Source organism: Hyphomicrobium sp. (assembly GCF_041659645.1).
In the GTDB taxonomy this organism is placed as follows: domain Bacteria; phylum Pseudomonadota; class Alphaproteobacteria; order Rhizobiales; family Hyphomicrobiaceae; genus Hyphomicrobium_B.
The window spans coordinates 397,715-455,385 of the sequence record NZ_JBAZXX010000004.1; the positions used below are offsets into that span (position 1 = coordinate 397,715).

Annotated in this window: 50 protein-coding genes, 2 pseudogenes and 1 riboswitch (1 of these 53 cut by a window edge); of the genes and pseudogenes, 29 read left to right on the forward strand and 23 right to left on the reverse strand. The window is 60.8% G+C overall.

Annotated features, from left to right (window positions below; all coding sequences use genetic code 11):
- A protein-coding gene (locus WC811_RS16350) for a S9 family peptidase (RefSeq protein ID WP_372646384.1) crosses the window boundary here: on the reverse strand, positions 1-1,748 show its 5' portion. It extends 412 nt beyond the left edge of the window; the window shows 1,748 of its 2,160 coding nt (coding positions 1-1,748); it begins with the start codon at positions 1,746-1,748; its stop codon lies beyond the left edge, outside the window.
- Positions 1,749-2,094: 346 nt separating this feature from the next.
- Between WC811_RS16350 and WC811_RS16355 the strand changes: the two genes are divergently transcribed.
- From WC811_RS16355 to WC811_RS16365, 3 genes are all read left to right on the forward strand, one after another.
- Positions 2,095-2,502, forward strand: coding sequence for a MucR family transcriptional regulator (locus WC811_RS16355; RefSeq protein ID WP_372646740.1), 408 nt, complete (start codon positions 2,095-2,097; stop codon positions 2,500-2,502).
- A gap of 623 nt (positions 2,503-3,125) precedes the next feature.
- The gene (locus WC811_RS16360; protein WP_372646385.1) at positions 3,126-3,563 is read left to right on the forward strand and encodes a helix-turn-helix domain-containing protein; all 438 of its coding nucleotides are present in this window, start codon (positions 3,126-3,128) and stop codon (positions 3,561-3,563) included.
- Positions 3,554-4,129, forward strand: coding sequence for a DUF6456 domain-containing protein (locus WC811_RS16365; RefSeq protein WP_372646386.1), 576 nt, complete (start codon positions 3,554-3,556; stop codon positions 4,127-4,129). The genes WC811_RS16360 and WC811_RS16365 overlap by 10 nt, the downstream gene beginning before the upstream one ends.
- Positions 4,130-4,131: 2 nt before the next feature.
- Here WC811_RS16365 and WC811_RS16370 read toward each other — a convergent pair whose 3' ends face one another.
- Together WC811_RS16370 and WC811_RS16375 are read right to left on the reverse strand one after the other, a co-directional pair.
- Positions 4,132-4,563 carry a SufE family protein gene (locus tag WC811_RS16370; RefSeq protein ID WP_372646387.1) on the reverse strand — a complete coding sequence of 144 codons (432 nt, stop codon included), beginning with the start codon at positions 4,561-4,563 and terminating at the stop codon, positions 4,132-4,134.
- 108 nt (positions 4,564-4,671) lie between these two features.
- A complete protein-coding gene (locus WC811_RS16375) occupies positions 4,672-5,058 on the reverse strand; it encodes a DUF5330 domain-containing protein (protein ID WP_372646388.1) in 387 nt (128 codons plus the stop codon).
- Between the two features lie 258 nt (positions 5,059-5,316).
- Here WC811_RS16375 and WC811_RS16380 point away from each other — a divergent pair, with 258 nt between their 5' ends.
- From WC811_RS16380 to WC811_RS16390, 3 genes are all read left to right on the forward strand, one after another.
- Positions 5,317-6,042: a peptidoglycan-binding protein gene (locus WC811_RS16380; protein WP_372646389.1), complete on the forward strand. Its 726-nt coding sequence runs from the start codon at positions 5,317-5,319 to the stop codon at positions 6,040-6,042.
- 33 nt (positions 6,043-6,075) lie between these two features.
- Positions 6,076-6,420, forward strand: coding sequence for a DUF1491 family protein (locus WC811_RS16385; protein ID WP_372646390.1), 345 nt, complete (start codon positions 6,076-6,078; stop codon positions 6,418-6,420).
- A 198-nt stretch (positions 6,421-6,618) separates the two neighbouring features.
- Positions 6,619-6,810: a hypothetical protein gene (locus WC811_RS16390; protein ID WP_372646391.1), complete on the forward strand. Its 192-nt coding sequence runs from the start codon at positions 6,619-6,621 to the stop codon at positions 6,808-6,810.
- A 36-nt stretch (positions 6,811-6,846) separates the two neighbouring features.
- Here WC811_RS16390 and WC811_RS16395 read toward each other — a convergent pair whose 3' ends face one another.
- Genes WC811_RS16395 through WC811_RS16405 form a run of 3 tightly spaced genes read right to left on the reverse strand, consistent with a single transcriptional unit; the run spans position 6,847 to position 10,419 of the window.
- A complete protein-coding gene (locus WC811_RS16395) occupies positions 6,847-7,404 on the reverse strand; it encodes a hypothetical protein (protein WP_372646392.1) in 558 nt (185 codons plus the stop codon).
- A complete protein-coding gene (locus tag WC811_RS16400; protein WP_372646393.1) occupies positions 7,401-8,057 on the reverse strand; it encodes a DUF1214 domain-containing protein in 657 nt (218 codons plus the stop codon). The genes WC811_RS16395 and WC811_RS16400 overlap by 4 nt, the downstream gene beginning before the upstream one ends.
- A 28-nt stretch (positions 8,058-8,085) precedes the next feature.
- Complete coding sequence (locus tag WC811_RS16405) at positions 8,086-10,419, reverse strand: PBP1A family penicillin-binding protein (RefSeq protein WP_372646394.1); 2,334 nt, start codon at positions 10,417-10,419, stop codon at positions 8,086-8,088.
- 229 nt (positions 10,420-10,648) lie between these two features.
- Here WC811_RS16405 and WC811_RS16410 point away from each other — a divergent pair, with 229 nt between their 5' ends.
- From WC811_RS16410 to WC811_RS16515, 22 genes and pseudogenes are all read left to right on the forward strand, one after another.
- On the forward strand, positions 10,649-11,125 hold the full coding sequence (locus WC811_RS16410; RefSeq protein ID WP_372646395.1) for a YcgN family cysteine cluster protein: 477 nt from the start codon (positions 10,649-10,651) through the stop codon (positions 11,123-11,125).
- A gap of 56 nt (positions 11,126-11,181) precedes the next feature.
- A complete protein-coding gene (locus WC811_RS16415; protein WP_372646396.1) occupies positions 11,182-11,673 on the forward strand; it encodes a hypothetical protein in 492 nt (163 codons plus the stop codon).
- Positions 11,674-11,929: 256 nt separating this feature from the next.
- A complete protein-coding gene (locus WC811_RS16420; RefSeq protein WP_372646397.1) occupies positions 11,930-12,316 on the forward strand; it encodes a hypothetical protein in 387 nt (128 codons plus the stop codon).
- Positions 12,234-13,307: pseudogene (locus WC811_RS16425) on the forward strand (terminase large subunit domain-containing protein); the annotation flags it as partial. The gene WC811_RS16420 and the pseudogene WC811_RS16425, both read left to right, overlap by 83 nt.
- 1,136 nt (positions 13,308-14,443) lie before the next feature.
- Positions 14,444-14,944 (forward strand): annotated as a pseudogene (locus WC811_RS16430) (glycoside hydrolase TIM-barrel-like domain-containing protein); the annotation flags it as partial.
- Positions 14,945-15,033: 89 nt separating this feature from the next.
- Positions 15,034-17,043 carry a phage tail protein gene (locus WC811_RS16435; protein ID WP_372646398.1) on the forward strand — a complete coding sequence of 670 codons (2,010 nt, stop codon included), beginning with the start codon at positions 15,034-15,036 and terminating at the stop codon, positions 17,041-17,043.
- A gap of 69 nt (positions 17,044-17,112) precedes the next feature.
- Positions 17,113-18,426 (forward strand): TIGR02594 family protein, encoded by a 1,314-nt coding sequence (locus tag WC811_RS16440; protein ID WP_372646399.1) that lies wholly within the window; start codon positions 17,113-17,115, stop codon positions 18,424-18,426.
- Positions 18,427-18,517: 91 nt separating this feature from the next.
- The gene (locus WC811_RS16445) at positions 18,518-18,808 is read left to right on the forward strand and encodes a hypothetical protein (RefSeq protein WP_372646400.1); all 291 of its coding nucleotides are present in this window, start codon (positions 18,518-18,520) and stop codon (positions 18,806-18,808) included.
- Positions 18,809-18,889: 81 nt separating this feature from the next.
- Positions 18,890-19,561 (forward strand): response regulator transcription factor, encoded by a 672-nt coding sequence (locus tag WC811_RS16450; protein ID WP_372646401.1) that lies wholly within the window; start codon positions 18,890-18,892, stop codon positions 19,559-19,561.
- Complete coding sequence (locus WC811_RS16455; RefSeq protein WP_372646402.1) at positions 19,551-20,930, forward strand: sensor histidine kinase; 1,380 nt, start codon at positions 19,551-19,553, stop codon at positions 20,928-20,930. The genes WC811_RS16450 and WC811_RS16455 overlap by 11 nt, the downstream gene beginning before the upstream one ends.
- Positions 20,931-21,090: 160 nt before the next feature.
- On the forward strand, positions 21,091-21,579 hold the full coding sequence (locus WC811_RS16460; protein WP_372646403.1) for an RT0821/Lpp0805 family surface protein: 489 nt from the start codon (positions 21,091-21,093) through the stop codon (positions 21,577-21,579).
- A gap of 136 nt (positions 21,580-21,715) precedes the next feature.
- On the forward strand, positions 21,716-22,906 hold the full coding sequence (ccmI, locus tag WC811_RS16465) for a c-type cytochrome biogenesis protein CcmI (RefSeq protein ID WP_372646404.1): 1,191 nt from the start codon (positions 21,716-21,718) through the stop codon (positions 22,904-22,906).
- An 18-nt stretch (positions 22,907-22,924) separates the two neighbouring features.
- The gene (gene ccmE / locus WC811_RS16470; protein WP_372646405.1) at positions 22,925-23,395 is read left to right on the forward strand and encodes a cytochrome c maturation protein CcmE; all 471 of its coding nucleotides are present in this window, start codon (positions 22,925-22,927) and stop codon (positions 23,393-23,395) included.
- Positions 23,396-23,406: 11 nt separating this feature from the next.
- The gene (locus WC811_RS16475; protein WP_372646406.1) at positions 23,407-25,386 is read left to right on the forward strand and encodes a heme lyase CcmF/NrfE family subunit; all 1,980 of its coding nucleotides are present in this window, start codon (positions 23,407-23,409) and stop codon (positions 25,384-25,386) included.
- A gap of 5 nt (positions 25,387-25,391) precedes the next feature.
- A complete protein-coding gene (locus tag WC811_RS16480; RefSeq protein WP_372646407.1) occupies positions 25,392-25,865 on the forward strand; it encodes a cytochrome c-type biogenesis protein in 474 nt (157 codons plus the stop codon).
- 129 nt (positions 25,866-25,994) lie between these two features.
- A complete protein-coding gene (locus WC811_RS16485; RefSeq protein ID WP_372646408.1) occupies positions 25,995-27,587 on the forward strand; it encodes a Do family serine endopeptidase in 1,593 nt (530 codons plus the stop codon).
- 120 nt (positions 27,588-27,707) lie between these two features.
- A complete protein-coding gene (locus tag WC811_RS16490) occupies positions 27,708-28,388 on the forward strand; it encodes a response regulator transcription factor (protein ID WP_372646409.1) in 681 nt (226 codons plus the stop codon).
- Complete coding sequence (locus tag WC811_RS16495; RefSeq protein ID WP_372646410.1) at positions 28,372-29,817, forward strand: sensor histidine kinase; 1,446 nt, start codon at positions 28,372-28,374, stop codon at positions 29,815-29,817. Before WC811_RS16490 ends, WC811_RS16495 begins: the two co-directional genes overlap by 17 nt.
- 4 nt (positions 29,818-29,821) lie before the next feature.
- The gene (locus WC811_RS16500) at positions 29,822-32,779 is read left to right on the forward strand and encodes a bifunctional [glutamine synthetase] adenylyltransferase/[glutamine synthetase]-adenylyl-L-tyrosine phosphorylase (RefSeq protein WP_372646411.1); all 2,958 of its coding nucleotides are present in this window, start codon (positions 29,822-29,824) and stop codon (positions 32,777-32,779) included.
- Between the two features lie 26 nt (positions 32,780-32,805).
- Entirely contained in the window at positions 32,806-33,531 is a 726-nt protein-coding gene (locus tag WC811_RS16505) for a sigma-70 family RNA polymerase sigma factor (protein WP_372646412.1), read from the forward strand.
- Positions 33,532-33,551: 20 nt separating this feature from the next.
- Positions 33,552-34,064, forward strand: coding sequence for a hypothetical protein (locus WC811_RS16510; protein ID WP_372646413.1), 513 nt, complete (start codon positions 33,552-33,554; stop codon positions 34,062-34,064).
- Positions 34,061-34,594, forward strand: a complete 534-nt coding sequence (locus WC811_RS16515; protein ID WP_372646414.1) for a periplasmic heavy metal sensor — start codon at positions 34,061-34,063, stop codon at positions 34,592-34,594. The genes WC811_RS16510 and WC811_RS16515 overlap by 4 nt, the downstream gene beginning before the upstream one ends.
- 18 nt (positions 34,595-34,612) lie before the next feature.
- Here the strand turns inward: WC811_RS16515 and WC811_RS16520 are convergent, their stop codons facing one another.
- The 6 genes from WC811_RS16520 to WC811_RS16545 form a co-directional block, all read right to left on the reverse strand.
- Positions 34,613-35,659, reverse strand: coding sequence for a sensor histidine kinase (locus WC811_RS16520; RefSeq protein ID WP_372646415.1), 1,047 nt, complete (start codon positions 35,657-35,659; stop codon positions 34,613-34,615).
- Positions 35,660-35,864: 205 nt separating this feature from the next.
- Positions 35,865-38,522 carry an aminopeptidase N gene (pepN, locus tag WC811_RS16525; protein ID WP_372646416.1) on the reverse strand — a complete coding sequence of 886 codons (2,658 nt, stop codon included), beginning with the start codon at positions 38,520-38,522 and terminating at the stop codon, positions 35,865-35,867.
- 77 nt (positions 38,523-38,599) lie between these two features.
- The gene (gene nspC / locus WC811_RS16530) at positions 38,600-39,769 is read right to left on the reverse strand and encodes a carboxynorspermidine decarboxylase (protein WP_372646417.1); all 1,170 of its coding nucleotides are present in this window, start codon (positions 39,767-39,769) and stop codon (positions 38,600-38,602) included.
- A 32-nt stretch (positions 39,770-39,801) separates the two neighbouring features.
- Positions 39,802-40,239, reverse strand: a complete 438-nt coding sequence (locus tag WC811_RS16535) for a hypothetical protein (protein WP_372646418.1) — start codon at positions 40,237-40,239, stop codon at positions 39,802-39,804.
- Positions 40,239-41,453, reverse strand: coding sequence for a saccharopine dehydrogenase family protein (locus WC811_RS16540; protein WP_372646419.1), 1,215 nt, complete (start codon positions 41,451-41,453; stop codon positions 40,239-40,241). Before WC811_RS16540 ends, WC811_RS16535 begins: the two co-directional genes overlap by 1 nt.
- Before the next feature lie 245 nt (positions 41,454-41,698).
- A complete protein-coding gene (locus WC811_RS16545) occupies positions 41,699-42,382 on the reverse strand; it encodes a class I SAM-dependent methyltransferase (protein ID WP_372646420.1) in 684 nt (227 codons plus the stop codon).
- A gap of 323 nt (positions 42,383-42,705) precedes the next feature.
- On the opposite strand from WC811_RS16545, the gene WC811_RS16550 reads away from it, so the two are divergent.
- Positions 42,706-43,536: a sulfotransferase gene (locus tag WC811_RS16550; RefSeq protein ID WP_372646421.1), complete on the forward strand. Its 831-nt coding sequence runs from the start codon at positions 42,706-42,708 to the stop codon at positions 43,534-43,536.
- A 67-nt stretch (positions 43,537-43,603) separates the two neighbouring features.
- Here WC811_RS16550 and WC811_RS16555 read toward each other — a convergent pair whose 3' ends face one another.
- From WC811_RS16555 to WC811_RS16605, 11 genes are all read right to left on the reverse strand, one after another.
- Entirely contained in the window at positions 43,604-44,662 is a 1,059-nt protein-coding gene (locus WC811_RS16555) for a glycosyltransferase family 2 protein (RefSeq protein ID WP_372646422.1), read from the reverse strand.
- Positions 44,663-44,854: 192 nt separating this feature from the next.
- Positions 44,855-45,391 carry a c-type cytochrome gene (locus tag WC811_RS16560; RefSeq protein ID WP_372646423.1) on the reverse strand — a complete coding sequence of 179 codons (537 nt, stop codon included), beginning with the start codon at positions 45,389-45,391 and terminating at the stop codon, positions 44,855-44,857.
- Positions 45,378-46,670 carry a sulfite dehydrogenase gene (gene soxC, locus WC811_RS16565; RefSeq protein ID WP_372646741.1) on the reverse strand — a complete coding sequence of 431 codons (1,293 nt, stop codon included), beginning with the start codon at positions 46,668-46,670 and terminating at the stop codon, positions 45,378-45,380. The genes WC811_RS16560 and soxC overlap by 14 nt, the downstream gene beginning before the upstream one ends.
- Positions 46,671-46,695: 25 nt before the next feature.
- A complete protein-coding gene (locus tag WC811_RS16570) occupies positions 46,696-47,514 on the reverse strand; it encodes a quinoprotein dehydrogenase-associated SoxYZ-like carrier (RefSeq protein ID WP_372646424.1) in 819 nt (272 codons plus the stop codon).
- A gap of 178 nt (positions 47,515-47,692) precedes the next feature.
- Complete coding sequence (atzF, locus tag WC811_RS16575; RefSeq protein ID WP_372646425.1) at positions 47,693-49,477, reverse strand: allophanate hydrolase; 1,785 nt, start codon at positions 49,475-49,477, stop codon at positions 47,693-47,695.
- On the reverse strand, positions 49,474-53,094 hold the full coding sequence (gene uca, locus WC811_RS16580; protein ID WP_372646426.1) for an urea carboxylase: 3,621 nt from the start codon (positions 53,092-53,094) through the stop codon (positions 49,474-49,476). Before uca ends, atzF begins: the two co-directional genes overlap by 4 nt.
- Positions 53,095-53,099: 5 nt before the next feature.
- Entirely contained in the window at positions 53,100-53,747 is a 648-nt protein-coding gene (locus tag WC811_RS16585) for an urea amidolyase associated protein UAAP2 (RefSeq protein ID WP_372646427.1), read from the reverse strand.
- A complete protein-coding gene (locus WC811_RS16590) occupies positions 53,747-54,478 on the reverse strand; it encodes an urea amidolyase associated protein UAAP1 (protein WP_372646428.1) in 732 nt (243 codons plus the stop codon). Before WC811_RS16590 ends, WC811_RS16585 begins: the two co-directional genes overlap by 1 nt.
- A gap of 104 nt (positions 54,479-54,582) precedes the next feature.
- Positions 54,583-55,419, reverse strand: a complete 837-nt coding sequence (locus WC811_RS16595) for an ABC transporter ATP-binding protein (RefSeq protein WP_372646429.1) — start codon at positions 55,417-55,419, stop codon at positions 54,583-54,585.
- Complete coding sequence (locus WC811_RS16600) at positions 55,416-56,234, reverse strand: ABC transporter permease (RefSeq protein WP_372646430.1); 819 nt, start codon at positions 56,232-56,234, stop codon at positions 55,416-55,418. Before WC811_RS16600 ends, WC811_RS16595 begins: the two co-directional genes overlap by 4 nt.
- A gap of 48 nt (positions 56,235-56,282) precedes the next feature.
- The gene (locus tag WC811_RS16605) at positions 56,283-57,347 is read right to left on the reverse strand and encodes a putative urea ABC transporter substrate-binding protein (protein WP_372646431.1); all 1,065 of its coding nucleotides are present in this window, start codon (positions 57,345-57,347) and stop codon (positions 56,283-56,285) included.
- A gap of 141 nt (positions 57,348-57,488) precedes the next feature.
- A riboswitch (guanidine-I (ykkC/yxkD leader) is annotated at positions 57,489-57,596 on the reverse strand.
- Positions 57,597-57,671 lie beyond the last annotated feature (75 nt).

Below are 57,671 nucleotides of genomic sequence, written 5' to 3' on the forward strand. Positions count from 1 at the left end.
GCCATGTTGGCGATTGCGCCCATCAGCATACCGCCAGCGGAGCCGCCATTCGCGACGATGCGGCCGCGAGTCGTGAAGCCTTCGGCAATCAGATGTTCGCCCGCTGCAATGAAATCGGTGAAGGTATTTTTCTTCGCCTTCATCTTGCCGTCGGTGTACCAGCGATAGCCCTTGTCCTTGCCGCCGCGAATGTGCGCGATCGCGAAGATGAAGCCTCGATCGACCAGCGACAGCCGCGCCGTCGAGAACGCGGCGGGCATCGCGATGCCGTAAGCGCCGTAGCCGTAAAGAAACAGCGGCGCCGACCCGTCGAGCGGCGTCGTCTGCTTGTAGAGCAGCGTGACCGGAACGAGCGCTCCATCCGCAGCCGGCGCGAGAAGGCGTCGCGTGACGTAGTCGGCCGGATTGTGCCCGCTTGGAATTTCCTGACGCTTGCGAAGCGTGCGCGCGCGCGTCGCCATATCGTAGTCGTAGGTTTCCGCGGGCGTCGTGAGCGACGAATAGGTGAAGCGGATGCGCGTCGTGTCGAACTCGTAGCCCGAACTCATGCCGAGCGCATAGGCTTCTTCCTCGAAGGCGATGGTGTGTTCGCCGGAGCGATCCAGAAATTCGCCGCTGCCGTCGGTCGCATTGATCGCCGTGATGACGATGCGCGGCAGGCTGTCTTCGCGTTCGAGCCGCGTCATGAAATTCCGGAACACGCTGACGTCGAGGATGAGCCGACCCGGCTTGTGCGCGACGATCTCGCGCCAGTTCTCTTCCTGCGGCGCGGCGATGGGCGCGGTGACGACGCGGAAATCTTCCGCACCCTCCGAGTTCGTCGCGATGATCAGGTTCTGCCCGTGGTGCTCGACGCTGTACTGATGTCCCGGGCGGCGCGGGGTGACGAGCTTCGGGCCTGTGTCCGGTTCACGGGCGTCGATCAGATGGACTTCGCTCGTATCGTGGTCGTGAATATCGATGAGGATGAACTTTTCCGACTGCGTCGAGGACAGCCCGACGAAGAAGCCGGAATCCTTTTCCTCATAGACGAGCTTGTCTTCGGAAACCGGCGTGCCGAGAACGTGGCTGTAAACGAAGAGCGGCCTCTGGTGTTCGTCGACCTTGATATAGAACAGCGTGCGCCCGTCGTTCGACCATTCGAGGCTGCCGTGCGCATCCGGAATTTCGTCGGCAAGGTTTTGCCCCGTCGAGAGATCGCGAACGCGGATGGTGTAAAGTTCCGAACCCTTGTCATCGGTCGCGAACGCGAGCAGCTTGTGATCGCCCGAATGCGCCGTCGCGCCGAGATCCCAATAGCTCTTGCCCTCAGCTTCCGCGTTGCCGTCGAGCAGAACCTCGGCATCGTCGAGCGAACCGCCGCGCGCAATCCGGCAGATCTGCGCATACTGGCCGCCTTTGACGAAGCGCGGGAAATACTCGAACGGCCCGTCCGGCTGCGGAACCTGCTGATCGTCTTCCTTGAGACGCGCCTTCATCTCCTTGAAGAGCGTCTCCTGCAGCGGCTCGGTGTCGGCAAGCATCGCCTTGGTATAGGCGTTCTCGGCATCGAGATGAATCCGGATATGCCCGGCGAGGGCCTGCGGCTGCCGCATCACTTCTTGCCAGTTGTCGGCTCTGATCCAGGCGTAGTCGTCGGTAAGGGTAACGCCGTGATGGGTCGAGGCGACGGGCAGCCGCCGCGCGATCGGTGGCTCGGGCAGCGCCGTTGCTTCGGCGATAGCTGACGTGTCGCTTTGACCAGTCATCGGTCTGCAAACCTTTCGATGCTTAAGGAGAGGATCAGGGCGAATGGTTCTCTGCCGCTATGGCGTCCGCGTCAACGCAGCGGAGACGATGGAGTAATAACCAAATGAAGCAGCCCTCCCATCAAGAATTAGTAATGTCGTAATCTAACCCTGAGCTGAGATTGACAATGGAGGCATCCTGTAGTCAAAGCTTTCGCAAGTGAAGTCGAGTTGATTTCGTTGTCTACGTTCTTAATCTTGCGATTTCCGGCGGACGTGGTTGGCGGCGTTACGGCGGCGGGGTGTCGATATGGACGAACGATCCGCGCAGGATTTTCGGCCGTCAGAGGAAGCGGAAGACAAACGCATGGACAGTTCAGCCCCGCCTGAGCTTGTGACAATCACGGCGACGATCGTCGCGGCATATGTCAGCAACAATTCGATCGCCTCGACCGAGCTTCCGAGCCTCATCGCCGAAACTCATGCCGCTTTGAGCCGGGCGGCGGGGCGCACGGTGCCACAGGAACGGGAAGAGTCGAAGCCGAAGATCGCGGTCAAGAAGTCTGTCATGCCAGACTTCATCATCTGCCTCGAAGACGGCAAGAAGTTCAAATCGCTGAAGCGGCATTTGCGGACGCACTACAACTTGTCGCCGGAAGAATACCGCGAGAAGTGGGGCTTGCCGCCGGACTATCCGATGGTCGCGCCGAACTATGCCAACGCCCGCTCGCAGCTTGCGAAGAAGATGGGTCTCGGCACGCGCCGCGAAAAATAATTTTCCCGGGCGCGAGTTACTTTTTTCCCGAACCAGTTTGCTTGCCGACGCTAGGCCAGATCGACATGTGTCGCGGCGCGCCGAGCGCACGACGCGGCATCGAGGCGGGTGAGCGCAAGCAGTTCATCACGTTCCACTCTTAACAGCTTAACGAGCTTCGCATGCCGCGCGATGTCGTAGGAGCGATTGCCCGCAATCCCTCGTCGCCGTTCTTTCCTCAACTCACGTTCTACGATTGCGATCAGATTTTGCCGTCCCGCGCGCGTGCGGTCGCTCAGATCTTTCGGCCAAATAGGTAAAAGTTCCGAGGCATCCTGCTCGCCACTGGACTCTGAATTGCGAAAGACTCCGGACCACGCATGTGTGGTCGTGTTTGTGTGTCGTTTCGAAACGCGTTTTTCCATGGCTGACGACTGTGATGCAGTCGCGCGGAGCGGGGATATCTTTCGCGCGTCTCGTCGCCGCTAAGGTGAACGAGAGAATCGAAAAAAAACTTATCCCCGCTCCACCAGTCGCACGTATTCTACTCGCCGATGACACAACCGCAACGATTGACCGAGTTTGATAACGCCGCCGCGACCGGCGATGTCGATCAAACAAATTTCGGACGACGGGAAGGACAGATGTTACGGGCTTCGCTTTCTTCGGCCGTGAAGATGCGCCAGCGCAGCACAGCATCTGCCGCAACCCCGGAAAGCCTTCGGCACCGCCAAGCGCGCATCGCGATTGATCTCGCGATCTCGAATGTCTTCGGTGTCGACGCCGTATGCCTCTGGAGCGGCACGCGCGGCGTCCGCGATATTGCCGAGGCCCGTCAGGTTGCGATGTACCTCGCTCACGTTTGCTGCCGCATGTCGCTGACGGAAGTCGGCACGATGTTCGGCCGCGATCGTACAACCGTCGCGCACGCCTGCCTCAAGGTCGAGTATCGCCGCGACGACCCGAATTTCGACCGCGCATTAGATGTTCTGAGCTGGGCGTTGCCGACGCTCGTGCTTCGCGACCCGGCTCACGAACGGATGAACATGCTTCGAGACATTGAGGATCAGGAATGGCTGTAACTCCGCGTCGCCTGCGAGGCGAACACTCCGCCGAGGTCAACACCGCGCCGGCGCGTAATCTCGCCGAAAGTCCGCTTGCGTGGCTCGCGCGGCGCAAGGACAAGGACGGCCAGCCGATGTTGACGGACGCCGAATTCGACGCTGGAGAAAAGATACGCGCCGATTTCTGGTTCGCGCAGATGACGCCGCGCACAACAGCGAACTGGTCGCTGCTCCTTTCAGGCGGCGGCGGTGGCCGTGGCGCACCCGATATCGGTCCCGACATGCGCGATGCCGTCGTCGCGGCGAAGGAGCGTGTGAAGCGGGCGCTTGCGGCCGTCGGCCCCGATCTCGCGGGCGTTTTGATCGACGTCTGTTGCCACCTTAAAGGTTTGGAAACGAGCGAGAAGGAGAGCGGCTGGCCTCAGCGCTCTGGCAAGATCATACTACAGATCGCGCTTCGCCAATTGGCGCGCCATTATGGAATGGTACCACCGCCCGTGGCCACGCGAGAGCAAAAGCCCGTCCGCGTCCGGCACTGGGGTACGAACGACTATCGCCCCGAGATCGACCCGGGGACGATGTGAACTTATACTGCGAGCATCTCGGCCGCATCTGAGCGGATGCGCTTCACCATCGACGCCAGACCGTTCGAACGCTGCGGCGTCAGGTGCTCCCTGAGGCCGAGACTCGCAAAAACTCCCTCGGCGTCCGTCTTCGTGATCTCGTCGAGCGTCTTGCCGTCATAAATGGCGAAAAGCAGCGCGATCAGGCCCTGGACGATGTGCGCATCGCTCATGCCTTGGAGTTCGAGCGTGTCGCTGGCGCTCGGCCGGCTTGCATCGCCGAAGCGGCGCGTCACGATCCAGACCTGGCTGGCGCAGCCGCGAACCTTGTTGGCCTCCGTCCGCAACTCTTCCGGCAATGGTGGCAGCGCCCGGCCGAGCTCAATGACGTAGCGGTAGCGATCCTCCCAATCGTCGAGGAGCGCGAAATCGGCGCGAATGTCTTCAAGCGTCATGAGGAAAGCCCGGCTTCGATCCGCAACGTGCCGGATCGCACACCCTACACATAGGTGCCGGGGGCGGGTGAGGGCAAGGCCCGAAGCGGCCAGCGCGCCGCTCGGCGATCAGATGCCGTTGCGGTTCGGCTGCTTGCCGTGCCAATTGGGCGTTTTGTCGAGTGGCGTCAGAGTGCCGCTGTCGCGCTCGAGAACGGCCGGTGCAACGCCGCCGCTCTTGCTGTCGTCGAGTTTCAAGCTGGCGGTGCTGACGCCGCCCGCGTAGTGCTCTCGGGCCATTTCGTAGGCGAGTTGAGCGCCGAACTGGGCCTTGGCCACGAACTGGGTCCACACCTCCGCGCTTTTGGTGCAAACCGTCGTGTTCCGGTCGCAGAAGGTAACGACCCATTCGGCGGTGGCTCCGGCGCGGTCATAGAGGCGCTGCTGCTGCTCCTTGTCGGATGGAAGCAGAGCGATCCCGATCGCGGCAACTGTAGCGATACGCAACAAACCCATAATACCAACCTTCGCGTCTGACGGCCGGACGCACGACCGGCCTGGGGAAGCGCATTGCACGATTGGCTTCCCTAGCGCACATCGATAGCAGGTGCGTATCAAGGTTAAGCTAGCCTGCAGCGCACAATTTGAACCGGATTAAGATCAAATTCGACGTACCGAATTAACGCTTCCGCTATCGGTTAAATTCGACGGTTAAGGACGTCTTAACGGCTAGCCGCGATAATCGTCTCTTGGGGGCAACGAGGGACGGCGCAGATGATCGAGAGGGACCGAAAACTCGCGGCCATAGTGTCGTTGCTGGCGACCACGAGCGTCGCTTTGAACATGCTCGTCTTCCAGAACACCGGAAAAAAAGCCGACACGATCGAGACCGGCGGCATCACCGACCGCACGGCGTGGGTAGACGGACCCGGCCTGACGCTCGGCCCGACGTCTCCGGGACCGGGCGCGATGCCGCAAGCTGCCGATGCGGTCTTGCCGCCTGGACCGCTCGCCGAAAGCGATGAATCCAACCGCGCCGAAATCACCAAGGGCGTGCAGCGCGAACTCAACAACATCAATTATGAGGCGGGCACGGCCGACGGCGTTCTTGGCCTCGTTACCCGCGCCGCCATCTTCGCCTACGAGTACGATAACGGAATGGTGTTGACAGGCCAACCGAGCGATCAGCTCCTGAGCCAGTTGATCCTCGGCAGCTCGTCGCTGACGCAAAGCTCCGCGCGTCCCGGCAAGACGACGACGCCCGACGCCGAAAGCCTCGTGCGCGCCGTCAAGCAGCAGCTTTCGGCGCTCGGCTATCAGACCGGTGTGGCGGGCGGGAAGTTGACGCCCGAGTTCGCCCGCGCCATCCGCGAGTTCGAAACCGATCAGAAGCTGAAGGTAAGCGGCCGCATTTCCGGTCCCATGGAAAGCCGCTTGCTGCGTCTGCAGAGCGAACCCAAGGCGCGCCGCGAGGCGGTCGCCAAGGCCTCGAAGCGTTAGGAACTCCGCGACGTCTCCTGCTAACCTAGCGACATGCGCCTCAAATCCGAAATCTGGGTCAAAGCCTATCTGCGCCGCTGCCAATATAATGGCGCGCCCTGCGTCGTCGCGCGCCACGGCGATGACGACGCCGGGGCGATCTTCATAAAAGTGGTCCGGACGGGCGGTACCGCCGCCGTATTCTCGCCCGCACCGGCTGGCCTCGACGATGCCGACATCGATCGTCGCTGGGTGTCGCGTTTCAAGGGCGAATTTGTTCCGGAAGCGGAGGCCGAAGCCATGCTGAAACGCGAAGCGAGCTTCGACAGCGACATCTGGATCGTCGAAATCGAGGATCGCGAAGGCCGACATTTCCTCGGCGATGAATTGATGAAATAGCCACAGTGCGCCGCCGAAAATATCGGGTTTACATTTCGTTAACCCGTCCCCGGCTGTAATTCATACGATGCGATGATTCTGGCGGCCGCAGCGCAGACTTGCCACGTTCGGTATCGCGTTTCAGATTCCGTGGCCGGAGCCTTAAGGCTAGGAGTGCCGCACGGCGCGAGCAAGGTTCGCGCTTCTTGGGGGGGACCCATGGCGACGATATTGGAATTCAAATTCGCGCCGAGGCCGACGGCCGCATCGATGCTGGCGGCTTGCAACGCTGCGGCATCAGCCGAGATCGTGCTATTTCCAGGCGTCCGTTACGAGCGCCCGACAGACGGGCCGGATGCTAATTCGGCCCGGACGAAGCGCCGCCGCGAAGAGCCGGAACTCGAAAGCTGAAAGCAGAGGATATCACGCCGCGCGCGTGAGGCCGCTTCAGGCGCCGCCTGGCTTGCATGACGCCTTGGCGAGCGCCGCGAGCTCATCCGCGCGATAGGGTTCTCCCTTATCCGGCGCCCTGACGACGACCAAGCCTTTAACAGCGGCAATCGTTTGCTGCGGATCGATATTCGCCGCGCTCGACGCAGGCAATCCGAGAAAGCGATCATCGGAGGGGACGATGGAAAGGTCGATCGTCGTCTCGCGATCGGCGGATGCCGCGGCGAAATAGAGGTTCGTCCCATCCGGCGCATAGACACCGATCGTCCAGCCAAGATCGGGCAGAAGCGCCCGCACCCGCATCGTCCCGGTCGACGCTTCAAATGGACAGAACGCATAACGCGCGTCCGGCGCGAGGAACGGCAACGGCTGATGCTGCGGTGCCACCGCCGTCGCGATCGTCATCGTGTTTTTAGGGAACGCGCGCGCGAGCCGTGAATACGCCGAGCCGCGCGTATCGTTCACCGCAAGGAACGTCGCCGTCAGATGCACAATCCCTGCGATGATCGCGAAGATCGCAAGCAATCGCCAGTCGAAGGCTCGCAGAAGCCTCATGAGCATCCCTCGCGCGTGATGACCGGCAGACGCTTGTTGCGCTCGGAGCGTTCTTCCGTCGAAAGCCCCGTCGCGGGATCGAGCACTGTGAACACCAGCACGAGGCGGCCCGCGCCGCCCGTCGGCAGCCAGTTGCCGGGCCGCGCATCGCGGCCGAGCGACACCACGAACGAGCCGTTCGGATTGGGCGCGATGGTGTCGGCTGTGAACTCATAACGGTCGGCATCGTTGGCGATCAGATTGCCGCGCGAGTCGAAGACTCCGACGCTCCACCACAGCCCGCGCATGTTCGCGCCGTCGACGACGTAGTTACAGGACGAGTGAAGCCGCGCCCCTTGGGAGTCCGTCCGCGCCTCGAAGATACCGGCGCTGTCGGACGAAATCCGCAGTTTTCCCGTCGTGATCATGTGCGCCTTGGTATAGGGGTCGGCGCTCTCGCGGCCGATGTCCGGCCACTGCTGCCAGGGCCCAAACGTATTCACCGACAGCGGCGAGCCGCGCGAGATCATGTACTTGCTCGACCACATGCCGATGAAGATCGCCAGCATGATCGTGAGAAGAACCGTGACCGCACGCACGATGATCCCGATGACCGCGCGCAAAACGCTCAATCTCGAAGTCCCTGCAGCCGGCTCAAGTTCGATCGATGCCAAGTTCGTAGCTTTCCTATCGCGTCCGCATTCAGGGCGCCGTCGCGGCGCGGGTCTTATTATCTTCCGGCGGCGAACCAGCAGCCGGCATCGAGAGATCGTCGCGCGATGTGTCGAGCAGAGTCGCCCGGCGGTCTGGCCGGTTGGCGGGCTGCGGCTGCGGTATTTCTTTTGGATCGACGGGCATTGGCGGATGTGAGGGGCCGCCGTTGCCAGGCGCCGGGGCCGGTCCTTCGCCGTTTGCCTTGCGAAGCGCCGCGACGAGAACCTTCAGCGCGTCCCGCGTTTTCGCCGGCATGATGCTCTGCGGCTTCGATGCGTCTGCCGCTTGCGCCGGCACCAATCCGGCCGCGACCTGCTCCGCCCGCAGTTGCGTCAGTCGCTGCTGTTCTTCGATCTGCCGAGGATGCGGCGCCAAACCGGGGATCGTCGGAATGTTCATGTCGGTATGCGCCACCGTCATCAGATCGTGCCAGATCGGCGCCGCCTGATGCCCGCCCGTGACGCCAGCGCGCATCGGCCTGTTGTCGTCGTTGCCGACCCAGACGCCCGCCACGTACTTGCCGGTGAAGCCCATGAACCACGCGTCCTTCGGCCCCGTCGACGTGCCCGTCTTGCCCGCGGCGTTGGTGAAATCGAGATTGGCGAGGCCGGCGGTGCCCTCTGTCACGACGCGATTGAGCATGACGTTCATCTCTTCCGCCACATGGCGCGAAATGACCTGCTTCGCGGGCGGCTCGTCACGTTCCCGCGAATAAAGCAGATCGCCCTTCGAGGTGGTGATGTCGAGAATGCCGTAAGGCTTGGCAAGTTTCCCGCCGTTGGCGAAGGTCGCGAACCCGCCCGTGTGTTCGAGAACGGTAATGCCGCCGTCGCCAAGCGCCATCGAGCAGGTTTTCTTCACGCCCTCGATCCCGAGCCGCTTCGTCATCTCGATGACTTTCTCGCGCCCGACCGCGAACGACAGTTCTGTCGCGACCGTGTTGAGCGAGCGTGCCAACGCGTTCCACAACGGAATGCGCGCGCCGGAACCACCGCCACCGCCGTAGTTCGACGGCGACCAGTTTCCACACGAGCGCGACGCATCGCGGACCATGGTGTCGGGCGTAAAGCCGTTCTCCATCGCCGTCGCGTAGACGTAGACCTTGAAGGACGATCCGGGTTGGCGCTTGGCGCGCGTCGCGCGGTTGAACTGGCTCTCGCCATAATCCGGACCGCCGACAAGAGCCTTCACTTTGCCGTCTGTCTCCATCATGACGATGGCGCCGGAGCTGAAATGGTTCGGCGGTCCATCCTTGCGAAGCGCGGCGTTAAGCGCTTCTTCCGCCTGCCGCTGCAGCGTGAGGTCGACGGTCGTGCGCGCCGTCAGAACGAATTGGTTCTTACCCTCGGCAAGTCGCTGCACTTCCTCATAGGCCCAGTCGAGGAACCAGTCGGGACTGGTCGACGCGCGGGCTTCGACGATCTTCGCCGGGTTCATGCGCGCCGCATGGACCTGCCCTGCTGTGTAATATCCGGCCTCGACCAGGTTATCGAGGACCTGATTGGTCCGCGCGCGAGACGCCGAGAGATCGACGAGGGGAGAATATTTGGACGGCGCCTTGAAGAGGCCCGCAAGCACGGCGGCTTCCGCCATGCTGATGTCGCGTACGGACTTGCCGAAATAATACTGCGACGCGGCTTCGACGCCGAACGTACCGCCGCCCATATAGGCGCGGTCGAAATAGAGCTTCAGGATCTCGCGTTTCGAATATCGGCTTTCGAGCAGGAAGGAGAGAAAAAGCTCCTTGATCTTGCGTTGGACCGAACGCTCCGACGACAGGAACAAATTCTTCGCGAGCTGCTGCGTCAGCGTCGAGCCGCCCTGGACGACTTCGTTCGCCTGCACGTTGGTGACGAGCGCGCGCAGCGTGCCGAGCACGTCGATGCCGTAATGCTCGAAAAAGCGCCTGTCCTCCGTCGCCAGCGTCGCCTTGATCAGCACGTTGGGAATGTCGCTGAGCGGCACCGAATCGTTGTGCAGGATGCCGCGGCGGCCGATCTCGTTGCCGTTGACGTCGAGAAAACTCACGGCATAGCGGCCGGTCAGGAACTTGCTCTCGTCGAACTCCTGGAATGCAGGCAGCGCCAAGCCGTAAAGCACGACGAAACCGCCGAAGAGCATCGTCAAGCTTTCGGACGCGAACTCGTTGAGCAGCCGCCGCCAGCCGACGAGCTGAAACCGCGCAAAATAGCTCGACCCCGCGTTCCAGTAGTCCTTGATGCGCGACCAGGCGTCGCCAAGCGCGGAATTCAGCTTCGAATCAAGGGCCAGCCAATCGATGAGGCGATGCCGGCCGCCCTGCTTGTGAAACCAATCGTTCAAGAACCGCAACCCCTTGCCGCGCCAAGCCTTACCAAGTAGCTCTTGTTATGTCGCTCTTGTCACGCGTCAGACGCGGGCTTAAGCCCTTTACCACGAGATCGTTCTCGAAACAGCGATGGCAGCGCATTCCGCCGGATGCGCCGCAAAGCCGGTCGTCGGACGTTAGGCGTCGCAAATCGACATAATTGTGGTTATCTCGGCGGAGCGCGGAAGGGAAGAGCAAGACCTGATGTTGGACGGCAACGATCCACCGTTCTGGCGCACCAAAACGCTCGAGCAGATGAACCGCGACGAGTGGGAAGCGCTGTGCGACGGCTGCGGGCGCTGCTGCATGGTCAAGCTCGAGAACGAGGATACGTCCGAGATCTATCTCACGCGGCTGTCCTGCGCGATGCTCGACGTCCGGACCTGCCGCTGCAAGGACTATACGAACCGCTTCCAGAAGATGCCCGATTGCCTTGAGATCGATATCGCCCGCGCCCGCGAGCTTTCGTGGCTGCCGAAGTCTTGCGCTTACCGGATCGTGGGCGAGGGCGGCGATCTGCCGTGGTGGCATCCGCTCGTCTCGGGAACGCACGACACGGTGCATCAGGCCGGTATTTCCGTCAAAAGCTTCGCCATGAGCGAACGCCGCGTCAAGCAAGAGAATTATTGGAAATACATCATTCCGGATCTGCCGGAAGAAGCCGAAGCGCCACCGAAATAGCCACGCATCATCCCGGCCGAGGTCAGAAAGCCGACAACGCGGTCCCGTCATCCGTCATGGCCGCGAAGGCCGGATCTGTCCACGCCTGCTACAGGAGATCTGCCGAGATGTTGTCGGTCTCAGAGCTTTTTCAACGGACGTCCTTGGAAATGCGGGGGCCGGTGCCCTGGGGCGATCCCGTAACCGAGACTTCGTCGGGCGTTTACGTCATCGCCCTCGTTGATCCAACCGCCAATTTCGCCGAAAAATTATCCGAGACTGAACTTACTCGCTGGAATGAGGGCGAGGAAATAATCTACATCGGAAAAGCAACGAAACTTCGCCGCCGTATCTCTCAATTTTACCGTCACAAGTATGGCCGTTCCAGCCCGCATCGGGGCGGACAGGATATTCTGCTGCTGACCCCCTCATTTCAAATCTACTGGGCCACCGCTCCCGATTGCGCGGCGGCCGAGCACGCCATGATCGATGCATTCCAACAGCAAATTCGCGCATTGCCGTTTGGAAACCGTATGAGAGGGGCTCGCAAAAACTTACACACGATCTGAGCGCATATAGAAACTTATCCCCGCTTGCAGCGGCGAGGTTATACTTGAGGGTTTTCTGAAATATTTACGTTATTGCATTGTTTTTCAATGTCTTACATCGTTTTGTCGATTGACAGCGCGACGCTTCTCAGGCATCTTCTCTGTATAACGCGGAAAGTGTGAGCCGAGAGAAACCGGCGGCTTCGGCCGTAATGTTCGCCCATCGCGCATCCCATTTAAAATTCGAGCCCAAACAATTCGAGAAGGTCAGCGGCGCATGGCGGCATCAGGTGCGCGGCGAACGACGACGCGCGTCCGCGCAACGAAGAATGCGGCGCCGAAGGTGGCGAAGCCAGCGCGCGCAAAACCCAACGCCCTCGTTCAGCGTGTCTACAACACGATCGACGGCGAGCTGACGAAGCTTGAGAAGCAGAAGGGACTGACGTCCCAGGATCGCGAGCGCGCGTCGCGGGCTCTGTCGCAGATGGTCAATGCCTTGGAGAAAGCTGTTGAGATGCAACGCGAGATGACGAAGCGGAAGCCGACCGGAGGAGACGCCAAGAGCAAGGAGGCGCTCGCCCATGCGGAAGATCTACGCCGCGAAATTGCGGAACGTCTTGAGCGACTCAATCGCAAGCGGGCGCCTGTCCGAAGATCTGAATGAACTGACGCGCGCGGAACTCGAATTCATCGCCCACGATTGGGAAATCTGGGCGCGGGACGAGCAATTGCCGCCGCTTCATCAGGTGTCATCCCGGCCGACGCGTAGCGGCGGGCCGGGACCCAGAGTTCCCGGCGCTGATGGGGATCTAAGTCTTGGGTCCCGGGTCTCGCAAGATGGCTCGCCCGGGATGACAAGTACGGGCGCACTCAAGCAATGGCGCGTGTGGCTACTTCTTGGCGGTCGCGGTTCCGGCAAAACGCGCGCCGGTGCGGAATGGATACGGTCCATCGCCCGTGGCGATGATACAGAGCCGCGCCTTGCGGCCGGCTCCCCGCAGGGGAGTCGCCGGGCACCACCAAGAATAGCGCTGGTGGGTAAAACCCTCGCCGACGTCCGCAACGTCATGATCGAAGGTCAATCGGGTTTGCTCGCAATCCATCCTGCGTACGAGCGACCTGACTTCGAGCCGTCGAAGCGGCGCCTCACGTGGCCGAACGGCGCGGTGGCGGAATTATTCTCGGCGGACGAAGCCGAAGCGCTACGCGGCCCGCAGTTCACGGCCGCGTGGTGCGACGAGCTTGCGAAATGGCGCGGCGCGGAAAGGGCGTGGGACATGCTGCAATTTGCGCTCCGCCTCGGCGATGCGCCGCGCGTCTGCGTGACGACGACGCCGCGCGCAACGAAGCTTTTGAAACAGATCATCGCGGACGAAGCGACCGTGACCGTCAATCTCGCGACCGCCGATAACGCCACCAACCTCGCGCCGTCGTTCCTCGCCGAGATGACGCGGCGCTACGCCGGTTCCGCGATCGGACGGCAAGAATTGCTCGGTGAGATCGTCGAGGACGCAAGCGACGGGCTGTGGCGCCGGCATTGGATCGAGGAAGCGCGCATCGCGAACGCCCCAGAAATGCAACGAGTTGTTGTCGCTCTTGATCCACCTGTCACGGCAACGGCATCGTCGGACGCATGTGGAATTGTCGTCGCCGGTCGACCGAAGGCGCGCCGCTACCGAAACTCTACGGCCGCGCACGCGTCGGTGGCCAGATCATCTGGGCGACCGATATCGAGGAAGACATCGTCACGACGACGGAAGCCGTCGGCGGCGGGAAGGGAACGTCGAGCGGCGACAAGACCCGCCTCACGCAATACAACTATTATGCAAACTTCGCCGTGGCCTTGGCCGAGGGAGTCGTCACGCGCGTCGGCCGCATTTGGGCCGACGAGCAAGAACTCGACCTCGCACGCACCACGTTTCGCCTTCATACCGGCACCGAAACCCAAGCCGTCGACAGTTTGATCGCCGCGCGCGAAGGTGCGAGCAACGCACCAGCATATCGCGGGGTCGCATACGTCGTGTTCGAGCATTTCGCGCTCGCCGATTATGGCAACCGAGTTCCGCAGTTATCGTTCGAAGTCTATCGCAGCGTATCCGACGCCGATAACGACGTGCGCGGCATCGTGCTGATCCCGGGTTCCGGCGAGTTCGTATACGCGACAGAGCCGGTGCATCAGACGTTCGACGACGGCGTATCGCAATCGGAAAACGTGCATCAGCTCTTAGGCGCAACGGATTGGCAGGTCGCGCTCGATCAGATGGAATCGGCGCTTCCGAATGCAAAGTCCGCGTCGCTGATCGTCAGCTGGTTCGGTACCGATCTCCGCGCCGGCGAATGCGAGATCAAGCCCGGCGTCGAGACGCGTCACAAAACGACAGCGCCGTTGACATGGTCGGTCGCCGGCACGACGCGCGACACCGCGTATCTCATCTCAACGCGCGACGGCAACGCGGCCTACGGCGGCACGCCATCCGACCAGACGGTCGTCGCCGCCATTCAAGACATGAAGGCGCGCGGCCTCAACGTCACGCTGACGCCTTTCATTCTGATGGACGTCGCAGCCGACAATACGCTCGCAAATCCATACGGTGGCGCGAGCCAGCCGGTCTATCCGTGGCGCGGGCGCATGACCTGTCACCCGGCACCCGGCCAATCCGGAACGCCCGATAAAACCGCGACGGCCGCCAGCCAGATCGCGGCGTTCGTCGGCGCGGCCGCGGCGTCGGACTTCTCGCTATCGGGCGCGGCAGTCAACTATTCCGGTCCGAGCGAATGGTCATATCGTCGTATGGTCCTGCACCAGGCGTTTCTCGCGAAAGCAGCAGGAGGCGTCGAGGCTTTCGTCATCGGATCGGAATTACGCGGCTTGACGTGGGTGCGTTCCGCTTCCGGAACCTATCCGTTCGTCGCCGCGCTTGTCGCGCTCGCCGCCGACGTGAAATCGATCCTCGGCCCAGGCACGAAGGTGCTCTACGCCGCCGATTGGTCGGAATATTTCGGCCATCAGCCGGGCGACGGTTCGAGCGACGTCTATTTCCATCTCGATCCGTTGTGGTCGTCGCCGAACATCGACGCCATCGGCACTGACGTCTATTGGCCGCTCGCGGATTGGCGCGACGGCCGCGATCATCTCGATGCGATTGCCGGCGCACCGTCGATCTACGATCTTGGCTATCTTAGATCGAACGTCCACGGCGGCGAGGGGTTCGATTGGTACTACGCCTCCGAAGCCGACCGCGATGCGCAAGCTCGCACTCCGATTACCGACGGCGGCGGTAAGCCGTGGATCTTCCGCTACAAGGATATCCTGTCATGGTGGAGCAATCGCCATTTTAATCGCCCGGGCGGCGCGTCGAGAGCGGAACGCCGACGGCGTGGGTGCCGCAATCGAAACCGTTCTGGTTCATGGAGATCGGCTGCCCCGCGGTCGATAAGGGCGCCAACCAGCCGAACGTCTTCGTCGATCCGAAGAGCTCGGAGTCGGCGTATCCGTATTATTCGCGCGGCTTTCGCGACGATCTCATGCAGGCGCGCCATGGCCAGGCGCTGCGCGATGCATTCGACTGGACGAAGCCAGGATATATCGCGGATCTCAATCAGGTCTCGTCGGTGACCGGCGCGCGAATGGTCGATCTCGACCACATTCACGTCTACTGCTGGGATGCGCGACCCTTTCCGGCATTCCCCGACGCGACGACCTACTGGGGCGACGGCGCGAATTGGGAGCACGGGCATTGGGTCAACGGCCGCCTCGGCGGCGCTGCGCTCGATGAGGTCGTGTCGACGATCCTCCTCGATCAGGGTTTCACCGCGTTCGATGCTTCCGGCTTGACCGGGACCGTGCCGGGGTATGTCGTCGACCGCACGATGGCGGCGCGTGATGCGATCCAGCCGCTCGAACTCGCGTACTTCTTCGATAGCATCGAGAGCAACGGCAGAATCGTATTTCGCCATCGCGGCCGAGCCGAACCGGCGATGACGCTCAGTATCGACAGCTTCGTCGAAGAGAACGTCGGCGATCCGTTTTACGAACTGACCCGCGCCCAGGAAACGGATCTCCCAGCCTCGGCCAAGGTGCGTTACATCTCGGGGATCGACGACTATCCTCAGGCGGTCGCCGAGGCTCGGCGTCTGACCGGAGCCAGCGGCCGTGTCGCCGAAGCCGATCTCGCGATTGTTCTGGATGACGGCCTCGCGGGAGCAATCGTCGAAAGCTGGCTGTACGAAACCTGGGCGTCGCGCGAGTCCGCGACATTCAAACTGCCGCCTTCGACGCTCGCGTTGGAGCCGGGGGACATCGTTTCGGCGAACATCGCAGGGCGAAGCCGCCTGCTGCGATTGACCGCCGTCTCCGAGCACGGCACGCGTGAGATCCAAGCTCTCAGCATCGATCCGAGCGTCTACGATCAAATCGACGTCCCGTCGCGTGCCGCAGCGCCGACGCCGCTCGTGCAGATCGGGTCGCCTGCGGTCGCACTGATGGACCTGCCGCAATGGAACGCGAGTTATGACGCGTTGTCCGGCTACGCGGCGGCGATGCAGAAACCCTGGCCGGGCAGCGTTGCGCTGTTCGTGTCGCCGCAAGACACGGGTTATCAGCTCAAGGCCATTGCCAGTGTTCCCGCGACTCTCGGCGTGACGCTCGATGATCTGCCGTCGGGGCCGGAAGGACGACTCGATCATCGAGCTTCGTTTCGGGTCCGATTGACGAACGGCACGCTCGCGTCCGCCGATCTCGTGTCGATGTTGGCTGGCGCAAATCTCGCTGCGCTTCGCAATGCCGGCGGAAATTGGGAAATTATCCAGTTCCTCACGGCGGAGCTTGTCGATGCGCAGACCTACCGATTGAGCGGACTTCTTCGCGGCCAGTTCGGCACCGAAGGCGCAATGGTTGAAACGTCGTCGTCTGGCGCGCAGTTCGTGCTGCTCGATGCTGGCGTCACGCGAATTCCTCTACCGGAAAGCGAGCAGAAGCTGACGCTCAACTGGCGCTACGGCCCGGGAAATCGCAATATTGGCGATGCGTCTTACGTCACGGCGCCGTTTGCATATCAGGGACTCGGGCTGCGGCCGCTCTCGCCGGTTCGCGTCAAGGCAACGCGCGCGTCGGGCAACATTGTGATGTCGTGGGTTCGGCGCACGCGCACCGGGGGCGACAACTGGGAGCTTCCCGATGTGCCGCTGGGCGAAGAAAGCGAGAGCTACGAAGTCGACATCCTCGATGGCGCGGACGTGAAGCGCACGCTTCAATCCTCGTCGCCGACCGCGAGCTATTCAAGCGGCGATCAAATCGCTGACTTCGGATCTGTCCAGTCGGCCGTATCGGTCAAGATCTACCAGACCAACGTCGTCTTCGGCCGCGGCGCGCCACGGGCTGCGATCGTTTAGACCATCCCTTAGTCACGTCATGGCCGCGAAGGCGGACATCCACGACAATCATCATTCGAGGAAATCGCAATGGACCAACCGGCGTGGCTTGCGGCTGCGTGGGCCGAATTTGGCGTGCGCGAAATTCCCGGCAACGAGAGTGCGCCCGAAATCCTACGCTATTTTCGCGATGCGGGTGACGACAATGTCGAGACCGAAGCAACGCCCTGGTGCGCCGCATTCACTGGCGCCATGTTGAAACGTGCGGGAACCGCAGGCACCGGCTCGCTTCTTGCGCGATCGTATCTCGAATGGGGCATCAAACTCGATGATGCGCGGCTCGGCGCCGTCGCTATTCTATCGCGCGGCGACGATCCAACGGCCGGGCACGTCGGCTTTGTGCTCGGAGAGGCGGCCGACAAACTCTATCTCCTCGGCGGCAACCAGGGCGATGCCGTGGCGATCGCAGCCTTCGACAAGACACGCCTGCTCGGACTTCGCTGGCCAAACGACGAAACCGAGGCGGAAAGCACAACCGCCGACAACGGCATCTTCGCGAAAGTGCTCGCGCACGTCCTCGAAATGGAGGGCGGTTATACGAACGATCCCTACGATCCCGGCGGACCGACCAATCGCGGCATTACGCTTGACGTTTACGCCGGTTTTAAGGGCCAGACCCTCGACGCCGGTACGCGGGATCGCCTGATCGCGGAATTGAAATCCATTCCCGACGCGACCGTCGCCGCAATTTATCGCCGCCGCTATTTCGAACCGGCGGATTGCGCGGCATTTACCGCGCCGCTGACGCTCATGCATTTCGACGCCGCCGTGAACCACGGCGTTGGTGCCGCGATCCGCATGTTGCAGCAAGCAGCCAGCGTCACGGTCGACGGCGAGATCGGCCCTGAGACACTCGCCGCGATCGGCGCGCGCAACGTCCTCGACCTCATCGATAGCTACGCCGAAATCCGCCGCGCCCGCTACCGCGCCCTTCCGCATTTCTGGCGGTTTGGACGCGGTTGGTTGAGACGCGTCGATGCAACTTTCGCCCTCGGCAAAGCGTGGGCCTCAGCCGACGGCATCACCCACGGGCTTTTGGAGCCCGGACAAAACGCAAAAGGAGAAACGACCATGAGCAGCCAAACGACGACAACGACCACCGACAGCGACGCAAAAGTTTGGACGCAATCGAAGACGCTATGGGGTGTCTTAATCACCGCGGCTTCGACGGTCCTTCCCCTTCTGGGCCCGGCGATTGGCGTAACCCTCCCGGCGGACATCATCCAGACATTCGGCGATCAAGCGATTACGGCTGTTCAGGCCATCGCGGGATTGTTCGGCACCAGCCTTACTATATATGGGCGATTCACCGCGTCATCCGTCCTCAGTCTTCGTAAAAGTTAATTTCAATTGGAGCGCTCGCTGTCTCCGAGCCCGTATTCATCGCCCATTCAACCCGCTATTCTTACACAGTAGTGTTTTCCGGATGAGGTCCATGCTCGGATTGGGGAAAGCGGCAGTGGTGATGGCTGCGGCAGGCATACTGCCGTGCGAAGCCGTTTGCGCCGCCGACTGCTTGACCGATTGGGGTATGGCCGGCCAAATCGTGAGACGGGAGAACCTGATAACGGTGGAGGAGGTCTCCCGGTCTCTTGCCTCGGACGGCGTCGGCGTACTCGTCAAGACCACGCTTTGCCGCTCCGAAAGCGGATATTTTTATCGCCTTGTGATCAGAGCGCCGACGGGACGGCTGATCACGACCGTTATGACTGCTAAGAGTCGCTAGGTGGCTCATCGTTGCGGCTGGCTTTCTCCGAAAGCTATCTTATAAGTCCGCAACGTCACGCAGGAGCGGAGGGAAATCGCCGTGCGAGCACTCGTCGTCGAGGACGATAAAGACCTGAACCGTCAACTTTCCTCGGCGCTTTCCGATGCCGGTTTCGCCGTCGATGCCGCCGGGGACGGTGAGGAAGGCTATTTCCTCGGCGATACCGAGCCCTACGATATCGTCATTCTCGATATCGGCCTGCCGAAGATCGACGGCATTTCCGTTCTTGAACAATGGCGTCGAAGCGACCGCAAGATGCCGGTCATCATCCTGACCGCGCGCGACCGCTGGAGCGACAAGGTCGCGGGCATGGACGCCGGCGCAGACGACTATTTGGCGAAGCCCTTCCATATGGAAGAGCTGCTGGCCCGCGTCCGCGCCCAGGTGCGCCGGGCGTCGGGTCATGCAAAATCCGAAATCGAATGCGGGCCGATCCGGCTCGATACCAAGTCGGCGCGCGTGACCTGCGACGGCGCCCCCGTGAAACTGACATCGCACGAATTCCGGCTGTTGGCGTACTTGATGCACCATAACGGCCGGGTGGTCTCGCGGACCGAACTGGTCGAACATCTCTACGACCAGGATTTTGATCGCGATTCGAACACCATCGAGGTATTTATCGGCCGACTGCGGAAGAAGATTCCAGGCGATGTTATCCAGACGGTCCGCGGTCTTGGATACCGCATGAGCCAAGGACCGGATGAGGCTTAACTCCCTCGCGCTGCGCCTCTTTGCGACTTCGGCAGCGTGGACGCTTCTGGCCCTGCCGCTGGCGGGCTACATCATTTACTCGCTCTATCGCGAAGACGTGCAGTTAAGCTTCGACGCCCAGCTCAAGAAGCTTCTGACCCAGATCACGATCGACAGCATGAGCACGATGGGTGATCAGCCCGTCATCCCGCCGAACCTCTACGAACCGCTGTTCGAAGTCACGCAATCGGGCTGGTATTGGCAGATCCGCCCGGTTGACGGCGCGCCGGGGCGAACGCTCGTGTCGCCGTCACTGGCGACCGCGGTATTGCCGTCTCCCTATGATCGCAAGTTTCCGACCGACGATACCGGAACGCGCTGGATGAACGTGCCCGGCCCGACGGGCACGACGATCCGTATTCTCGAATTCATCGACTCCCCGGGTCATGATCCCGACAAAACGAAATATTCGATCATCGTCGCTGGCCCGATGGATTGGTTCGAGGCGACCGTCGCCAAGTTCCGCACGCGCCTGACAAGTGCTCTTGCGCTCGTCGGCTTGGGTCTATTGGCGGTGACGGTTTTCCAGGTGCGCTTTGGTCTTTTGCCGTTGCGCCGTGTCGAGAAAAGCCTCGCGAGCATCCGGTCCGGCCAGGCCGAGCGGTTGGAAGGCAACCTTCCCGCCGAGATCGAGCCGTTACAGTCGGAGCTCAACGCGCTGATCGAATCCAACCAGGATATCATCGATCGCGCGCGCACCCAGGTCGGCAACCTCGCGCACGCTCTCAAGACGCCGCTCGCCGTCCTCACCAATGAAGCGCACGAGGACGAAAGTCCCTTCGGCGTCAAGGTTGCCGAGCAGGCACATCTGATGCGCGATCAAATCAGCCATTACCTCGACCGCGCCCGCATCGCTGCGCGCACCAGCACCATCGGCCGCGTCACGCCCGTTGATGCGACGGCTGGCCCCCTAGTGAGGGCGCTCGAGCGCATTCACCAGGACAAGGGTGTCTCGTTCGATTTGGCGGTCCAGCCCGGCGCCAAGTTTCAGGGTGAGAAGCAAGACCTGGAAGAAATGCTCGGTAACCTGCTCGATAATGCCTGCAAGTGGGGGAAGGGCCGGGTCTATCTCGCGGCGGTCGTCAATTCCCAAGATACGACGGGGCGCCGAAAGCTCCGAATCACCGTCGAGGATGACGGCCCAGGGCTTTCGCCCGAGCAGCGGGCTAAAATCGGCAAGCGGGGCTTGCGCTTGGATGAAACAAAACCCGGATCCGGCCTTGGTCTCTCGATCGTTAGCGATCTCGCCACGTCCTATCGGGGCAAGCTCTCGCTCGAAGCTTCCAAGCATGGTGGCCTGAAAGCCATACTCGATCTTCCAGCAGTATGACGCTCTTCCTCTGGATATCGCGGCGCAGCACCGAACTTGGGTGGGGATTTGCCCGAATTGTGGTCGATTTCCGCCTTGTCGAAGGCACAATATCGGTCTAGCCACTGTTCAAGACTGTGCGCCGGGTGGGGCAAATGCGGCGCGAGGGGATGAACCGATAATGGGGTTTACCATGCGCATCGCGCGCTTTTCGCTGCCGCTGCTGGCTATTGCCATGCTGGCGGGATGCAGCAACGGCCAGGGTGGAGTCGACAACACGAATACAGGATTGGTCCTCGGCAGTATCACCGGCGGCATTCTGGGTAATCAGGTCGGCAAGGGCGACGGCAAGGTGGCGGCAACGGTCGCTGGCGCCGTCATCGGTGGCATCGTCGGCAGCCAGATCGGCGCCAGCATGGACGAGCGAGACCGCCGCTACGCGCAGGAAGCCGAATATGACGCTCTCGAGCGCGGCCAATCCGGCGTTTCGCGGCAATGGCGCGATCCCGATACCGGCAACTACGGCGATATCGTTCCGAGCCGCCCCTACAAACGCGGCGTCGCCGATTGCCGGGATTACACCCACACGGTCTACATTGAAGGCAAGCCGAAGCAGATGCGCGGCACGGCGTGCCGTGGTGGCGATGGAACGTGGCAGGCAGTTGGCTGACGCACTGCAACAAAACTCGGGAAACATTTCTATAAGTTAACCCGTCCGCGACAGATGGGCTGCTCTGAGCTTTGTCTGCTTGCCTGGACCGGCGCGCGATCCTATTCCCTGCAAAAAGCTTGAGGATCGCGCGGCGATGGTTTTCTGGATTCTAGTGGCCGGACTGGTGGCGGCGGTAACGCTTGCCATCACGTGGCCGCTGATGCGACAGCCCGCGCAGGCCGCCACCGATGCCGACGCTGACGCCGATATCGCGGTCTACAAGGATCAGCTCAAAGAGGTAACGGCCGACGAAGCGCGGGGCACGCTTGCGGCCAACGAGGCTGAAAACGCCCGCGCCGAAATTGCGCGCCGCCTTTTGCGCGTCACGCAAGATACGCCAAAATCCGAAACCGCAGCGCGCGCCGCCGCCCGCAATCGCTTCATCCTGCCGGTCTCGCTTCTGACGTCCGTTGCCCTGCCCGTCGCGAGCTTAGGACTCTATCTCGCCTATGGCGCACCCGGTATGCCGGCGCAGCCATTGAGCGAGCGCCTTGCCGAAGCGAACGTTGCGAGCAAGCCGAACGATCTCATTGCCAAGGTTGAGCAGCGGCTGCGCGAGCATCCCGAAGACGGCACCGGATGGGACGTGATCGCGCCGGTTTACTACGCGATGGGCCGCTACGTCGACGCCGCCACGGCATATCAAAACGCGCTGCGATTAATCGGCGCCGATCCCCGTCGCCTGCAAGGTTTCGCCAACTCCCGCATCCGCCTGGAAAACGGCATCGTTCCTGACGATGCCCGCAAGGCGCTTCAGCAAATTCTTGTGCTCGCGCCTAAATCCGTCGAGCCGCGCATTTGGCTGGCGCTGGCCAAAGAGCAGGACGGTAACCTCACCGAGGCTGCGGCAGACTACAAGTCTCTCCTAGCCCAAGCGCCGAGCGACGCGCCGTGGCGTCCCGTCGTGGAAGAGCGCCTCGCGAGGCTGGAGCCTAAGGGCAACACCGCTCCGGGTACCGATCAGAGCGCCGGAGCAAACGCACCTCCTGCAGCACCCGCCGCGCCTCAAGCCCCCGCTGGCCCCGATGCCTCGGCGGTCATGTCCATGAGCCCCGAACAACGCCAGGCCTTCATTGGCCGTATGGTTGATGGTCTTGCGGCCCGGCTAAAGACGGACGGCAGCGATGCCGAGGGATGGGTGAAGCTCATCCGCGCCTATCAAGTTCTCGGCCGCCGCGACGATGCCGTGAAAGCATTGAATGATGCCCGCACCAACCTCAAGGGCAACCAAGGAGGGCTGGCCCAAGTCGAAGATTTGGCGCGCCAGCTCGGTCTTGGAAGTTGATGTAACGTAAGGTCCGCAATGACACGCAAACAGAAACGCGGAGTGATGATCGGAGGCGGCGTCGCGACGCTCGGACTGGCCGTTATCCTCGTTCTTTTCGCGTTGAAGGACAGCATCGTTTTCTTCCATACCCCGAGCGATATCATCGAGAAGGGCGTGGCGGCCGGCCAGCGCATTCGCCTCGGAGGACTTGTCGAGCAAGGTTCGGTCGTTCGCGGTCAAGGCACGACGATTACTTTCAAGGTGACGGACACCCTGAAAGATATCCCCGTGACGTTCACCGGCGTGCTGCCCGATCTGTTCAAGGAAGGGCAGGGGGTCGTGACCGAAGGCGTGCTCGACGGCAAGGGCGGCTTCACGGCGGACACCGTTCTTGCCAAGCATGATGAAAATTACATGCCCCGCGACGTTGCGAAGGCGTTAGAAGCGAAAGGCGTGAAGCTGGGTGCGAGCGCGCATCCGGGCCAGTTAAAGGCAGAGATGCCCTAGAAGGATATGCCGTGATCGTCGAAATTGGACATTTCGCTCTCATCCTCGCGCTGCTGGTTGCAGTCGTGCAGGTCGTGGTTCCCGCGTTCGGCGCCGCCATCAAGGACGGGCGCATGATGCGCGTCGCGGAGCCGGCTGCGGTGTCTCAGCTTTTCTTGATCGGGCTCGCCTTCTTCGCGCTGATGCACGCTTACGTAACGTCGGATTTTTCTGTCCTGAACGTCGCCCAGAATTCGCATTCGACCAAGCCGCTGATCTACAAAATGGCCGGCGTCTGGGGCAATCACGAAGGCTCTATGCTGCTCTGGGTGCTGATCCTGGCGCTCTTCGGCGCTGCCGTCGCCGTGTTCGGCAACAATCTGCCGCCGACGCTGAAAGCCCGCGTTCTTTCCGTGCAGGCATCGATCGCGGTGGCGTTCCTGCTCTTTTCGCTGCTGACGTCCAATCCGTTCATACGCCTCGATCCGGCGCCGTCCGACGGCAACGGTCTCAATCCTATCCTCCAGGACCCCGCGTTGGCCTTCCACCCGCCGTTCCTCTACACGGGCTACGTCGGCTTCTCGATCGCATTCTCGTTCGCCATCGCCGCCCTCATAGAAGGCCGCATCGATGCCGCCTGGGCGCGCTGGGTGCGCCCCTGGACGCTCGCCGCCTGGATGTTCCTGACCATCGGCATCTCGATGGGTTCGTGGTGGGCTTACTACGAGCTTGGCTGGGGCGGTTGGTGGTTCTGGGACCCGGTCGAGAACGCGTCGTTCATGCCATGGCTCGCGGGTACGGCGCTCCTGCATTCCGCATTGGTGATGGAAAAGCGCGAAGCGCTGAAGATCTGGACCGTGCTGCTCGCGATCCTGACGTTCTCATTGTCGTTGATGGGCACATTCATCGTACGCTCCGGCGTGCTGACGTCGGTGCATTCGTTCGCCGTCGACCCGGCACGCGGCGTCTTCATCCTTGCCATTCTCGTCATCTTCACGGGCGGCGGCCTCGCGCTCTTTGCGCTACGTGCAAAGGATATGCAGGCGGGCGGCCTCTTTCAGCCGATCAGCCGCGAAGGCACGCTCGTCCTCAACAACCTGCTGCTGGTGACGGCAACCGCAACGGTGCTCGTCGGCACGCTCTATCCGATGGCACTCGAAGCTCTGACGGGCGAAAAAATTTCCGTCGGACCGCCGTTCTTCAACATGACGTTCGGCCCCTTGATGATCCCGCTGCTGATCGCGATGCCGTTCGGGCCGATGCTCGCCTGGAAGCGCGGTGATTTGCTCGGTGCGATGCAGCGGCTGGCGTTCGCGTTCCTGGCGGCGCTTGTCGCCCTCGTCGCCGTCTTCGCGGCCGAATACCGGGGACCGTGGCTCGCGCCCTTCGGCATCGCGCTCGGCGTCTACGTTATGGCGGGCGCCGTGCTCGAGTGGGCAAACAGAGTAAAGCTCGGCTCGACCGGGCGCGATGAAGTCGTCCGCCGTGCGGTGAACCTGCCGCGCTCGGCCTATGGCACGTTCTTCGCCCACTTCGGTATCGGCATGCTGATGGTCGGCATCGTCGCAACCAGCGCCTATCGCGAAGAGCACATCGTGGCGATGAAACCCGGTGATCAGCTGATGGTCGATGGCTATCAGGTGACATTCGCCGGTGTCGAGCGTGGCCGTGGCCCGAACTACGTTGAAGATATCGCCGACTTCAATGTGAAGCGTGACGGCGAGACGGTTACGCGGCTCCAGCCATCGAAGCGCCTTTACGATGCCCCGCCGCAATCGACGACGGAATCCGGCATTTACGCTTCCTGGGGCGGCGATCTCTATCTCGTCATCGGCGACGGTCAGCCGGGCGGAGGCTACGCCGTTCGCGCCTACTTCAATCCTCTCGTTCGCTTCATCTGGCTTGGCGGCCTGATTATGTTCCTTGGCGGCGGCATCTCGCTGTCCGATCGGCGTTTGCGCGTTGGAGCCCCGACACGGCCGCGTCTCGCTGCTGCGGTTCCTGCGGAGTGAAACCCTTGCGCCGGTTAATCGCAGTCGTGGCTTTGACAGTCTGGGCGGCGCTAGCATTTGTGCCGTTGGCGTTCGCCGTTCAGCCCGGCGAAATGCTGAGCGACCCGGCGCTCGAACAGCGTGCGCGCACGATCTCGGGCGACCTGCGGTGCCTCGTCTGTCAGAACCAGTCCATCGACGACAGTGACGCCCCGCTCGCAGGCGACCTTCGCCGTCTCGTGCGCGAACGGATCATGGCGCACGATACCAACGCTCAAGTCATCGACTATATCGTCTCCCGCTACGGCGAATTCGTTCTGCTGAAGCCCCGGTTCGAGCTGTCGACGCTTCTCCTTTGGCTGACGCCCATTCTCGTGCTGCTCGGCGGCATCGTGCTCGTCGTCCGGGCGACGAAGCCAGCCGGGACATTGGCCAGCGTCCCCCTGACGGAACAGGAACAGGCCAAGCTCGACGAAATACTTAGCCCCAAGGACCGTTAGACTTTGGATGGGCCTGGAACAGTCACCAGATTACCAACAGTTAACGTCCCTGACATGCTGCCGTAACCCCGTTTCCGCTATGCGTCGTAGTAAGGCTCGCGAAGCCTGCTTTCATCTGGAGACCCTGGGATGCGATTTCCGCACCGCTTGTCGACGAACTCTTATTCAAAATTGACTTCTAAATTCGCGCCGGCATCGGCTGCGATGGTTGCAATCACTGCGGTGGGATTTGGGCTTGCGGTGCCATCGCACCCTGTGCGCGCCGAGTCCGGCGCCCAGACGATCGAAACGCCATTCGGCCGCGCGCCGCTGACCTTCGCCGACATCGTCGACAGGGTGAAGCCGGCAGTCGTTTCCGTATCCGTCGTCAACGATGGCGGTGCCTCGAAACTCGCGTCGAACGACAAGGATAAGAAGCCGGAGAAGGGCCCGAAGGGCGAAAAGAACTTCTCGCTTCCCGATCTACCGCCGGATCACCCCTTGCACGACTTCTTCAAGAACCTTCCGAAGGAGTTCGGCCAGGAAGAGCGCCCGAAGATCGTTCAGGGCCAGGGCTCGGGCTTCGTTATTTCGTCCGATGGCTACGTCGTGACCAACAACCATGTCATCGACGGTGCCACCAAGATCCAGGTGAGCTTCGACAACGACGAAACGAAGTACGACGCGAAGCTGGTCGGCACCGATCCGCGCACCGACATCGCTCTCATCAAAATCGAAAGCAACAAGACCTTCCCGACCGTCAAGCTGTCGGACAAGAAACCGCGCGTTGGCGACTGGGCTCTGGCCGTCGGCAATCCGTTCGGCCTCGGTGGCACGGTTACCGCCGGCATCGTCTCGGCGCTCGCCCGCGACATCGGTTCCGGTCCCTACGATTACCTGCAGATCGACGCGGCCGTGAACCGCGGCAACTCGGGCGGCCCAACCGTGAACATCGACGGCGATGTGATCGGCGTCAACACCGCCATCTTCTCTCCGTCTGGTGGCAACGTCGGCATCGCATTCGCTGTGCCCGCGACGACCGTCAAGGAAGTCGTCCAGCAGCTGAAGGCTGACGGTTCGGTCAGCCGCGGCTGGCTCGGCGTCAAGATTCAGAACGTCGACGAGGACACCGCCGCCAGCATCGGGCTTTCCGACGCCCACGGCGCTCTGGTCAGCGAAGTGACGCCGAACGGTCCTGCTTCCAAGTCGGGCATCAAGGCCCAGGATGCCATCCTCCAGGTCAACGGCGACAAGATTGCCGACAGTCGTGATCTTGCCCGTAAAATCGCCGAGCTTGCGCCGAACACGGACGTTGACGTCAAGGTCTGGCGCAACAACTCCGAGCAGTCGCTGAAGGTGAAGCTTGGGCTCTTCCCCAAGAACGCCGAAGCCGCGATGAACGGCGATAACAACGATCAGGACAACGGCAAGAACGATGACGACGAAGACAGCAAGTCCGTCGACCTGAGCCAGCTCGGTCTCACGCTGATGCCGGCCCGGTCGGGTAAGGACGCTGAGGGCGTCGCCATTGCCGAAGTCGATCCGTCGTCGGACGCTGCCGAGAAGGGCCTGAAGCCGGGCGACGTCATCCTTGAAGTCTCCGGCCAGATCGTGACGTCTCCCGACGACGTCATCTCGGGCATCAAGAAGGCGCAGGATCTGAAGCGCACAGCCGTCCTCCTGCACGTCAAGTCAGCCGACCAGAAGCGCTTCGTCGCCGTTCAGCTGACCAAGAAGGGTTGAGGTTAACGCGCCATGACCAATTCGAGCAGCTCCGTCAGTCAAACGGCGGGGCTGTCTCGACGTTTCGGGGACAGCCAGTTAAACAGTGAGCGGAGAGAAGGCCAAGGTCGGACCCAAACCATGCGCGTGCTCGTAATTGAAGACGATAAAGAAACCGCGCTTTTCCTGCAGAAATCCCTGAAAGAGAACGGCCATACGGCTGATCTTGCTCACGATGGCGAAGCGGGCTTGTCGCTGGCGACGGACGGTGCCTACGATGTTTTGATCGTAGATCGCATGTTGCCCTTGCTCGACGGCTTGTCCGTGATCAAGACGCTTCGGACCGAGGGTAGCCGGACGCCAGTGCTGATTTTGTCGGCGCTCGGCGAAGTCGACGATCGGGTCAAGGGATTGCGCGCCGGCGGCGATGACTATCTCACGAAGCCCTACGCCTACTCGGAACTTCTGGCCCGCGTCGAGGCGCTCGGACGGCGCACCGCGCCCGAGGAACAGCAGACCCGCTATTCCGTCGGCGATCTCATCCTCGATCGCCTTTCCCATCGTGTCACCCGCAGCGGCGAGCATATCCTGCTCCAGCCGCGCGAATATCGGTTGCTCGAATATTTGATGCAGCACGCCGGGCAGGTCGTCACCCGCACGATGCTGCTCGAACATGTCTGGGATTATCACTTCGACCCACAAACGAACGTGATCGACGTGCATGTTTCCCGTCTCCGGGCGAAGATCGATAAGAACTTCGACAAGCCGTTGCTGCACACGGTCCGAGGCGCAGGATATACAATCCGTGACGGCCCTGCTTGATCGCGTCGCGAAAGCGGCTTCGACCACAGCCTTCGGATTGAGCGCGTTGGCCGTGGCGTTTTTCTTGTTCGCCGCGGCGATCGTTGTCGGCTTTCTGTTCTGGCAGACGAATAAACTCTTCACCGACCAGGTCCTCTCGACGCTGACGGCCGAGGCCCGTATTCTTTCATCCGAGATGAAAGTTGGCGGCCAGGTGAAGCTCGTCGAGACGGTTACGGCGCTGTCGCGTCCTCAGGGAACGGGCCTCTACTATCTCGCCGACCAGACTGGCGCGAAAATCGCCGGAAACCTCAATCGCATTCCCCCGGAACTCGACGCCGACGGACGCGGCGGCGTTTTCAGCTATCAGCCGACCGACGACCAAGGCCCGTCGCATCTCGCCGTCGCTATTCCAGTTGATCTCGGTCCCAATCTTCGCCTCATCGTCGGCCGCGACGTCGAAGATCAACGCGCCTTTGCGAATTCGATCCGCTTCGTCTTTCTCTTGGGCTTTGGCGCCCTCTCGGTCATCGGCCTTCTCGGCGGCCTCACCGTCAGCCGCCTGATCGTCACTCGTATGGATCAGATCACGGCGGCAAGCCGTCAAATCATGGAGGGCGATCTCTCGCGCCGCATTCCAACGTCGGGCAGGGGCGGAGAACTCGACGGACTAGCAAACAACCTCAACGAGATGTTGGAACGCATCGAAGGCCTGATGAGCGGTCTCCGCGAGGTCTCGGACAATATCGCCCACGATCTCAAGACGCCGCTCAACCGGCTCCGCAACGCGGCGGAGGCGGCGCTCCGCGATCCACGCGGCGGTGAGGCTTATCGCGAAGGCCTCGAACGGACGATTGAGAAGTCGGACGAACTCATCAAGACGTTCAACGCTCTGTTGCTCATCGCGCGCCTTGAAGCCGGTCCGCTAGAGGAAAGCACCGAGACGTTCGATCTCGGCCGCTTCGTGGCGGACGTCAGCGAACTGTATGCGCCCGCCGCTGAAGAAGCGGGCTTCGCACTCGCAATTGACGTCGAGCAGGACGTCTTTGTTCGCGGCAACAGACAATTGATCGGTCAGGCGATCGCCAATCTCATCGACAATGCCATTAAATATTCGCGCGGCGGCGAGCCCGGAAGCGCCATCACCGCGCGCGCCTACCGCCTTAACGGCCGTCCTGCAATCTCGGTCGGCGACCATGGGCCGGGCATCGGCGAGACCGACCGCGAGCGGGTTTTGAAGCGCTTTGTGCGCCTGGAAGAGAGCCGCACGAAGCCGGGGACCGGACTAGGGTTAAGCCTCGTCGCGGCGGTTGCGCGCCTCCATCACGGTGAGGTCCGCCTTGAGGATAACCAGCCAGGCCTCAAGGTCGTCCTGCTGCTATCGAGCAAATGTCTGATTGCAGTGCCCGATAGGGAGGGTGACGCAGCGCCCGGTCTTGCGGCACAATGAGCGCATGGATCAGCCTGTCTCTCCAAGCTTCGCGGCCCGCATCGCCGAGTGGCCTCGCTCATCACTCGGTGGGCGCGGCGGCGAGCGTTTCGCGGCCCTTAAGTCTGAGGTAAAGACCGAGCATCCACGGCTCGCCGAGCTTCTGAACGATGCCAAGGTCGAAAATCTACTGACAGGCATTTTCGAGGGCTCACCCTATCTCACGACGCTCGCGAACCGAGACTACGCGCGCCTCGCTCGGATCCTCGGAGAACCTCCGGGCGAACGGTTTTCGACTCTGACCGACGAGTTGAAGGCCGCAATGCGCGACGCCGCGGATATGGTTGCGGCCAAGCGCGCGCTCCGCATCTACAAGTCGGAAGTCGCGCTTTTGACCGCGCTCGCTGATCTCGCCGGCGTCTGGCCCGTCATGACCGTCACGCAAACGCTGTCGGATTGCGCCGACACCGCAGTCGGAACGGCCGTTCGATTCCTGTTTCGGATGGCGTCGGCGCGAGGCCAGTGGCAGCCGGCCGAAGCCGAAAGCCCGGAGATGGAGTCCGGATACTTCGTGCTCGCGATGGGAAAGCTCGGCGCTTTCGAGCTGAATTATTCGAGCGACATCGACCTGACGATTTTCTTCGACCGCGAAAAGTCGCGGCTAGTAGGCGATGGCGACGTGCAGTCGTTCTTCGTCCGGCTGACACGCGACCTCGTGCTTCTGCTGGATGAACGCACGTCCGACGGCTACGTTTTCCGTACCGACTTGCGACTTCGTCCCGATGCGGGTGCCACTCAGATCGCACTCTCGACCGTCGCGGCGCATGGTTACTACGAGACGGTCGGCCAGAATTGGGAACGCGCGGCGATGATCAAGGCCCGGCCCATCGCCGGAGATCTCGAAGCAGGCGCCGAATTCCTGTCCGAGCTGTCGCCGTTCATTTGGCGCAAGTATCTGGATTTTGCCGCCATCGCCGATATCCACGCTATGAAGCGGCAGATCCATACGCATAAGGAAATCGGCCCGATTTCCGTCGCCGGACAGAATCTGAAGCTTGGTCGCGGCGGCATTCGCGAGATCGAGTTTTTCGCCCAGACTCAACAGCTGATCGCGGGCGGACGCCAACCCGATTTGCGCGTGTGCGCGACGCTCGACGCGTTGGCGGCCCTCGAAAACCGAGGCTGGGTGAAAGCCGACGTCCGCGCCGAACTCGACGACGCCTATCGCTATCTCCGCCGCTTAGAGCACCGCCTGCAAATGGTCGCCGACGAGCAAACCCACGAGGTGCCATCCGATCCAGCGGCGCTCGCCGCCTTCGCACAGTTTGCGGGATATGCCGACGTGCCCGGGCTTGCCGCTCATTTGATGCCCGTCTTGGAGACGGTCGAGAAGCACTACGATGGTCTTTTCGAGGAAGCGCCCCATCACCTCACGCCTGCCGGCGCCAATCTCGTCTTCGCGGGGGCCAAGGACGATCCGCGAACGCTCGAAGAACTGAAGCAGCTCGGTTACTCGCAACCGGCGCAAGTCCTGGCCATCGTCCGTGGCTGGCACCATGGCCGCGCGCCGGTCGTAAGGTCGCCGCGCGCAAGAGAACGGCTGACGGAAGTTCAGCCGTTGCTGATCGAGGCTTTGGCTGACACGGTCGATCCCGACGGCGCAATCGCAAGTTTCGATCGCTTCCTGGCGGAGTTGCCGTCTGGCGTGCAACTTTTCTCGCTGCTCAAGGCGCAGCCGGGATTGATCCGTCTGTTCGCTGATATCATGGGATCGGCGCCACGTTTGGCGCATATCCTCTCCCGTCGCCGCCGATTGCTGGATGCAGTCCTGGACCCTCAGGTCCTGGGCGGCGATTTCAACGGCGCGGCAATCGACGATGTGTTGCTCAAGGCCTTCGACGCGGCCCGCGCGGCAAGTTTCGGCGACCCGATGCAGGATATTCTCGATACCGCGCGAAGGATCGGGAGCGAGCAGGCCTTTCTTGTCGGCATAAGAATTCTGACCGGAAGTATATCGGCGATGGAAGCAGGCGTCGCTTACGCGACCATTGCTCAGCGCCTCATCGCGGCCCTGCTGAACGAGGTGACCCGCGAGATGCAGGACGATCACGGCACCGTGCCCGGCGGTGTCGCCGTCGTCGTCGCGATGGGCAAGCTTGGCGGCCGCGAAATGACTGCAGCCTCCGATGTCGACCTCATCGTGATCTATGATTTTGATCCCACAGTTGAGCAATCGGATGGCGCGAAGCCGCTGGCCCCTCCGCATTATTACATGCGCCTGACGCAGCGCCTCATCAACGCCATATCGGCGCGAACGGCGGAGGGCGCTTTGTACGATGTCGATATGCGCCTTCGGCCATCAGGCCAGAAGGGGCCGGTCGCGACGCGCCTGTCGAGCTTCACGAGCTATCAAGCCACCGAAGCCTGGACTTGGGAACACATGGCCCTGACTCGGGCTCGCGTCATCGCCGGATCACGGGATCTGTCGGGTCGTGTCGAAGCCGAGATCCGTAAAGTCCTGACAGCGAAGCGCGACCGAACGAAAATCGCGGCCGACGTCCTCGATATGCGCCGTCGCATCGAAGCCGAAAAAGCGTCCGCCGACATTTGGGATTTGAAGCAGGTGCGGGGCGGCCTCGTCGACCTCGAATTCATCGTGCAATATCTGCAACTCGTCCATGCAGCCGAGCATCCGGCTATCCTGAGCCAGACCTCCATCGCGTCCCTCGCAGCGGCCGCCTCCGCGGGCCTCATTCCTGACGATGACTACCGCCGGCTGGCGGATGCCGGTCGGTTGTTGCACGATCTGACGCAGGTGCTCCGGCTGACCATCGAGGGGCCATTCGACCCTGCGTCGGCGCCAAAAGGACTGAAATCGCTCCTGGTTCGATCGGGCGATACAACTTCATTTGAAGACCTGGAAACAAAACTGAAACAGACGCTTGCGGACGTTCTGGAAGCCTTTAACCGTCTGATCGTTTAGGCGCCTTTGCGCACCGGCGACGGATTGTGGCAGGCTGGACCGTTCTTGCGATAACCGACACGGAAAACCGCCTTCGGGCGGCGGCATCCGAGGCGTTGGAGCGCAAGGCAGGCGAACAGATGTCGAGGGGATTAGTGGCGGCGACGAGGACCGATGGCAGCCCGGCCGCACCGCGACCGGTGGCCGAGAGCCGAGCCGACGAGGCAGTGCTCGTAGCCGCTGTTGGCAGCGGCGACGGCAATGCGTTCCGCTTGCTGATGGCACGCCATCTCGGCAGCATTGTCTCCGTGGCGCGCCGTATGCTGCGGGACGACGCGGAGGCAGAAGACGTGGCGCAGGAAGCGTTCTTGCGGCTCTGGCGTTCAAGCGGAACGCTCGAAATCGGTCCTGCGGGAATCCGACCGTGGTTGCGTCGCGTGGTTTCGAACCTGTGCCTCGACCGGGTGCGCGGGCAGGGCCGTGTGATGGTGGTTGAAGAATTGCCAGAGGTCCCCGAGCCGGCGAAGCAGCTCGCCAACCTCGAGAGCCAGGATACGCAGCGCCGGGTTGAAACGGCGATGCAGAGACTGCCCGACCGGCAGCGGCTGGCGCTCACCCTCTTTCACTTCGAGGGGCTGAGTCAGATTGAGATCGGTCAGGCAATGGGAATATCCGACGAAGCAGTCGAGTCGCTGCTGAGCCGGGCACGGCGGCAGTTGAAGGCAGATTTGAAATCGGAATGGGAGTCGCTGCGCAATGACAGCGAACTCTGAAGTTCGGGAGACGGCAGACGATGTCACGCAATAGTTTAGGCCCGGTAGGGCTCGATAAACTGGAGGCAGCCCTCGATACGTACGGTGCAGACCGTACGCGATGGCCGGCGCCGTTGCGTCTCACGTTGTCGGGATTGATCGCCGGCAATCTTGACGCACAGAAGATGCTGCAAGATGCTGAAGCCTTCGATCGGCTGCTGGACAGCGCGCCGCAGTACGACGCTGGGCGCTTAGACTTATTGAGCAACCGTATCGCGGCAGCAGCGGAACGCCAGCCACGACTTGCTGTCAGTCATGCTCGCGCGACATCCGGCAGCAGCTCCGTGTGGACGTCGCTTCGCCGTCATCACGGCGTCGCGGCCACTGCCCTCGCGGCCTCACTCGTGCTCGGTATATTTGCCGGTCAATTAAATATGTTCAATTCGACTGCTGACGTTCTTCTCGGCGATGATGGTGTAAGTTCTTCTACCGTCAACAGGCAGCTGGCCCAGACCGACGATGCTGACGGGCTATTGGATGAGGATTTGCTGTGACGGCTGAGGTCAATCATTCGGCGCCGCGTAATCGCTCGCGGTTCCTTTATCTCGGATTCATCGCATCGCTGGCGATCAACCTGTTGTTTGTTGGTGGCTTCGCAGCAGCGGCTTGGCATCATCACCAGGAAGAAATCGATAGACCGAAGGGCCTCGGTCTCCTGGGTTTTGTCGCCAATCTTCCCTCCGACCGGCAGGAAGCGATCCGGCAGGAAGTGGTCGCGGCGCGCGATTCCATGAAGCAATTGCGGGCGAGCATGCGGCAGGCGTGGTTGAATGCCAATGCGATGTTGACGGATGAACCGTTCGACAAGGCCAAGTTTTCAGCGGCGCTCCAGCAGCTCAAGGACCTCGAAGCGAGCTACAGGGCCAGTATTTACAATATGGTGGCGAACACCGCCGAAATGCTGACGCCCGATGAGCGGAAGTTACTGCAAGCTTGGCGGGTGGAACGGCGAGCCAAATTCCTCGGCAAGCACGATGACAAAGACCAGACGCAAGACAAAGACAACAGACCTCTGACGGACTGAGCAAGTCCGGCCGACTTATCAGGCGGCAGCGAATAAGTCAGCCTGAGCGGCGCGCAACAGCCGCACGGATGACGTCCATACTCCGCCGCTGCCGGCATTCGTCGTCAGCTCGGCGCCCGAAAGCTCGCAGAACGTCCGGGCTAGGATCATTCCGAAACCCTCATCCGAACCTACACAACGACCATCGGTGAGTAGGACAACGGCAAGCGTGACGGCATCGGCGGTTGCTCTCGTTTCGATCCGCAGCACCGCGCCGGTCGCCGCGTTTCGAACGGCCTCTGCGATCAGATTGATAAGCATTTGGCGCATCGCCTGATGGTCGCCAACGATCTCGGCATCGAGGCCGGCGTCGATCTCGACCGCGATCAATTGTGCCGCGAGGTCCGGGGCCGCGAAGGCGTAGGCTTCGTCAATCACGCGCTTGATACGGCTGGTTTCGCGGGCGCGCTTGCGCTCCGGCGCCGTCAACAGCGCCGTGATGGCAAGGGCGTCTTCGGTCGACTTCAAAAGAATGCGTCCGCTCGCGTGGATGTCGCGGGCATAGGCGCTGTAGCCCGATCCGAGCGGGCCGAAAACTTCGTTCGTCATCATTTCCGAGAAGCCGAGCACGGCATTCAACGGTGTCCGGAGTTCATGGCTCATGTGTGCAGTAAGTTTGCCCCATGCCGCGCGGTCCATGCCGGGCTGCCCCGGTCCAACCGCGAGCAGTTCGGGGAAGCGTAATTGGCGCGTCATGTCGGTGCCGATGGCGGTCCGAATGTCCGACTGGCGGCGGTCGCGGGTAGCGACGGCATCGTTTCGGGCGAGCAAGTGCCACGGCAACACGACGACGAGGGCTGCCAGCCCCGCGCCAGCCATGAAGAGTACGGTTGAAAGCAATTCGGAATCGAGGTGCGGAATGATGGCGCCGGCCGCTGTCAGCACCGCCGCGAGCAGAAGAAACAAGCCTCGATGCCCGAAGCCGCGGCCGCCGGAAAGCTCCAGCAGCGGCCCGTTCTGTTGAGATACGAGGCCGCTGATTGCGGCAATGTTTCCCCGTTGAGGAACGGACCAAGTCCGAGCCATCCTCAAATTCCCCTGCTGAATTTTGATCTAAGTGCCCCGCCCCACCAGGCCGGAGACGATCATGTCTCCAAGCATGATTCGACATTCGCCGATTTGCGACTCACCTGTCGAGGGAGAAAAAATCGCTTTAGAATCAATTTTGTCGCTGTTTCGACGACTTAAGCAAATCGCATGACGGGTGTGGCCGAAATGCTCCGGATACTCCTTAGTCGTCGAGCATCCGCGTGACCATCTCAAGGCAATCCCGCGAAAGTCTTGGTGCTGCGGCGACCCGCTTAAGCGCCGCCTTGGCGAGACTTTTGCGCTTGGGTTCGAGCGCACGATAGCTGCGAAACGCCCCGAGCATCCGTGCCGCTACCTGAGGATTGAGAGGATCGATCTCAAGCGTCTTGTCCGCAAGGAACTCGTAGCCTTCACCGTCGGCGCGATTGAACTGCAGCGGATTGCTCAAGGCGAAGGTGCCGATCAGTGCACGCACCTTGTTCGGCGTCGTGATCTTGAACAATGGATGCCGGCAGAGCGCTTTCACCTCATCGAGCGCCTGCGGTCGCGGCGATTGCGCCTGTGCGGCAAACCACATGTCGATGACGAGGTGATCGCCCTTCCAGCGCTCGAAGAAATCATCGAGGACGCCCGAGCGGCCTGGAGCATCGACGCCCGCGATGAGGAACATCGCGTGGCATGCATCCGTCATGTTCGACGCTTTGCGATAGTGCGCTTCGAGCCGGGCGAAGTCTTCTTTCGTCTCGCGCGTCGTCAGCAGTGTCAGTGCGGCGTTGCGCAAGGCCCGACGCCCGGAACTCTTGGCATCGGGTGAAAACTTCTTCTCGCGCGATGCATTCGCGTAGAGCGCTTCGAGATCTTCCGTCAGCTTCTCGCCGATCGTGCGGCTGAAAGCCCGATGCTCGCCGAAGATTGCGGCGTGGTCGACCTTCGTCGCTTTCTCGCGCGCGACATCGGCAACGGACGGCAACTTTAAAAGTTCGGCTTTGTAGGCGTCATCGAGCGCGGAATCGCCCAGGGCATAGTGCAAAGCTTCAGCGAGCTTCATGGCCTTGGACCCGATGACGGTCTTCGGCCGCTTCGCTTCAAGCAGCGTCAGGATGCTCCGCGTCGCGTAAGCATAGCTTGCCTGCCAGCGATTGAAGAGATCGCTGTCGTGGTGCATCAGGAACGCCAGATCATGATCCGACAGCGGCATGTTGATCATGACGGGAGCCGAAAAGCCCCGGAGCAGCGACGGCACCGGTCGCGAGGTGACGCCCTTGAACTTGAAGCTCGTCGTCCGCTCCGTGACCGCCATCACGCCGTCGCGGATTTTAACGCCGCCCTCGACGTCGAGGTCCATCTCTTTGCCGTTCTCGCCGAGCAGCGCCATGCTGATCGGAATGAAATAGGGCTGCTTCTTCACCTTGCCGGGCGATGGCTTCAAAACCTGATGCACGGTCAGCTCGGCGGATTTTCGCCGCTTGTCATAGGTAAGATTGCAGACCAGCTCGGGCGTGCCGGCTTGCGAATACCAGCGGTGGAACTGCGAAAAATCTTCCCCGCTCGCGTCCGCAAAGCAGGCGATGAAATCTTCGATCGTGACCGCTTGGCCGTCGTGGCGTTCGAAATAGAGGTCCATTCCGATCCGAAACTTGTCCGGGCCGAGCATCGTTTCGATCATGCGGACGACTTCCGCGCCCTTCTCGTAGACGGTCGGCGTGTAGAAGTTGTTGATCTCGACATAGCTCTCGGGTCGGACCGGATGCGCGAGCGGTCCTTGATCCTCGGGAAATTGCAACGCCTTCAACTGCCGCACATCGCCGATGCGTTGCACGGTGGCGCTGCGCTGATCAGCCGAGAACTCCTGATCGCGGAAGACGGTCAGACCTTCCTTCAGGCAAAGCTGGAACCAGTCGCGGCAGGTGATGCGGTTGCCAGTCCAGTTGTGGAAGTATTCGTGCGCGACGACGCTCTCGATCGACTCATAGTTCCCGTCCGTCGCGGTGTCAGGCGAGGCGAGAATGAGGCGATCGTTGAAGATGTTGAGGCCCTTGTTCTCCATCGCCCCCATGTTGAAGTCGGAGACGGCAACGATATTGAAGACGTCGAGATCGTATTCTCGGCCGAAGCGGGTTTCATCCCACCGCATCGCCCGCCTGAGAGACTCCATGGCCCAGTGCGCACGCGATTCCTTGCCGTGCTCGACATAGATCCGAAGATCCACCTCGCGACCGGACCGCGTCGTGAACGTGGACGCGATGGATGAGAGATCTCCGCCGACGACGGCAAAGAGATACGATGGCTTGGGATGCGGATCGTCCCAGACCGCATAATGGCGCTCGCTGCCGGCTAGCGTGCCCCGCTCGACCGGGTTGCCGTTCGCCAGGAGAATTGGGGCCGTCTTGACGTCGGCTTCGAGCCGGACGGAATACTTCGCGAGAACATCGGGCCGGTCGAGAAAATACGTGATGCGCCGAAAGCCCTGCGCCTCGCACTGCGAGCAATAAACGTCTCGTGAAAGATAAATGCCCTGCAACGCCGTGTTGGCTTTGGGGTTTATGCTCGTCACCACCTCGAGGGTGAACGGCCCCTTTGGTGGCGCCAGAATTGTAAGGCTCGTCTCGCCAACGCGATACGATGAGGGCTTAAGCTTCTTACCGTCCAGCGCCACGCTTTCGAGTTTGAGCAGCTCGCCGTCGAGCTTCAACGGCACCTTACCGGGCGTCTGCGAAGCGGGATTGCGCCGGATCTCAAGTTTCGACGCGACACGCGTCTTCGCCGGCGCAAGCGCGATATCGAGATGAACGGTATCGATCAGGAATTCCGGAGGACTGTAGTCGGCGAGAAGAACCGGCTTGGGATTTTCTGCTTTCATGGCACCCCGCTGCGAACGTCATAGGCGCTTCCCGGGGATGATCCAAGCATTCCCTCTCTCAGGCAACCCCCAAGATTTTATCCCAAACGGTGCCGGAAATCATCGTAGCCAAATGACCGAATGACTTTAATTTTGCCGTCCTCGTCGAGAATGGCCAAGTCGGGCAGGGGAACGCCGTTGAAGGTGTTATTCTTGACGAACGAATATTGCATCATATCGGTAAAAATGATGCGATCGCCCACATTCAATGGCTTGTCGAATGAGTACTCGCCGATGATATCGCCAGTCATGCAGGTCTTGCCACCGAGGATGTAGCCGTGTGGCTTCTCGCCGGGCTCGGCCGCGCCGATGACCTTTGGCGTGTAGGGAACCTCCAGAACGTCCGGCATGTGCGTCGAGGCCGAAGCATCCAGAATGGCGATGTTTTTGTCATTGTGATGCAGGCCGAGAACGGACCCGACGAGATAACCGGTGTCCACGACGAGGCCCGCGCCCGGTTCCAGAACGACGTCCACCTTGAACTCCGTTTTGAACGCCGTGATGGCTGCGATCAGCTTGGAGATATCGTAGCCCGGCTTGTTGATGAAATGGCCGCCGCCGAAGTTGACGACTTTCACCCGGCGGACGTAGTCGCCGAACTCGCGCGCCACGTGTTCGATAAGCCCGACCGAGCCTTCGTCACCCGACTCGCACAGCGCATGAGTATGCAGGATGTCGACCTCGTCCCACGGCACACTGTCCAGCATGTCACGCGTCGCGCCGAAGCGCGAGAACGGCGCGCACGGATCATAGAGCGCGCCGCCGAGCGTGGCGTTCGAGTACCCCGGGTTGATCCGGATGCCGATCTTGAGCCCCGGATGTTTACGGATGACGGCAAGATTTTCGACGATCTGCTGCGGCGAGTTGAAATAGATGTGCTGGGCGAGCTTCGTCAGCCGCTCGACTTCGCCGGGCGCATAGGCCGGGGAATAAACGTGGACTTCCTTGCCGAATTCGTCGTGACCGAGGCGCGCTTCGTATTCGCCGCTGGCCGTCGTGCCGTCGAGCACTTCGCGGATAATCGGGAAGGCGGCGGGCATGGCGAACGCCTTGGTCGCAAGTAGAACTTTGCACCCGGCTTCCCGCTTGATCTCGGCGGCACGCGCGAGGTTACGTTTCAAGGCCGCGACGTCGAGCACATACGCAGGCGTTGCGATAGATTGCGCCCAATCAAAAGACTGCAGTTTCAACTTGGTGAGGTCGGACACTTCCAGCCACCGATCAAATGAGGAAAAGCGCCTTATGGCGAGATGCGAACAGATCCGGCAGTCGCGCCGGGCCATTTGTAGATGAAGGTAAGGTAGGCAAGCGAAACGTATATGGCTCCGAATGCCAAACTTCCAAGGAACACCGATGCCTCATAGAGCGTGAAGCCATGAAGCCACACGGGTCGTCCGTTTCCGAAACCCGAAATCTCGCTCGCCGGATTGACGAGCTTCGACCATGCCCGGTCTGTGCCGACGAGTAGATCGTTGAGCCCCCACGTCAGCGCGCCCATGAACGCTAAGCCGCACGACAGAAGGGCGAACGCGAGCAGCCGAAGCGAAATCGGCGCCTCGCGAAGGAACAACCAAAGCCCGGCGATGTAAGCCGAGATCATCCCGAAACTGACCGAAACGACCGAGACCACGAGGGCCGTCAATTCGTTGCGGATCGAAAGGATCTCGGCTTCGCTCATCAGGTTTCGACCGCGAACAACTTCTTCTGGTCGGCTTTGTCGATTTCCTTGGCGTGCCAGGGCAAGCCCTGCTCGGCAAGTTCTTCAAGGAACGGCTCAGGCGGCAGTTGCTCGACGTTGAACACGCCCTTACCCTTCCAGATGCCCTTGAACATCATGATCGCGCCGACGACGGGCGGAACGCCGGTCGTGTAGGATACGGCCTGTGCGCCCACTTCCTTGTTCGTCTCGGCGTGGTCGCAGACGTTCCAGATCATGTATCGTTTCTTCTTGCCCTTCTTCTCGCCCTTAAGGACGACGCCGATCGACGTCTTGCCGGTGTAGTTCTCGGCCAGCGACGACGGCTCGGGCAGAACCGATTTCAGGAACTCCATCGGGATGACGGGCGTGCCCTTGTACATGACGGGATCGATCCGGGTCATCCCGATGTTCTGCAGCACGTCGAGGTGCTTGATGTAGTTGTCGGAGAAGGTCATCCAGAAGCGGATCTGCTTCAGGCCCTTGATGTTCTCGACCAGGCTTTCCTCTTCCTCATGATAGATGAGGTAGGATTTGACCGGCCCGACTTCGGGATAATCGACAATCGTCGAGATCGACAGCGCATCGATCTCAATCCACTCGCCGTCTTTCCAGTATTTGCCGCGCTGCGTCACTTCCCGGAGATTGATCTCCGGGTTGAAATTGGTGGCGAACGCCTTGCCGTGGCTGCCCGCGTTGCAGTCAACGATGTCGATCGTGTGGATCTCATCAAAGAGGTTTTCCTGCGCGTAGGCGCAGAAAATGTTCGTGACCCCGGGATCGAAGCCGCAGCCGAGTACCGCCATCAGCCCCTTCGCCTTGAACTTGTCGTGGTAGGGCCACTGGTATTTGTAGGTGAACTTGGCCTCTTCGCGCGGTTCGTAGTTGGCAGTGTCCATGTAATTGACGCCCGCTTCGAGGCAGGCGTCCATGATCGCCAGATCTTGATAGGGGAGCGCCATGTTGATGACGAGATCAGGTTTGATTTCGTTCAACAGCTTGACCGTGTCAGCGACAATGTCGGCGTCGAGCTGATGAATCTCGATCGGCGTCTTGCATTCGGCCTGGACCTTCTTGCAGCTTTCGAGACGGCGCGACGCGAGATGTATCTTCTTGAAGACATCGCGGTTCATCGCGCATTTCTTCGCGACGACCGAACCCGCAGCGCCTGCCCCGATGATGAGTACGTTGTCCAACGGCCGCTCCCAGAGTTGAAACGCCGGTCATACCGGCTCCAGCAAGCGCTTGAAAGTCTGCGCTGGGGGCGGGAAATAGGGCAGAAGCGCAATTAATTCAATAGTTCCGAACGGTTGCCCGTGCAGACGCGCCGGAACACCGTATAAATTGCCCAAAAAGAGAATTGTGACAGTTATTCGAGAGGGGCTTTCACCTCCGAAGCCGCCCAGCAGGGTGAGGCTGGGAAGCCCTGGAACGGCGAACGTCAGTCTGAACGTTTCACAAGCTCGTAAATCGGACAGACAGAACGCTGCTCCGGCGCCGGCCATCCATAATTGGAGAGATCAAGGTCCGCCGCGTCAAAGCGGTTCAGTATCGAGAGTCGGGCAGAAGCGAGATCGGGCTCCTTGAGCCAGCGGGCATGCGAAATGAAAAGCTTGGCTCCGGGCGCCAGACATCTCCCAATATTGGCGAAGAACAGCTTTCGCTGCGCCTCGTTGCAATGATTGAGGACCGAAAACGCCAGCCCGTAATCGAACCGGCGTTCGACACCCCGAAAATCAAAATCGGCAAGCATGGCGACCGACGGCCGTTTGTCGGCTAAGCCATGCTCAGCAATGAGCCGTTGCCCGGCAGTGACGAACGACGCGTTGTAATCGAACCCTTGGTAATTACCGGCATCGAGATAGCGAATGAAATGCACCCCGGCACGCAGCGGACCGCAGCCGATGTCGAGGAGCGTCGACGAGGGTTCGAGACCGCGCGCGCGAAGCAGATGAAGCTGAAAAAGGCCGCGCGCGTCCCAGCCTTCACTGCCGCCGCCGAGGTGAAGCTTGTAGTCGCCCCGCGCGATGGCGTCGTCGTCGAGTTGGAGACTGGTGTATTTACCGGCGATGGCCCTGGCGCCAAAGATGCGCTTCAGCGTTCCACCGAATGCGCTTGTCCCCATGACGGAATATTCCTTCGAGAATTGCCGAGTGAGATGGACGAGCGCAGACCGAGCAGCGACTTTCGGCTGCGGCTGCGGCTGCGGCTGCGGCTGCCGCTGCCGCCGCCGGTGCCGGTGCCCCGACACCCCGACACGCCGAAGTAGCCCGTTGACTTACGGCAATCGCCCAACCGCCGGCATCCGTCCGGATGACCTAGGCCGTCTTGCTGATCTTTGATGCCGAAATCGGCGGCTAAGCCCCCGCCGCGGGCCGCCCCGCCCGATCATCGCCATGTTTCTAAAGTCCTGATTGACGGTAAAGAATTCCGATCAACGGAGGAGAAATGGCGGCTTTATCCACCGCGCTGTTCGCCTGGGGGTTACAGCGATTTGGCGCGATAAAGTTCCACACCTCGGGCAATGCGCGGCTGCAACCGCTGAGCGTTAGGCTGAAGAAGCGAGATGTTGCGAGTTTCGCCGAGAATGGCGCCCTCGAAGCCCGTCTCGAACGGATCGATGATGAACGCCCGATCGAGCGGATATTCGTTATGGGCTGCGGCCGTTCGGGCACCTGGCTTTTGACGGGACTGATGTCGACGTTCAACGACACCTGCGTCGTCGCTAAGGAAGTGCCGATCGAATTGTTCGCGCAGTTGACGACCACGGGAAAAAACCTGGTTCTTAAACGAAACAACGTCTCGTTCGAGGGGCTCTCGCAAATTCCGGAACGTATCAAAATCGCCTATGCAATCCGCCATCCCTACGACGTGCTGACAAGCCATAACCCGACAAGCGCCCAGACCTATCACGTTGACGTCCAGCGCTGGCTCGGCGAGATGGCGGCGTTGCGAGCCGCTCTGGAGAGTGGCAGAAAAGGTATTTGCATCGTTCGCTATGAGGACATGGTGAACGATGCCGAACGTGTCCAGCGTAAGCTTGGTGACGAACTCGGTCTCGAGGTCGGAACGTCCGTCGAAGACCTGGCGACGGTCTTTCGTCCGTCGGGCGAAGCAAAGTCGGCGATGCACGGACTGCGCGGCATCGATAAGCAGTCGCTTCACAAATACAAAAAAGATCCGGACAAGGTCGCATATCTGAAATCGATCAAGCCCCAACTCGGCGAAACGCTCGATTGGGTATCGAGCCGCTTTGGCTACGATATCAGTCTCGACTGATTGGGATGCGCTGCTTGCGGCTCGGACCATTCGAGCCAGCCTCGTCGTTCGAAGCCGATCGGCGTCTTTATGCGACGCGATCGCTTTGGGCCGCCCATGGCCAGTTCGTGCGGTGGTCTTTCAAAAGTTCTCCGCCGCCGACGTCGAATTTCAGGATGCCGTTGGAAATAAAGTCTTGCTTGCTCGAATACTTGCGCGAGTTTCGACCCAGAAGAGAGGCGTCGCGCTGCATCATGACGCCGAGCAAATCCCGATATGCGCGATAGTCGGAACTTTGACGATCGTAGCCTCCGCTCTCGATCGCGAAGTCGATTTTTTGCAGAAGACTGCCGGTGAATTTGAAATGCATAAGCGGCAGTTGAATGCCGTCGGCGGGAGCCCGGTTGGTTTTATGAGAATTTATATGGAAACAACTTTCATCCCATCGGATGAGCGGAACCTTGTAAAGCGCACAAAAAGACTTTTGCTTCTCAGTTCCAATCAGCTTCCGCACACCGGATTTAATCGCGCGAAACGCCGACGCGCGTTTCTGCCCGTATAACGCGATCTGATGCTCCTGCATCAATCGCTGCCGCACGCCACCATAAGCACGCCGAAACTCATTGCACCCGTCGATCCAGGAACCGTAATGACAGTCGTCGAAGTAGGGATATCGTGTCAGCAAATCCGATTTGCTTCGGGGCGCTTCCCGCTGTTGCAGATCGATCGCCTTATCCGGGTAGAAATCGACCATCACCGCGCCGACCGTATCGATGTTCTTGCCGTCTAGAATGTGGGTGAAAGCCTCGAGTTGCTCGAACCCCGGCGGCAACTCCAGAAATTCGTCGGCGTCGACGAGCACGCCCCAACGGCCGTGGCAGTACTTTTGTGGAAGTTCCGTTCGCCACAAAACGTCTGCTTTTTTTCCGTCGATGTACTGACCGTAGGTGAGGTCGCTGTTCACGACCGTACAATCGTCTTGCGACATCAAGTATTCAGTTGTTCCGTCATCCGAGCGATCGTCGAGAATGACAAAATGCTTTGCTCCAAGACCTCTGTAGTGTTCGAAAAAGGCCGGGAGAAAGAAAATCTCATTCTTCACTATGGAAATGATCGGAACGGAACAATCGACGTTTGCCTTTTTCACTTCCCGGAGCATCCGAGACATCCTCAGATTCGTGCGCAATACGACCTCTGACCGTATTGGATGCACATCCGAATAGCCTATGTCAAAAGGCGGATGCCATAAGTTGAGGACGACGCTCCATTCGCCTCATGATTGCTGCACATTTCACACACTCGAACCGCCATCCGAAGTGGATTCTATGAGGCGCCTCAACTACTTCACGTCGATCCAGATGAAGCCGTCGCGGTTGGGCATGTTCACCTTGGGCAGCGTCTTGGCGTCGATCTCGTCGGATTCGCCGATGATCCTGTTCGCGGCAAGAAGATAAGCCGTGATGGCATATGTCTCGTCAGCCGAAAGCGAGCCGGGTGCCGCAGGCGGCATGCTGCGCGAGACGAAATCAAAAATCGTCGTCGCGAATGGCCAGTAGGGGCCGATGGCCTTGCTCGGGTTGTCGGACGAGGGCGGCTTCGGTCCGCCGACAAGGTCTTCCGCCGTCGCGCCTTCCCCGTGCTGACCGTGACAGCTCGCGCATTTTTGTACGTAGAGCAGGCGGCCTTCTTTCGCAGTTCCGTGTCCGGACGGCAGTCCGCGCCCGTCCGGAAAAACGGTCTTGTCCCACTTGACGACATCACTCGCGGACATGGGTGTACCGAGACGTGGAGCCTTGGTGCCGTCATCGGCAGCCAAAGCCGATCCAAGCTGTGCGGCAAGTCCGAACGTCAACGCGAAAAGCCTAAGCGTAGACATGGGTGATCTCGCCGTCCTCGTCGATGGCCCAGCATACGATGGCGTTGTAATGAAAATATCCTTCACGGCCGCGTTCCCTGACTAGAACGTCGCGCTCAGGTTGAACGTATCCGGTCTCATCCGTCGCTCGGCTTTTGATGAGCGCCGGTTCGCCGTGCCATGTCCATGGGCAGCGGAACCGCGTGAAGCATTGCGGCATGACAGGATCTTGCAGATGCGCCTCGGCCCACGTCTTGCCGCCATCCGCTGAAACGTCGACCTTGGCGATCCTTCCGCGCCCGCTCCACGCGAGCCCACGAATTTCATAGACGTTCGGCCCATGAAGCTTCTGCCCCGGAGACGGCGAGGTGATTACGGATTTCGCATCCATCGCGAACGTGAACATGCGCGCTTTTCCCGATGGCAGCAGCTCCGTGTATTTCGCGGTTTCGTTGCGCGTCATCGCCGGTTGGTCGGTGATGTGCAGTCGGCGCAGCCATTTGACGTTCGTGATGCCTTCCCAGCCCGGCACGATGAGCCGGATCGGATAGCCGTTCTCCGGACGAACGCGCTCTCCGTTCTGGTAGACGCCGATCATCGCGTCATCGGCGAGCTTCGCCAGTGGCAGACTGACATTCATGAGCCCAGCGTCGGCGCCTTCGGCAATCACCCACGACGCTTTCGGATCGACTCCCGCCTCATCGAGCAGGATCGAGAGCGGCACTCCGGTCCATTCCGAACAGGATACGAGCCCGTGAAATGCCCCGACCGGACGTTGGATCGGTTCTTCGTGCCATCCGGCGTTGCTGTTGCCGCCGCATTCGATGAACAGAAAACGCGATCGCATCGGATAGCGCAGCAGGCTTTCGACCGTGAATTCCAACGGCTGCCGCACCAAGCCGTGAATAACGAGCCTGTGCAAGGCTGGGTCGATATCCGGAACGCCGTCATGGTGGCGTTCGAAGTGCAGGCCGCTTGGCGTGATGATGCCTTCGAGATCTTCCAGAGGCGTCCACGAGACACCGTCGCCAGCGGGTACGCGATTGCCGCCGATGTTTCGGAAAACGAATTTCTCATACTTCGAGGGCACACCGTAGCCGGTGAATGGGCCACCGGTTTCATGCAGCCATGGCGGGTCGGAGAGGTCTTGCGGCTGCGTGTCAGCAGCCTCTTTGGCACTCAGCGAGGACGCCGCTTGCGCCGTCGCCAGAACGAGGCCGCCTTTGAGAAAAAGGCGGCGATGCAAAATCCCGTTACCGGCAACAGGCGTTAAATCGTCATTTGAAAGCTTGGCGGCCACGCGGCCGTTCCGCTGTTCGACGGCGTCAGGATTGGCTCGGTGTTGAACGACCACTGAACTGTGTGCCGTTCGAGTCTTCGGCCTTCACGTTCATTTCGTCAGCCGGATTTCCTTTGTAGGTGAAGCGAAAATTCGGATCTTCACTGATGGAAATTCCACCTTCCATGGAGAAGACTAGTTTTCCGCCAGTCGTCACCGATAGCTTATCGATGAAGCGTGCCGGCGGATAAGCGTGGGTCATCTGGTCCATGGCCATGCCCGAGGTATTGGGATGCTTCAGCATCACCTGAGCCACCTCACTGCCGTCCTCTTTACCGACCGCAGTCTTGATGTGCATCTTGCCCATGGTCTTCGCAGCTTCTTCTGCGTCCTTGCTTGCCGGCGCGGAACAGCCGCCAGATGCCTTCACGAATGCCGTGGTCATGTAGAGTTTGTTGTCAGAGGTCTCCACGATGGCGCGAACCTCAGAATATTGGTCGATGCGTACGCGTGTCGCCAGCATACGCTCGCCCGTTCCGGCCGCCTCGCCAAACGTAAAGGCTGCGACGACGGGAGCAGGGTTCTGATCGATTATGATCGTCAGCGTTTTGACGTCACCGGCAAAAGCCGCAGGCATGCGTATCGTTATCGGAACGGTCGCGGCATCCTCGGCCCTTTTGGGGGCTTCGAGGGTAATTTTCCCCGCTCCATCAAGAATCTCGCGGGTGCCGAACGCGTCTTTGCGGATACCATCCCAGGCAGTGGGATTAGCGACAGAGGCAGCGCCATCTTCGGCGAGAGCGCTAAAACTCATTGCCGCGACCAGCACAAGGCCTACGCAAATACCGCTCGCTATTCTCCGCATCGTTTCCTCGCTTGCCGCCTTTGGAACGGTCTCGTGCGCACTGAACGCCGAATTGCAGAACAAAATACTACATTAATATAGGGACCGGGTCATCTATTCCGCAAGGAGACCTACGCCTTCAACCTTGGTACGCGTAACTCCCTACATTTGTTACAAATTAGCCGGTGGCAACGAAGCGTCAAGCGGCCGCCGTCCGGCTAAGCCAAGCCCGCCAGCCGCCAAAACTCGTTATATCCTCCGCCCCGACGGTGGCGTGGCTCTCGCACAGGAAGCCTTTGACCTGCTGCCCGTCTTCCAGAACAAGCGTTCCGATGCCGAGCGGGGCCGGAATCAGAGCTACGAACGAACCGAACGCGGCGTCGTCCATTTCCCAGATCTCGACTTCGATCGCACCCGGTCCCGTGCCTTCATAGACCAGCCCGGGTTTGGGCGGCGTTGTCCCCGGCAGGGCATAAAGGCGGTATCCAGCCGCGGTCCGCGACGTCTCCCTGAAGATTGCATCGCGTTCTGTAAGCTGACCGTTGAGCGGTTGACCGGAAAGATGCGCACCGACAACGGCAACCTGTACGGTCTTTTTCTTTGCGGGATGTACCGCAACGCGCTTCGTATCGGAGAGCACCGCCTGCGTGCCACCGAGCTTGGCGTCGAGGAGTGCCCGATGGACCGCATCCCCGATCGTCGCAAGCTTACCGTCGGAAAATGCCCGGCCGATGAGGGTGACGCCGAACGGAATGCCGTCGTCGCGAAAGCCGGCAGGAACCGCAAGCGCCGCAAGGTCGAGGAGGTTGACGAAGTTCGTGTAGGTGCCGAGGTTCGAGTTGAGACGGATCGGGTCCGACAACATATCGCTGATCTTATATGTCGTTCCGGCCGTCGGCAGGAGCATGACGTCCATGCGTTTCCACTCGGCGTCGGCGGCTTGGCGGAGCGAAGCGAGACGATACAAGCTCTCGAACGTCTGCAACGCGGTTTTGGATCTGCCACCGCGAATGATGTCGCCGACGACCGGATTCAACTCATGCTCCGGAAGGTTCTCGATCGCATACAGCCGTTCCGCAACCCACGGCCCGTCGTAGAGCATCGTGGCCGTGTCACGGAATGGCGTGTAATTGAAAGGCGTGATCTCGACGCCGAGCCCGGCAAGCCGATCGATCGTGTGAAGATAAAGCCGGCGGTATTCACTGTCCTCGAAGAACGAGAGCGGCGAATTGGGTACGCCGACCTTCAGCGGTCGGCCCACGCTCTCGACCGCGAACGGCGGCGCGTCGGAGCGCGAGAAGCAATCCTCCTTGTCGAAGGCAATTGCAGACTCCGCTACCTTTGTGGCATCGGCCACGGTCAGAGCGAAGATCGAAATGGTATCTTGGCTCTTGCACGCAGGAACCAAGCCGCGCGTGGAAATGAGACCCTTTGTCGGCTTCAATCCGACGATGTTGTTGAACCCTGCCGGGACGCGCCCCGATCCCGCCGTGTCCGTTCCAAGCGAAAACGAAACGAGACCGGAGGCCACGACCACCGCCGAACCGGAACTCGACCCGCCCGAGATGTAGTCCGGGTCGAAGACACTCGTCGGAATGCCGTAGGGCGAACGCGTCCCATTGAGGCCCGTCGCGAATTGATCGAGGTTTGTCTTCCCAATCAGAATTGCGCCCGCTGCCTGAAGTCGTTCGACCGCCGTCGCAGATCGCTCGGCGGTATAGGCGAACGCGGGGCAGGCGCACGTCGTTGGCATCCCGGCGACGTCGATGTTGTCCTTGACCGCGAACGGAATGCCGTAAAGCGGACCGCGCGGGGCTTGCCGTGCGCGCTCCTTGGCCGTTTCCTTCTCGACCAGTGCAATCCAATCGGGCTGTACGCCCTTCGCATGGATGCGTGCGTAAACCTCGTCGATGACAGCTTCGGGAGTGGTCTTCTTCTCATCGTAGAGCGCGGCGAGATTGCCGATATCGAGCGATAGAGTCACGCCGTCGCCTCCGCCTGCGGTTCTTTCAAAATAACGAGCGTCTGTCCGAGAGAAACGGGCCGGCCTTCCGAGCAGCGCACTTCATGTACGATGCCGCTTGTCGGCGCCGGAACGGCCATCTCCATTTTCATCGACTCGACGATAATTAAGGTTTCGCCTTCCGAAACAGCCTTGCCGGGTTCGACAAGAATTTTCCAGACGCTACCCGGCACGGGGCTTTCAACAGCCGTTGCTCCCGGTGGCAAAGCGGCTTCGGCATCATGATCCTCAACCGTATCCGCCGAGTTCCCCGCACCCTCCTGATCGCTCTGCTGCCAGCGCGCCCTCTCTGCCTCAAAGGCGGCCTGTTGGCGCGATTTGAATTCTCCGATCGTCTCGGCATTCTCCGTGAGGAAACGCTGGTAGTCCTTGAGGCGAAACGTCGTCGGTTCGATTTTGACGCCGGCTTGGCCTTCCAGAAATCCGTCGCGAAATTTAAGGAGATCTTCGCTCGACACCGGATAGAAGCGAATCTGATCGAAGAAGCGCAGGAGCCAAGGCGAGCCCGCCTCGAAGTCTTCTGTCGTCCGGTACGTGTTCCAGACCTGGCACGTTCGTCCGAACAGCTGATAACCGCCCGGCCCCTCCATGCCGTAGATGCACATGTAAGCGCCGCCGATTCCGACGACATTGTCCGGCGTCCATGTCCGCGCCGGATTGTACTTCGTCGTCACGAGGCGATGACGCGGATCAACCGGCGTCGCGACCGGCGCGCCGAGATAAACGTCGCCGAGGCCGAGAACGACATACGTCGCATCGAAGACGATCCGCAGCACATCCTCGATGGATTCAAGACCGTTGATGCGCCGGATGAACTCGATGTTCGACGGACACCACGGCGCGTCCGGCCGGACGCCCTGCATGTATTTGTCGATCGTCTTCTGGACGGCCGCGTCATTCCACGACAATGGCAGATGAACGATGCGCGACGGCACTTCGATATCGCTCAAATCGCCAAGCGTATCCTCAATGGCCGAAAGCTCCGTCAGCAGATCTTCAAGCGGCAGCGTCGTTCCGTCGTAATGAATCTGCAGCGAGCGGATGCCCGGCGTCAGATCGAGAATGCCCGCAAGCTTCAGTTTCTCGAGCGCCGTCATCAACGCATGAGCGCGAAATCGCAACGTGAAATCGAGGATGATCGGCCCATATTCGACGAGCATGTAGGCATCGCCTGCACGGCGATAGACGACGCGCGGATTGTCGCCAGCACTTTCGCGGCCGCCGATGACGCAATCGTCGACGCCCCACTTGCCGTTGGGAAACGACGGCGCCGCCACCGACTTCAGCGAGGCGACCTCGGCGTTTTGCTTTGCGAGGCGCGCCGCAGCCGCAGCCGGAGTAAGACGCGCAAAACGAACTTTGTCGCCGGGTCGAAGCTGACCCATCTTCCACAATTCGGCCTGCACGATCGTTACAGGGCACACGAAGCCGCCGAGCGATGGACCGTCGGGGCCGAGGATCACGGGCATGTCGCCGGTGAAGTCGATGGCACCGATCGCATAGGCGTTGTCGTGGATGTTGCTCGGGTGCAGCCCCGCTTCGCCACCGTCGGTTCGCGCCCACACCGGCTTCGGGCCGATCAGGCGGATGCCTGTCGGATTGGAATTGTAGTGCACTTCCCAATCGGCGGAGAAAAACGTGTCGATGTATTCCGGAGCGAAAAAGTCCGGTGCGCCGTGCGGTCCGTAAAGCACGCCGATTTCCCACGTATGGGTGAGGTTGGGCTTGAGGTCCGCGTCAAGGCTCGCCATCGAAGCTTGGGCGATGTAGGCAGCGATGTGAAGCACGTCGCCCGTCATCAGCACGCGCCCGCCATGCCCTCCGAACTTGCCGAGCGTGAACGTCGCCTTGCTGCCGAGATAGGATGGCACGTCGATACCGCCGCGAACGCCGATATACGCCCGAACGCCCGGGCCTTTGACGCCGCTGATCTTCAGAACCTGCCCGGCTTTGATGGCAAATGGTTGCCAATAAGGAGCAGGCTCTCCGTCGAGAGTCGCGCCAAGCTTAGCGCCGCCGAGGCAGACCACCTTGTCGGTATTAAAGCGCAGCGTTGGCCCCGACAGCGTCGTCTCGATCGTGGCTGCAGTCTCGTCGTTGCCGAGCAGGCGATTGACGAGACGGTGCGAAAGCGGATCCATCGGACCCGAAGGCGGCACGCCGACCGCCCAGTAGCCGATCCGCCCCGGCCAATCTTGGATCGTTGTCTGCGTCCCGGGAGACAGAACCTCGATCGTGTCGGCTTTGTAGACAAACGTCTGCAGCGTCCGCGTCAGCATTTCGCCCGCGGCGAACACGTCCGAACGCGACAACTGGCGCAAATAGTCGAGGTTGGTTTCAAGCCCGCCAATGCGTGTTGCGCCGAGCGACGTTTGCATCCGCGACAGAGCATCCTCGCGCGACGCACCCTTGACGATGATCTTCGCGATCATCGGATCGTAGAACGGTGAAACCTCCGAGCCGCTCTGCACCCAAGTTTCGATCCGCGTTTCGGGCGGCCAAGTGACGTCCGTCAGGCGGCCCGAACTCGGGCGGAAATCTCGGCCCGGATCCTCGGCATAAAGTCGAACCTGGATCGAGGCGCCGCTCGGAACGAGCGTCTGTTGCTCCGGGAGATGCAACTCGCCTGCCGCCTGCCGCACCATCCACTCGACGAGATCGACGCCGATGACTTCCTCGGTAACGCCGTGCTCGACCTGCAGCCGCGTGTTGACTTCGAGAAAATAGAACTCGTTCGTCTCGGAGTCGTAGAGATATTCGACGGTGCCCGCGCTTTCATAATTGACCGATTGGCCGAGCCGGCGCGCCGTATCCCAGAGAGCCGCGCGGGTCGCCTCGGGAAGGTGAGGCGCGGGCGTCTCCTCGATGACTTTCTGATTGCGCCGCTGCGCCGAGCAATCGCGCTCACCGAGCGAGACGACGTTCCCCCTGCCGTCGCCGAAAATCTGCACCTCGATGTGACGGCCACGCGCGACATACTTCTCGATGAAGATGCCGGCGTCCTTGAAATTATTACGCGCCAATCGCTCGACACGCTCGAACATCGGCTCGATTTCGTCCGCCGATAACACGAGCTGCAAGCCGATGCCCCCGCCGCCGGCCGTGCTCTTGATCATCACCGGATAGCCAATGCGCTGAGCTTCGCTTTTCGCATGCTCGACGTCACGGATAAGGCCAGATCCCGGCGCCAAGGGCACCTTTGCTTCGTCGGCGAGTTCGCGCGCTTTATGCTTCAGGCCGAAGGCGCGCATGTGCTTAGCCTTCGGACCGATGAAGACGATTCCGGCCTTCTCGCAGGCTTCGGCGAAGTCGGGATTTTCCGACAGGAAGCCGTAGCCGGGATGGATCGCGTCGGCACCTGTCTTCTTTGCGGCGTCGAGAATGACGTCATACTTCAGATAGCTTTCAGCTGCGGGCGAGGGGCCGATGGCGACAGCCTCTCCCGCCTGCATGACGTGCATCGAATGGCGATCCGCTTCGGAATAGACGGCAACGCTCGCGATCCCCATCCGGTCGAGCGTCCTGATGATGCGGCAGGCGATGGCGCCGCGATTGGCGATCAGTACTTTGCGAAACATGCGCTTTACGCCCCCTTGCCCCAAATGAGCACTTCAACCGGTGTTGGATTGTAGGCGTTGCAAGGGTTGTTGAGTTGCGGGCAGTTCGAGATCAGAACGATGACGTTCATATGCGCGGTCATCTCAACGTATTTTCCGGGCGCGGAGAGTCCGTCCTCGAACGTCAAGCCTCCGTCCGGCGTGACGGGTACGTTCATGAAGAAGTTGATGTTGTGCCCGATGTCGCGTTTCGAGAGGCCGTAGTGCTCGTTCTCGGCGATGGCGAGCATGTAGCTGTCGCGGCAGGCGTGCATCGACTTTTTTTCAAGTGCGTAGCGCACAGTATTGCTTTCCGTCGCGCAGGCACCCCCGAGCGTATCGTGACGTCCGACGGTGTCGGCCGTGATCGTCACCATTGGGCGACAGAGATCGGACAGAAGAACCGAGCCTGCGCTGAGGTAGACGTTGCCTTGCTCGCGAATGGTGTCGGATGCCGAATAGCGTTCGCCTGGATCGTCGGCGTTGAAGAACAGCGTGTCGGCCGCCTGGTTGCCTTCGAGGTCGAGAATTCGGAACGTCTCGCCCTCGCGGACAACGTGCATCCAATAATCGCCTGCCGGTACAATCCGCCGATAGATGGCATCGGCGTCATGAAACGTGCTTTCCTTGATCATTAGTGTGCCTCCCCGCAGCAACCGGCGAGAAAGATCCGGTTGTTTTCGAAGCCGCGGCCGTTCTCGGGATGCGAGAGCAGGGCGGGGTCGTCGAGTGCGGCCGGCGGTCCTTCGAAAATCTCGAACTGCGCCGGCTTCCGGGGATAGCTGTTCGCGGGATTGAACGGATGCGGGCAGGTATGAAACAGCACCAGAGTATCCATCTCGAAGCGAAGCTCGATCTGCGCGCCGGCCTTCGCAGCCGAGGAATCGAGCGACATCGCGCCGCTTTCAGCAACGACGATCTTGCTGAACCAGTTGACGTTGGCCGCAAGATCGCGCCGGGTGAGGCCATACTTCGCGCCTTCGACGAGGAAGCTGTCATGGCCGTTCTGCCGCCAGTCATTCAGCGCCGACTGATAGCTTTTCTCGCCCCATTTGCGAGCAACGATGGCTTTCGTCGCATTGCCTGAAACGGTGTCGTGCCAACCGAACGTATCGGCGACAATCGAGCAAAAGATGCGGCCCATGTCGGAATAGAGACAATGCCCCGTCGTCAGCTTGAAGGTATGCTGGCACTTAAGAGTGTCGGGCGCATTGTAGCGCTCGAGAAGGTTCTGCGGATTGTAGAACAGCATGCCGATGTTGGCGCCGCCTTCGGCATCGGTCAGCCGCAACCGCATATTTCGCCGCATGAGTAGCGACCAGTGCTTACCTCCGGGCAGAGTATCGGTGTAGACCAAGTTCCCCATTATTGACTCCCAACACAGGAGCATCCCGCTCTCTGCGCGCCGATCCGGGCCGTCCCGGGTTGGTGACAGCCGCCGAGGGTCGTCCCTGGCGGAGGCGTGGTGACCTATGAATGCGGCGTCGAGTGCCCGTGCCGTGTGGTAACGCCCGGCGCCCCCGCAATTTTCGGCGGCCAAATCTCGATATCCTTGGTAATCATCGCGCCCTTTGGCAATACGACGCCGTTGAGTTTTGGCGTAATGTCGGCGCTGAGACGCGCGCCATAACGCTCGGCCTCCTCCGGTCGATTTCGTGGACGCTCGAATGCGATTATGCGGGTGCCGAGTTCGAAAGCTTCTCTTAAATCGTGCGTCACCATCACGACGGTCAATTCCGATTCATTCCAGATCCGCCGCATCAGAACGTGAATTTCGGCACGGATGCCTGGGTCGAGCGCGCCGAATGGCTCATCGAGCAAAAGGATCTTCGGGCGCCGCATCAGCGCCTGGGCCAGCGCAAGGCGTTGCTGCATGCCACCGGAAAGTGCCGTCGGATATTTCTTCTCGTGTCCCAAAAGTCCGACTGCCTTGAGAAGCTCCATCGCGTCCTCTTCGGCCTTCTTCCTTTTGGCCCCGAAGAGACGGCCGAACCCGCCGGACATCTCGAACTCACGTCCGATGATCACGTTGCCGAGTACGGTCAGATGCGGGAACACCGAGTAGCGTTGAAATACGACTCCGCGATCGGAATCGGGTTCCTGCTTCAATGGCTCGCCTGCAACCGTAATTCCTCCCCGCGTCGGGCGTTCCTCGCCGAGGAGCATGCGCAGGAATGTGGTCTTTCCACAGCCCGACGGACCGACAAGCGCAACGAACGAGCGCGGCGCGATTGTGAGATCGATCTGTTCGAGAACGACGTGGTCGCCGTATTCCTTCCAGACTTTGTTGAAGACGATGGCGTTCATGATGACCTCGCTTGCGCAAACCAGGGGAAAGCCTTCCGTTGCAGGATACGCAAACCAAGATCCATAAGGAAAGCGAGGAGGGTAATCCAGGCGACATAAGGCAGGATCACATCCATCGAGAGATAGCGGCGAACGAGGAAGATGCGATAACCGAGACCCGCGTCCGCTGCGATCGCTTCGGCGGCGATCAGGAACAGCCACGCCGGTCCGATTTCAAATCGGACCGAGTCGATGAGACGAGGCAGCGTCTGCGGCAGGATCACGCGCAACGCGATCTGCATGCTCGACGCGCCGAGCGTTTGCGCTTTGATAAGCTGTTCCCGCGGGATGTCTCCGACGCGAAGCGCAATATCGCGAATGAGCTTCAGCGATGTGCCGACCACGATCAGCGTGATCTTCGAAGCCTCGCCAAGACCCATCACGATAAAAAGAATGGGGAGTAAGGCAAGAGGCGGCACCATCGATAAGACCGCCACCACAGGGCCGAACGTGGCTCCCGCGACCGGCAGCAATCCGAGAACGATGCCCAGAACGAGCGCGATAATCGTCGAAATCGCAAGACCGGTGACGAGCCGCGTCACGCTTGCCGCTGTATCGTCCCACAGCAGATATTTGCCGGTGCGCGCATCCGGCTTCAGCGCGTAATCGTCGATCGCCTCGCCCATTTTCGCGAAACTCGGGAGAAGCTTGTCGTTCGGGTTCTCCGCAAGGCGGATACCCGACCCGACAAGGTAAGCGATCACAAGAAGAACAAACGGCAGGAAGGCAAGCGCGAGGCGCCACGTTCTGTCCGGACGATAGTTTATTGCGCGCATCGAGAGCCGCCTTCCTGCGATCATGTCTGTGAAGGGAGAGACGAGTGCTTAGAGCTTGCCGTCTTCAGCTTCCTTCATGTAGGTCGCGTCGTAGCGGAACTTCACGTTGCCCTTGTCGCCGAAGACAGTCTTGTCGGGGAATTCGACGCCGACCGCGCCGTCCGATTTCGCATCCTTGCCGAGAAGCGACTTCTCGAAGAGGAACTTCGATACCAGTTCAGTCGTCGTCTTGAGGGCGGGGCTCGTCGTGAACGCGACGGCGTCCTTAGGATCCGAGAACAGCTTCGTCGTCGCAAGCTGCTCGTCGAAGCCCTTGAGATCGGTGCCCGACGCTTTCGCCATCGCTTCTTTCGATGTCGTACCGTCTTTCATCGTCGCGAGCGTCTCGTACCAGATGCCGACGAGCGCCTTGGCGAACTTCGGATTGTCCTTAAGGACCGCAGAATTCACGACCATCAGGTCGATGATTTCGCCCGGGATCTGCGAGCTGTCGAAGACCTTGTGCGCATCGGGTGATTCAAGAATAGTCGAAACGATCGGCTTCCAGGTCACGACCGCCGTGACGTCAGGAGTCTTATAAGCGGCCGCCATATCGGCATCCGACGTATTGACGACCTTTAGGTCTTTCTCCGCGAGGCCGACTGTCGGAAGTGCGCGCGCGAGCAGATAATGCGACACCGAGAACTCGACGAGGTTGACTTGCTGCCCTTTGATATCGGCGAGCTTGTCCTTGTTCTTCAAGATGACGGCATCGTTGCCATTGGAGAAGTCGCCGACGATGACGGCCGTCGTATCCACGCCACCGGCGGCGGGAATGGAGAGCGCGTCCATGTTCGTCACTGTGACGGCGTCGAATGCGCCAGCCGTGTATTGGTTGATCGATTCAACGTAGTCGTTGAACTGTTTGACTTCGATGTTGATGCCGTATTTGTCGGCCCACTTTTTCACGATGCCGGAATCGGCAGCGTAACCCCAAGGCATCCAGCCGACATAAATCGACCAGGCGACCTTGAAGTCCTTTTTCTCGGCGGCATTGGCCGGCGACAGGGCAAACCCCATCACGACCGCGGCGCCGATCACAGCTTTCAGAATTGTCTTGGCGGAATAGCGCATTGCTAACCCCTGTCCTTGTGCTGGCCACTCATTCGACCGCGAGGGGCATCGTGCAAGGAACGGGGGGTCCTCTAATACGCGCGGAAACAATGCGCAGATGGAGGCCTGTCCGTTCGAGCGCCAAAGCTACTCGCGGTGTAGGTCTCCCGGGCTTTTATCCCGCCGTGGCTCCGCCGCGCTGTTGGCGAGGCGGGAGAGCCTCTCTCGGACCTGTCGCTCGGAAAAGCCGGAACCCTAGAGGCGTTATACAGGTTTGACTGCACATGCCGTGCCAGCTCGAAATTGCAGCAAATTCAGAATTTCTTCTTACTGGCGAATGACCCG

Coding starts and splice junctions, on each gene's coding strand:
- WC811_RS16355 (WP_372646740.1), top strand. CDS start 2,095: ATGGACAGTTCAGCCCCGCCTGAGCTTGTGACAATCACGGCGACGATC.
- WC811_RS16360 (WP_372646385.1), top strand. CDS start 3,126: ATGTTACGGGCTTCGCTTTCTTCGGCCGTGAAGATGCGCCAGCGCAGC.
- WC811_RS16365 (WP_372646386.1), top strand. CDS start 3,554: ATGGCTGTAACTCCGCGTCGCCTGCGAGGCGAACACTCCGCCGAGGTC.
- WC811_RS16370 (WP_372646387.1), bottom strand. CDS start 4,563: ATGACGCTTGAAGACATTCGCGCCGATTTCGCGCTCCTCGACGATTGG.
- WC811_RS16375 (WP_372646388.1), bottom strand. CDS start 5,058: ATGGGTTTGTTGCGTATCGCTACAGTTGCCGCGATCGGGATCGCTCTG.
- WC811_RS16380 (WP_372646389.1), top strand. CDS start 5,317: ATGATCGAGAGGGACCGAAAACTCGCGGCCATAGTGTCGTTGCTGGCG.
- WC811_RS16385 (WP_372646390.1), top strand. CDS start 6,076: ATGCGCCTCAAATCCGAAATCTGGGTCAAAGCCTATCTGCGCCGCTGC.
- WC811_RS16390 (WP_372646391.1), top strand. CDS start 6,619: ATGGCGACGATATTGGAATTCAAATTCGCGCCGAGGCCGACGGCCGCA.
- WC811_RS16395 (WP_372646392.1), bottom strand. CDS start 7,404: ATGAGGCTTCTGCGAGCCTTCGACTGGCGATTGCTTGCGATCTTCGCG.
- WC811_RS16410 (WP_372646395.1), top strand. CDS start 10,649: ATGTTGGACGGCAACGATCCACCGTTCTGGCGCACCAAAACGCTCGAG.
- WC811_RS16415 (WP_372646396.1), top strand. CDS start 11,182: ATGGCCGCGAAGGCCGGATCTGTCCACGCCTGCTACAGGAGATCTGCC.
- WC811_RS16420 (WP_372646397.1), top strand. CDS start 11,930: ATGGCGGCATCAGGTGCGCGGCGAACGACGACGCGCGTCCGCGCAACG.
- WC811_RS16440 (WP_372646399.1), top strand. CDS start 17,113: ATGGACCAACCGGCGTGGCTTGCGGCTGCGTGGGCCGAATTTGGCGTG.
- WC811_RS16445 (WP_372646400.1), top strand. CDS start 18,518: ATGCTCGGATTGGGGAAAGCGGCAGTGGTGATGGCTGCGGCAGGCATA.
- WC811_RS16455 (WP_372646402.1), top strand. CDS start 19,551: ATGAGGCTTAACTCCCTCGCGCTGCGCCTCTTTGCGACTTCGGCAGCG.
- WC811_RS16460 (WP_372646403.1), top strand. CDS start 21,091: ATGGGGTTTACCATGCGCATCGCGCGCTTTTCGCTGCCGCTGCTGGCT.
- ccmI (WP_372646404.1), top strand. CDS start 21,716: ATGGTTTTCTGGATTCTAGTGGCCGGACTGGTGGCGGCGGTAACGCTT.
- ccmE (WP_372646405.1), top strand. CDS start 22,925: ATGACACGCAAACAGAAACGCGGAGTGATGATCGGAGGCGGCGTCGCG.
- WC811_RS16485 (WP_372646408.1), top strand. CDS start 25,995: ATGCGATTTCCGCACCGCTTGTCGACGAACTCTTATTCAAAATTGACT.
- WC811_RS16490 (WP_372646409.1), top strand. CDS start 27,708: ATGCGCGTGCTCGTAATTGAAGACGATAAAGAAACCGCGCTTTTCCTG.
- WC811_RS16500 (WP_372646411.1), top strand. CDS start 29,822: ATGGATCAGCCTGTCTCTCCAAGCTTCGCGGCCCGCATCGCCGAGTGG.
- WC811_RS16510 (WP_372646413.1), top strand. CDS start 33,552: ATGTCACGCAATAGTTTAGGCCCGGTAGGGCTCGATAAACTGGAGGCA.
- WC811_RS16520 (WP_372646415.1), bottom strand. CDS start 35,659: ATGGCTCGGACTTGGTCCGTTCCTCAACGGGGAAACATTGCCGCAATC.
- pepN (WP_372646416.1), bottom strand. CDS start 38,522: ATGAAAGCAGAAAATCCCAAGCCGGTTCTTCTCGCCGACTACAGTCCT.
- WC811_RS16535 (WP_372646418.1), bottom strand. CDS start 40,239: ATGAGCGAAGCCGAGATCCTTTCGATCCGCAACGAATTGACGGCCCTC.
- WC811_RS16545 (WP_372646420.1), bottom strand. CDS start 42,382: ATGGGGACAAGCGCATTCGGTGGAACGCTGAAGCGCATCTTTGGCGCC.
- WC811_RS16550 (WP_372646421.1), top strand. CDS start 42,706: ATGGCGGCTTTATCCACCGCGCTGTTCGCCTGGGGGTTACAGCGATTT.
- WC811_RS16560 (WP_372646423.1), bottom strand. CDS start 45,391: ATGTCTACGCTTAGGCTTTTCGCGTTGACGTTCGGACTTGCCGCACAG.
- WC811_RS16570 (WP_372646424.1), bottom strand. CDS start 47,514: ATGCGGAGAATAGCGAGCGGTATTTGCGTAGGCCTTGTGCTGGTCGCG.
- uca (WP_372646426.1), bottom strand. CDS start 53,094: ATGTTTCGCAAAGTACTGATCGCCAATCGCGGCGCCATCGCCTGCCGC.
- WC811_RS16585 (WP_372646427.1), bottom strand. CDS start 53,747: ATGATCAAGGAAAGCACGTTTCATGACGCCGATGCCATCTATCGGCGG.
- WC811_RS16590 (WP_372646428.1), bottom strand. CDS start 54,478: ATGGGGAACTTGGTCTACACCGATACTCTGCCCGGAGGTAAGCACTGG.
- WC811_RS16595 (WP_372646429.1), bottom strand. CDS start 55,419: ATGAACGCCATCGTCTTCAACAAAGTCTGGAAGGAATACGGCGACCAC.
- WC811_RS16600 (WP_372646430.1), bottom strand. CDS start 56,234: ATGCGCGCAATAAACTATCGTCCGGACAGAACGTGGCGCCTCGCGCTT.
- WC811_RS16605 (WP_372646431.1), bottom strand. CDS start 57,347: ATGCGCTATTCCGCCAAGACAATTCTGAAAGCTGTGATCGGCGCCGCG.